Origin of the sequence: Bordetella sp. 15P40C-2 (assembly GCF_009763235.1) — a bacterium.
Taxonomy (GTDB): Bacteria; Pseudomonadota; Gammaproteobacteria; order Burkholderiales; family Burkholderiaceae_B; genus Bordetella_A.
The window spans coordinates 115343-171479 of sequence record NZ_WSJA01000021.1 but is presented as its reverse complement, the minus strand read 5'-3'; the positions used below and the strand labels follow the sequence as shown (position 1 = coordinate 171479).

54 protein-coding genes (2 of these 54 cut by a window edge) are annotated in these 56137 nt (G+C 61.3%); 33 read left to right on the top strand and 21 right to left on the bottom strand.

Features of this window, described 5'->3' with window-relative positions:
• From GOQ25_RS10395 to fdxA, 11 genes are all read right to left on the bottom strand, one after another.
• Positions 1-807, bottom strand: the 5' portion of a protein-coding gene (locus GOQ25_RS10395; protein WP_160350395.1) for an ABC transporter substrate-binding protein. 201 nt of this gene lie to the left of the window's left edge; only the first 807 of its 1008 coding nucleotides appear in the window; it begins with the start codon at positions 805-807; the stop codon falls past the left edge of the window.
• A 76-nt stretch (positions 808-883) separates the two neighbouring features.
• Entirely contained in the window at positions 884-1867 is a 984-nt protein-coding gene (locus GOQ25_RS10390; protein WP_160350394.1) for a branched-chain amino acid ABC transporter permease, read from the bottom strand.
• Positions 1864-2751: a branched-chain amino acid ABC transporter permease gene (locus GOQ25_RS10385; RefSeq protein WP_160350393.1), complete on the bottom strand. Its 888-nt coding sequence runs from the start codon at positions 2749-2751 to the stop codon at positions 1864-1866. The genes GOQ25_RS10390 and GOQ25_RS10385 overlap by 4 nt, the downstream gene beginning before the upstream one ends.
• Before the next feature lie 84 nt (positions 2752-2835).
• Entirely contained in the window at positions 2836-4053 is a 1218-nt protein-coding gene (locus tag GOQ25_RS10380; RefSeq protein WP_160350392.1) for an ABC transporter substrate-binding protein, read from the bottom strand.
• 59 nt (positions 4054-4112) lie between these two features.
• Complete coding sequence (locus GOQ25_RS10375; protein ID WP_160350391.1) at positions 4113-4823, bottom strand: ABC transporter ATP-binding protein; 711 nt, start codon at positions 4821-4823, stop codon at positions 4113-4115.
• Complete coding sequence (locus GOQ25_RS10370; RefSeq protein WP_160350390.1) at positions 4820-5593, bottom strand: ABC transporter ATP-binding protein; 774 nt, start codon at positions 5591-5593, stop codon at positions 4820-4822. Before GOQ25_RS10370 ends, GOQ25_RS10375 begins: the two co-directional genes overlap by 4 nt.
• A gap of 85 nt (positions 5594-5678) precedes the next feature.
• Positions 5679-6317 carry an endonuclease III gene (nth, locus tag GOQ25_RS10365; protein WP_160350389.1) on the bottom strand — a complete coding sequence of 213 codons (639 nt, stop codon included), beginning with the start codon at positions 6315-6317 and terminating at the stop codon, positions 5679-5681.
• Positions 6314-6967, bottom strand: coding sequence for an electron transport complex subunit RsxB (gene rsxB, locus GOQ25_RS10360; RefSeq protein WP_160350388.1), 654 nt, complete (start codon positions 6965-6967; stop codon positions 6314-6316). The genes nth and rsxB overlap by 4 nt, the downstream gene beginning before the upstream one ends.
• Before the next feature lie 113 nt (positions 6968-7080).
• Positions 7081-8295 carry a polyhydroxyalkanoate depolymerase gene (locus GOQ25_RS10355; protein WP_160350387.1) on the bottom strand — a complete coding sequence of 405 codons (1215 nt, stop codon included), beginning with the start codon at positions 8293-8295 and terminating at the stop codon, positions 7081-7083.
• A 184-nt stretch (positions 8296-8479) separates the two neighbouring features.
• Positions 8480-9277, bottom strand: coding sequence for a ferredoxin--NADP reductase (locus tag GOQ25_RS10350; RefSeq protein ID WP_160350386.1), 798 nt, complete (start codon positions 9275-9277; stop codon positions 8480-8482).
• Positions 9278-9318: 41 nt separating this feature from the next.
• Complete coding sequence (fdxA, locus tag GOQ25_RS10345; RefSeq protein WP_160350385.1) at positions 9319-9642, bottom strand: ferredoxin FdxA; 324 nt, start codon at positions 9640-9642, stop codon at positions 9319-9321.
• 195 nt (positions 9643-9837) lie between these two features.
• On the opposite strand from fdxA, the gene pncB reads away from it, so the two are divergent.
• Positions 9838-11013: a nicotinate phosphoribosyltransferase gene (gene pncB / locus GOQ25_RS10340; protein ID WP_160350384.1), complete on the top strand. Its 1176-nt coding sequence runs from the start codon at positions 9838-9840 to the stop codon at positions 11011-11013.
• Positions 11014-11059: 46 nt separating this feature from the next.
• Complete coding sequence (locus GOQ25_RS10335) at positions 11060-11413, top strand: RidA family protein (protein WP_160350383.1); 354 nt, start codon at positions 11060-11062, stop codon at positions 11411-11413.
• 400 nt (positions 11414-11813) lie between these two features.
• Here GOQ25_RS10335 and GOQ25_RS10330 read toward each other — a convergent pair whose 3' ends face one another.
• Together GOQ25_RS10330 and GOQ25_RS10325 are read right to left on the bottom strand one after the other, a co-directional pair.
• On the bottom strand, positions 11814-12326 hold the full coding sequence (locus tag GOQ25_RS10330) for a flavodoxin family protein (RefSeq protein ID WP_160350382.1): 513 nt from the start codon (positions 12324-12326) through the stop codon (positions 11814-11816).
• The gene (locus tag GOQ25_RS10325; RefSeq protein ID WP_160350381.1) at positions 12323-13186 is read right to left on the bottom strand and encodes a zinc-dependent peptidase; all 864 of its coding nucleotides are present in this window, start codon (positions 13184-13186) and stop codon (positions 12323-12325) included. Before GOQ25_RS10325 ends, GOQ25_RS10330 begins: the two co-directional genes overlap by 4 nt.
• A 113-nt stretch (positions 13187-13299) precedes the next feature.
• Here GOQ25_RS10325 and GOQ25_RS10320 point away from each other — a divergent pair, with 113 nt between their 5' ends.
• The 7 genes from GOQ25_RS10320 to GOQ25_RS10290 all read left to right on the top strand — a co-directional run bounded on the left by GOQ25_RS10320 (position 13300) and on the right by GOQ25_RS10290 (position 23306).
• Complete coding sequence (locus GOQ25_RS10320) at positions 13300-15639, top strand: bifunctional (p)ppGpp synthetase/guanosine-3',5'-bis(diphosphate) 3'-pyrophosphohydrolase (protein WP_160350380.1); 2340 nt, start codon at positions 13300-13302, stop codon at positions 15637-15639.
• Positions 15640-15732: 93 nt separating this feature from the next.
• Positions 15733-16887: an acetylornithine deacetylase gene (gene argE / locus GOQ25_RS10315; protein ID WP_160350379.1), complete on the top strand. Its 1155-nt coding sequence runs from the start codon at positions 15733-15735 to the stop codon at positions 16885-16887.
• Between the two features lie 213 nt (positions 16888-17100).
• Complete coding sequence (gene trpB / locus GOQ25_RS10310; protein ID WP_160350378.1) at positions 17101-18300, top strand: tryptophan synthase subunit beta; 1200 nt, start codon at positions 17101-17103, stop codon at positions 18298-18300.
• Between the two features lie 4 nt (positions 18301-18304).
• Positions 18305-19165: a tryptophan synthase subunit alpha gene (gene trpA, locus GOQ25_RS10305; RefSeq protein WP_160350377.1), complete on the top strand. Its 861-nt coding sequence runs from the start codon at positions 18305-18307 to the stop codon at positions 19163-19165.
• 33 nt (positions 19166-19198) lie between these two features.
• Positions 19199-20077, top strand: a complete 879-nt coding sequence (gene accD / locus GOQ25_RS10300; protein ID WP_160350376.1) for an acetyl-CoA carboxylase, carboxyltransferase subunit beta — start codon at positions 19199-19201, stop codon at positions 20075-20077.
• Between the two features lie 120 nt (positions 20078-20197).
• Positions 20198-20740 carry an acyloxyacyl hydrolase gene (locus GOQ25_RS10295; protein ID WP_160350375.1) on the top strand — a complete coding sequence of 181 codons (543 nt, stop codon included), beginning with the start codon at positions 20198-20200 and terminating at the stop codon, positions 20738-20740.
• Positions 20741-21035: 295 nt separating this feature from the next.
• A complete protein-coding gene (locus tag GOQ25_RS10290) occupies positions 21036-23306 on the top strand; it encodes an FdhF/YdeP family oxidoreductase (protein ID WP_160350374.1) in 2271 nt (756 codons plus the stop codon).
• Positions 23307-23380: 74 nt separating this feature from the next.
• Here GOQ25_RS10290 and GOQ25_RS10285 read toward each other — a convergent pair whose 3' ends face one another.
• Entirely contained in the window at positions 23381-26800 is a 3420-nt protein-coding gene (locus GOQ25_RS10285) for an Rne/Rng family ribonuclease (RefSeq protein WP_160350373.1), read from the bottom strand.
• Between the two features lie 536 nt (positions 26801-27336).
• Between GOQ25_RS10285 and GOQ25_RS10280 the strand changes: the two genes are divergently transcribed.
• The 4 genes from GOQ25_RS10280 (at position 27337) to msrQ (ending at position 30631) form a co-directional block, all read left to right on the top strand.
• Complete coding sequence (locus GOQ25_RS10280; RefSeq protein WP_160350372.1) at positions 27337-28302, top strand: RluA family pseudouridine synthase; 966 nt, start codon at positions 27337-27339, stop codon at positions 28300-28302.
• A gap of 2 nt (positions 28303-28304) precedes the next feature.
• Positions 28305-28964 carry an HAD family hydrolase gene (locus GOQ25_RS10275; protein WP_160350371.1) on the top strand — a complete coding sequence of 220 codons (660 nt, stop codon included), beginning with the start codon at positions 28305-28307 and terminating at the stop codon, positions 28962-28964.
• A 91-nt stretch (positions 28965-29055) separates the two neighbouring features.
• The gene (gene msrP / locus GOQ25_RS10270; RefSeq protein WP_160350370.1) at positions 29056-30021 is read left to right on the top strand and encodes a protein-methionine-sulfoxide reductase catalytic subunit MsrP; all 966 of its coding nucleotides are present in this window, start codon (positions 29056-29058) and stop codon (positions 30019-30021) included.
• A gap of 13 nt (positions 30022-30034) precedes the next feature.
• Positions 30035-30631 carry a protein-methionine-sulfoxide reductase heme-binding subunit MsrQ gene (gene msrQ, locus GOQ25_RS10265; protein WP_160350369.1) on the top strand — a complete coding sequence of 199 codons (597 nt, stop codon included), beginning with the start codon at positions 30035-30037 and terminating at the stop codon, positions 30629-30631.
• Here the strand turns inward: msrQ and GOQ25_RS10260 are convergent.
• From GOQ25_RS10260 to GOQ25_RS10250, 3 genes are read right to left on the bottom strand one after another with little or no spacing between them, the layout of a single operon-like run.
• Entirely contained in the window at positions 30611-31435 is an 825-nt protein-coding gene (locus GOQ25_RS10260) for an N-acetylmuramoyl-L-alanine amidase (protein ID WP_160350368.1), read from the bottom strand. The genes msrQ and GOQ25_RS10260 overlap by 21 nt on opposite strands.
• Before the next feature lie 7 nt (positions 31436-31442).
• Positions 31443-32159 (bottom strand): SAM-dependent methyltransferase, encoded by a 717-nt coding sequence (locus GOQ25_RS10255; RefSeq protein ID WP_160350367.1) that lies wholly within the window; start codon positions 32157-32159, stop codon positions 31443-31445.
• A complete protein-coding gene (locus GOQ25_RS10250) occupies positions 32156-32770 on the bottom strand; it encodes a Maf family nucleotide pyrophosphatase (protein ID WP_160350366.1) in 615 nt (204 codons plus the stop codon). The genes GOQ25_RS10255 and GOQ25_RS10250 overlap by 4 nt, the downstream gene beginning before the upstream one ends.
• 290 nt (positions 32771-33060) lie before the next feature.
• On the opposite strand from GOQ25_RS10250, the gene GOQ25_RS10245 reads away from it, so the two are divergent.
• The 17 genes from GOQ25_RS10245 (at position 33061) to recO (ending at position 48814) form a co-directional block, all read left to right on the top strand.
• A complete protein-coding gene (locus GOQ25_RS10245; RefSeq protein ID WP_160350365.1) occupies positions 33061-33678 on the top strand; it encodes a DUF177 domain-containing protein in 618 nt (205 codons plus the stop codon).
• A gap of 52 nt (positions 33679-33730) precedes the next feature.
• Positions 33731-33913, top strand: a complete 183-nt coding sequence (gene rpmF, locus GOQ25_RS10240; RefSeq protein ID WP_026640362.1) for a 50S ribosomal protein L32 — start codon at positions 33731-33733, stop codon at positions 33911-33913.
• Positions 33914-33959: 46 nt separating this feature from the next.
• Positions 33960-35024 (top strand): phosphate acyltransferase PlsX, encoded by a 1065-nt coding sequence (gene plsX, locus GOQ25_RS10235; protein ID WP_160350364.1) that lies wholly within the window; start codon positions 33960-33962, stop codon positions 35022-35024.
• Positions 35024-36010: a beta-ketoacyl-ACP synthase III gene (locus GOQ25_RS10230; protein WP_160350402.1), complete on the top strand. Its 987-nt coding sequence runs from the start codon at positions 35024-35026 to the stop codon at positions 36008-36010. Before plsX ends, GOQ25_RS10230 begins: the two co-directional genes overlap by 1 nt.
• Before the next feature lie 90 nt (positions 36011-36100).
• Positions 36101-37030 carry an ACP S-malonyltransferase gene (gene fabD / locus GOQ25_RS10225; RefSeq protein ID WP_160350363.1) on the top strand — a complete coding sequence of 310 codons (930 nt, stop codon included), beginning with the start codon at positions 36101-36103 and terminating at the stop codon, positions 37028-37030.
• 54 nt (positions 37031-37084) lie between these two features.
• The gene (fabG, locus tag GOQ25_RS10220; protein WP_160350362.1) at positions 37085-37840 is read left to right on the top strand and encodes a 3-oxoacyl-ACP reductase FabG; all 756 of its coding nucleotides are present in this window, start codon (positions 37085-37087) and stop codon (positions 37838-37840) included.
• A 126-nt stretch (positions 37841-37966) separates the two neighbouring features.
• Complete coding sequence (acpP, locus tag GOQ25_RS10215) at positions 37967-38206, top strand: acyl carrier protein (protein WP_003813816.1); 240 nt, start codon at positions 37967-37969, stop codon at positions 38204-38206.
• Positions 38207-38384: 178 nt separating this feature from the next.
• Positions 38385-39614 (top strand): beta-ketoacyl-ACP synthase II, encoded by a 1230-nt coding sequence (fabF, locus tag GOQ25_RS10210; RefSeq protein ID WP_160350361.1) that lies wholly within the window; start codon positions 38385-38387, stop codon positions 39612-39614.
• 384 nt (positions 39615-39998) lie between these two features.
• Positions 39999-40598 (top strand): RNA polymerase sigma factor RpoE, encoded by a 600-nt coding sequence (rpoE, locus tag GOQ25_RS10205; protein WP_160350360.1) that lies wholly within the window; start codon positions 39999-40001, stop codon positions 40596-40598.
• Positions 40599-40610: 12 nt separating this feature from the next.
• Entirely contained in the window at positions 40611-41111 is a 501-nt protein-coding gene (locus GOQ25_RS10200) for a sigma-E factor negative regulatory protein (protein WP_160350359.1), read from the top strand.
• Positions 41112-41161: 50 nt separating this feature from the next.
• Entirely contained in the window at positions 41162-42166 is a 1005-nt protein-coding gene (locus GOQ25_RS10195; protein ID WP_160350401.1) for a MucB/RseB C-terminal domain-containing protein, read from the top strand.
• A 42-nt stretch (positions 42167-42208) separates the two neighbouring features.
• On the top strand, positions 42209-43693 hold the full coding sequence (locus GOQ25_RS10190) for a DegQ family serine endoprotease (protein ID WP_160350358.1): 1485 nt from the start codon (positions 42209-42211) through the stop codon (positions 43691-43693).
• A gap of 190 nt (positions 43694-43883) precedes the next feature.
• Positions 43884-45677 carry a translation elongation factor 4 gene (lepA, locus tag GOQ25_RS10185; RefSeq protein ID WP_160350357.1) on the top strand — a complete coding sequence of 598 codons (1794 nt, stop codon included), beginning with the start codon at positions 43884-43886 and terminating at the stop codon, positions 45675-45677.
• 22 nt (positions 45678-45699) lie between these two features.
• Positions 45700-46584 carry a signal peptidase I gene (gene lepB, locus GOQ25_RS10180; protein ID WP_160350356.1) on the top strand — a complete coding sequence of 295 codons (885 nt, stop codon included), beginning with the start codon at positions 45700-45702 and terminating at the stop codon, positions 46582-46584.
• Between the two features lies 1 nt (position 46585).
• Positions 46586-47347, top strand: a complete 762-nt coding sequence (rnc, locus tag GOQ25_RS10175) for a ribonuclease III (protein WP_160350355.1) — start codon at positions 46586-46588, stop codon at positions 47345-47347.
• Positions 47344-48234, top strand: coding sequence for a GTPase Era (gene era, locus GOQ25_RS10170; protein ID WP_160350354.1), 891 nt, complete (start codon positions 47344-47346; stop codon positions 48232-48234). Before rnc ends, era begins: the two co-directional genes overlap by 4 nt.
• Positions 48227-48814 (top strand): DNA repair protein RecO, encoded by a 588-nt coding sequence (gene recO, locus GOQ25_RS10165; protein WP_160350353.1) that lies wholly within the window; start codon positions 48227-48229, stop codon positions 48812-48814. The genes era and recO overlap by 8 nt, the downstream gene beginning before the upstream one ends.
• A gap of 83 nt (positions 48815-48897) precedes the next feature.
• Here the strand turns inward: recO and GOQ25_RS10160 are convergent, their stop codons facing one another.
• The 4 genes from GOQ25_RS10160 to GOQ25_RS10145 all read right to left on the bottom strand — a co-directional run bounded on the left by GOQ25_RS10160 (position 48898) and on the right by GOQ25_RS10145 (position 52266).
• Complete coding sequence (locus tag GOQ25_RS10160) at positions 48898-49608, bottom strand: Bax inhibitor-1/YccA family protein (RefSeq protein WP_160350352.1); 711 nt, start codon at positions 49606-49608, stop codon at positions 48898-48900.
• Between the two features lie 278 nt (positions 49609-49886).
• Positions 49887-50255 carry a hypothetical protein gene (locus tag GOQ25_RS10155; protein WP_160350351.1) on the bottom strand — a complete coding sequence of 123 codons (369 nt, stop codon included), beginning with the start codon at positions 50253-50255 and terminating at the stop codon, positions 49887-49889.
• A gap of 18 nt (positions 50256-50273) precedes the next feature.
• Complete coding sequence (locus tag GOQ25_RS10150) at positions 50274-50717, bottom strand: DNA polymerase III subunit chi (RefSeq protein ID WP_160350350.1); 444 nt, start codon at positions 50715-50717, stop codon at positions 50274-50276.
• Between the two features lie 52 nt (positions 50718-50769).
• Positions 50770-52266, bottom strand: coding sequence for a leucyl aminopeptidase (locus GOQ25_RS10145; protein ID WP_160350349.1), 1497 nt, complete (start codon positions 52264-52266; stop codon positions 50770-50772).
• Positions 52267-52320: 54 nt separating this feature from the next.
• Between GOQ25_RS10145 and lptF the strand changes: the two genes are divergently transcribed.
• From lptF to GOQ25_RS10130, 3 genes are all read left to right on the top strand, one after another.
• A complete protein-coding gene (gene lptF, locus GOQ25_RS10140) occupies positions 52321-53418 on the top strand; it encodes an LPS export ABC transporter permease LptF (protein ID WP_160350348.1) in 1098 nt (365 codons plus the stop codon).
• Positions 53419-53520: 102 nt separating this feature from the next.
• On the top strand, positions 53521-54738 hold the full coding sequence (locus GOQ25_RS10135) for an ABC transporter substrate-binding protein (protein WP_160350347.1): 1218 nt from the start codon (positions 53521-53523) through the stop codon (positions 54736-54738).
• 123 nt (positions 54739-54861) lie between these two features.
• Positions 54862-56137, top strand: the 5' portion of a protein-coding gene (locus GOQ25_RS10130; protein ID WP_160350346.1) for a CoA-acylating methylmalonate-semialdehyde dehydrogenase. Its footprint extends 218 nt past the window's final position; only the first 1276 of its 1494 coding nucleotides appear in the window; its start codon is at positions 54862-54864; its stop codon lies off the right edge, out of view.

The window sequence follows — 56137 nt, the reverse complement described above, 5'->3', positions numbered from 1 at the left end:
GAAATCGGTGTTCATGCCCGTGACGGCACGGTTCGATTTGAACTCGGTCGCTACCGGGTCGGCACAGTTCGGATCCGTCAAGCAGGTATAGGCCGCGGCATCAAAGGGCGGTAATTCCAGCTTGACCAGATCCAACGAGCCTACGAGCGCGGTCGGCGTCCAGTAATAGAAAACAATGTCGCGCTTGCGCTTATACGCCGATACGATAGCTGCCTTTTGCGCCGCGCCCGAACCGGGAGCGAACATGGTGTACTTTTCTTCGAGCTTTAACGCTTTGAACAGATTGGTATTGAGGATGTCGCATGACCAACCGGCCGGACAGCCGTAGATGCGTCCTTTGGACGGTTCTTCCGGGTCGGTAAACAGCTCGGAGAACCTGGCCAAGTCAGCGGCGCTTTTTAATTCCGGATGACGCTCTTGCGTATAGCGTGGGATATACCATCCTTCGCCCGCATCAAAGACGTGGCCAACGCCCTGGACTCTGCCGCTCTTGATCGCCTTATCCCAGGCGACTTCGATCTGTCCAGGCCAGACCTCCGGCGTGATGTCCACATCGCCACGTTGCAGCGCGGCCAGCATGGCCAGCGTTTCGCCTATCTCTACCGCGGTTTTGCAGCCATAGCCGTGCTCGACGATGAATCGCTCGATGCCGGCCAGGACGAGATTTGATTCCCAATTGAGTCCACTAAAGCGCACCGGCCGATCGACCTCGCACGATGGCGCGGCGGATGCGGCGGTGCTAAATAGCAGGGCAGTGGCTGCGCCAACAGCGGCGATGAAGGATAGAACCGGGGCGGCCGGACGCATGGGAAGCTCCTCTACGGATAGATGGGCATTCCATTTTACGTAGCTCGCCGGCGCTGTCTTATACAGCTTGTAAGCGTCATGATGCTTTGGCGCGGCGGCGGCTCATCAATGCTTGAATCTCGCCGACGATGCCACGCCGGAATGCCAACACGCAGAGGATGAAGATCAAGCCGATTACGATGGTGACGGATTCGCCCAACCGCAGGAACCAATCGTTATCCGTGACGCGCGCCATGAACCTGCCGAAGTCACCGACCTTGTTTTCAAGCAGCACCACGATAAAGGCGCCGATAATCGGTCCAGTCAATGTCCCCAGGCCGCCGATCAATGTCATCAAGATAACCAGGCCGGACATCTGCCACGTAGCATCCGACAGCGTCGCCGATACGAAGACCAGCATCTTCGTCGCACCGGCCAGCCCCGCGATCGCGGCCGACAGCACGAACGCCAGCAGCTTGAATCGATCTACGTCATACCCTAACGATAAGGCACGCGGTTCGTTCTCACGTAACGCTTGCAGCACCTGACCGAACGGCGAATGCACGGTGCGCCAGATCACGAAGTAACCCAACGCGAAAATGCCCATCACCAGATAGTAGAGATTCAGATCGTCGCGCAGATCGATGATGCCGAACAAGGTGCCGCGCGGCACGCGCTGCAGTCCATCCTCGCCGCCTGTGAAGGGCGCCTGCAGAAAATAGAAGAACACCATCTGCGCGAGCGCCAGCGTGATCATCGCAAAGTAAATGCCACTGCGACGTATAGCCAGCAATCCCATGACCAGCCCCAGCATCGCGGCGACCGCAGTGCCATAGATCAAACCGAGCTCGGTGGGGAACCCCCATACCTTGATCGCGTGCCCAGCCGCATAGGCAGCGCCGCCGAGGAATGCCGCATGCCCGAACGACAACAACCCCGTGTACCCCAACAGCAGATTGAAGGCGCACGCGAACAACGCATAGCACATCACCTTCATCGCAAAGATGGGATAGACGCCCATATAGGGTAAGAGCGCCACGACGATGGCTGCCGCCAGATAACCGATGAGTTGGCGATTCATTTCTCTTTCCCAAAGAGTCCGGCAGGCCGCAGCAACAGCACGATGGCCATGATGATGAAGACGACCGTGCTCGAAGCCTCGGGCCAGAACACCTTGGTCAGACCTTCGATGACACCCAGGCCCAGGCCCGTGACGATCGCGCCCAGAATAGACCCCATGCCGCCAATCACGACGACGGCAAACACCACAATGATGAGGTTCGAACCCATCAAGGGAGAGATCTGCAATACGGGTGCAGCAAGCACGCCGGCAAAGCCCGCCAACGCCACGCCAAAGCCATACGTCAGCGTCACCATGCGCGGCACGTTTACACCGAACGCCTCGACGAGTTTGGGATTCTCGGTGCCTGCGCGCAACAGCGCACCCAGACGCGTGCGTTCGATGACGAACCAAGTCACAAGACAGACCGTGATGGACGCCACGACGACCCAGACTCGATAGTTGGGCAGAATCATGAATCCCAGATTCGTTGCCCCGCGCAATGCCTCCGGCGTCGGATAGGGCTGCCCCGAAACACCATAGAAACTGCGAAACAAACCCTCCAGCAGCAACGTCAATCCAAAGGTCAGCAGCAATCCATAGAGGTGATCCAGCTTATACAGATGCTTGAGCAACAGCTTTTCGATCACGATGCCAAACAGGCCGACCACAATGGGCGCGAGGACAAGCATGATCCAGTAGTTCAAGCCTAAATAGCTCAAGCCCATCCAAGCCAAAAATGCGCCCAACATATACAGCGAGCCGTGGGCAAAATTGATGACGTTGAGCAGGCCGAAAATGACGGCCAGCCCTAATGACAGAATCGCGTAGAACGAGCCATTGACCAGGCCCAGGAGTAGCTGCCCCAATAGTGCAGGCAGTGGTATGCCGAATAGTTCAGTCATGTAGCGTGAACCCTGCGCGTTCGATAGGATGCCTGCAAGATCTCGGCGTCCCGACCAGCAGGCGGGGACGCCGAGCTCAGCGGATTACTTCTGGCTGATGAGCTTGCAGGTCGACTCGGAGGGCTTGGTGTACACGTCGTCACCCGGCAGCGTGGCGACGATCTTGTAATAGTCCCACGGTCCCATGGACTCTTGCGGCGTCTTGACCTGCACGAGATACATGTCGTGCACCATGCGGCCGTCTTCGCGGACGTATCCGTCGGTGGTGTAGAAGTCATTGATCTTGTTCGACTTCATCCACTTCATCAACGTGTCGGGATCGTCCGTTCCGGTTTCTTTTACGCCCTTCAGATAAAACGCGGTAGCGGAGTAGTCAGCTGCCTGGATACTGGATGGCTTGGTCTTGCGTTTCTCTTCGAACTTCTTGGACCAGTCGCGCGCGGCATCCGATTGATCCCAGTACCAGCTGTCGGTCAGGTACATGTTCTTGGTCGCATCCAAACCTAGCGAATGAATGTCCGTGATGAAAATCAGCAGTCCCGCCATTTTCATGGTCTGCGTCACGCCGAACTCATTAGCGGCCTTGATCGAATTGATGGTGTCGCCGCCCGCATTGGCCAGGCCCAGGATTTGTGCGCCCGATGCTTGTGCCTGGAGTAGGAAGGAAGAGAAATCCGAAGTCGATAGCGGTGCGCGCACGACGCCTTTGACTTCGCCACCATTGGCCTTGACCACGGCCGCTGTATCGCGTTCGAGCGCATGGCCAAACGCATAATCCGCGGTTAAAAAGAACCAGCTCTTACCGCCGTCTTTCACCACGGCCGAGCCCGTGCCGCGCGCGAGCGCGACCGTATCGTAGGCATAGTGCACGGTGTAAGGCGAGCACTGCGAATTCGTCAAATCCGAGGCGCCCGCGCCGATCGAAATGAAGGGGCGCTTCTTCTCCGCGGCAACGGCAGCCATGGCGAGGTTGGTGGCCGAGTTGGTGCCGCCCAACAGCATATCGACGCCTTCTTGATCGAACCATTCGCGTGCACGCGCCGAGGCAATATCGGCCTTGTTCTGATGGTCTGCCGTCAACAGCTCGATTTTTTTCCCGTTGATTTCGCCGCCTGCGTCCGCAATCGCCATGCGCACGGCTTCGACGCCGCCCGGACCGTCAATATCGGAATAGACGCCGGACATGTCAGTGATGATACCGATGCGGATAACATCGCCGGAGAATCCTTCAGCCTGGGCGGGTAGCCCGCTGAATCCCAAGCCCGCGAGGGCCAGCATAGCAGTGATGTGATGCAGCTTCATGGGACGACTCCTTCACTTCTCTTTTATGGTGCCGCGGTGGCGGCGGATGAGAGGGGTGCTTATACGCCCAACAGTTCGTTTAACGTATCTTGTTTTTCCTGCAGTTGGTTAGCTTCAAAATGTTCGACGATCTGACCGTGTTCCATCACGTAGAAACGGTCAGCCAGCGGCGCGGCGAAACGGAAATTCTGCTCGACCATCACGATGGTGTAGCCGCGTTGCTTCAATGCGCGGATCATGCGTGCCAGCGATTGCACGATCACCGGTGCCAGGCCCTCGGAGATTTCATCCAATAGCAACAGATCGGCGCCCGTGCGCAGGATGCGCGCCACCGCAAGCATCTGTTGTTCGCCTCCGGATAAACGCGTGCCCGGTGAATGCCGCCGTTCATGCAAATTGGGGAACATGTCGTAGATTTCGGTCAACGACATGCCGCCACCCAACGCGCCGACCGGCGGTGGCAATAACAAGTTTTCCTCGCACGACAGGCTGGCAAAGATGCCGCGTTCTTCGGGACAATAACCAATGCCCAGATGCGCGACTTTATAAGTCGGCAGATGAATCGCTTCGGTGCCATGGATGCGCACCGAGCCTTGTCGCGAGCCTGTCAGTCCGAGAATCGCACGCAACGTGGTCGTGCGGCCGGCGCCATTGCGCCCCAGCAGCGTCACCACTTCGCCCTGCGTCACCTGCATGTTCACGCCGTGCAGAATATGCGATTCCCCGTACCAGGCTTGCAGATCGTGGATCTCCAGCGCGGGGTGATTCATGCGTGCGCTCCTTCTAGTTCGCCTTCGGTGGTGCCCATATAGGCTTGCATCACCGCCGGGTGACGCGAGACTTCGGCATAGGACCCTTCGGCCAACACCGCGCCCCGGGCAAGCACGGTGATCGTATCGGCGATGGACGACACCACGTTCATGTTGTGCTCGACCATTAAGATGGTGCGGCCGGCGCTGACGCGTTTGATGAGCTGTGTCACGCGGTCGACGTCTTCATGGCCCATGCCTTGGGTCGGTTCATCGAGCAACATCAGCTCTGGCTCCATGGCCAGCGTGGTGGCAATCTCTAGTGCGCGCTTGCGCCCATAGGGCAGGTTGACCGTGATTTCATCGGCGAAGGCGGCTAGATCCACTTGATCCAGCAACGCGATGGCGCTGTCGTTTAACGCGTTCAGGCGTTTGTCGCTGCGCCAGAAATGGTAGGAAAGCCCTGTCTTGCGTTGCAAGCCGATGCGCACGTTCTCGAGCACCGTCAGATGCGGAAAAACGGCGGAAATCTGAAAGGATCGAATAATGCCGCGCCGCGCGACCTGCGCCGGGCGATCGGCCGTGATGTCGATGCCGTTGAAAATGATCTGGCCCTTGGTGGGCGGCAGGAACTTGGTGAGGAGATTAAAGCACGTGGTCTTGCCCGCGCCGTTGGGCCCGATCAGCGCATGAATCTGCCCACGCTTGACGCGTAGGTTTACCCCGTTGACGGCAACGAAGCCGAGAAATTCCCTCGTGAGGCCTTTTGTCTCCAGGATTATGTCATCCATGTCTCCGCCCCAGGTTTTCTTTTTTAAGGCTTGCGTCGAGTATGCGCTACCTGGGGTTCAAAAGGCCATGAGGGTTTTTCATAGGTTATTGAGGCGGCGTCTTAGCCTTGTATTCGCACAAATCGGAGATGCCGCACTGCGGGCATTTCGGCTTGCGCGCCACGCAGATATAACGGCCCAGCAAGATCAGCCAATGATGTGCGTCCTTCATGTATTCGGCGGGCACGAACTTCACCAGCTTGTTTTCCACCTCGAGCACGTTCTTGCCGGGAGCGATGCCGGTGCGGTTAGAGACGCGAAAAATATGCGTGTCGACCGCCATGGTCGGCTGGCCAAAAGCGGTGTTGAGCACCACGTTCGCCGTCTTGCGGCCCACGCCCGGTAGCGCTTCCAAGGCTTCGCGCGTCTGCGGTACCTGGCCGCCGTGGCGCTCCAGCAGCAGCTTGCACGTCGCAATCGCGTTCTTGGCCTTGGTGCGATAGAGGCCAATGGTTTTGATGTATTCGGCCAGACCCTCTTCGCCCAATGCGAGCAGCTTTTCGGGTGTGCCGTATTGCGGGAAAAACTTGCGCGTGGCGATATTGACCGACTTGTCGGTCGCCTGCGCCGACAACAACACGGCGATCAAAAGCTGGAACGGTGTGTCGTATTCGAGTTCGGTCGTGGGGGCTGGGTTAGCGGCTTTCAGGCGTTCGAAAATGGCCCGGCGTTTGGCGGCATTCATGAGGTCTTTACAGCAGTGCGGCGTGCGCGGGCGCGCGCCAGAGCAGATTCGATAGCAGAGCGTTTACGCGCCTCATCGTCGGCAGCGGCGATGGCGGGCGCGGGAGCAGGCACGACTGTGTCTTCGTCGGGATCGGCTTCCATCAGGCGGGCATTCTGGGCACGCTCGCGGGCGATACGGGCCTGATGGGCGCGATGGCGTTCGCGGCTGGCATGCGCATCGGCGTCGGTCCATTCGCGCTGCGCCGGGACCATCTCGATACAGTCCACGGGGCAGGGCGCCACGCACAGATCGCATCCCGTACACCAATCGGTCAGCACGGTATGCATGCGCTTGTTGGCGCCCACGATGGCGTCCACCGGACAGGCGCGGATACACAGCGTACAGCCGATGCAATGTGCTTCGTCGATACGCGCGACCGTCAGCGGCCCCGGCTCGCCTCGGGTGCGATCCAGCGGCAGTGGCGTGGTGCCAAGCAGGCTTGCCAAGGTCGCCACGCCTTCTTCTCCGCCCGGTGGGCAGCGATTGATGGGCGCTGCGCCTTCGGCGATGGCTCGGGCGTATGGCATACAGCCGTCATAGCCGCATTTGGTGCATTGCGTCTGAGGCAGCAAGGCGTCAATGCGGTCGGCTAAAGTAAGACAGGACATGGCGAGAAAAACGAGTCAATCCGTGCCGGGTGTGAGCCGACACGGGCAAGCATACGGGGTGCGGGCGAATGCGCCGGCGCCAGCGAAACGATCGCGCGGGCTAGGGCAGCCGGTCAGGCTTGCCGGATGAAAGCCGCAATTTTAGGACAGATCGTCTCGCGCCAGCGGCGGCCCGCGAAAATGCCATAGTGGCCACAGCCAGTTGCCGTGTAGTGCTGCTTGCGTTTGGCAGGGATGCCACGGCACAGATTCTGCGCGGCACGTGTCTGCCCCTGGCCCGAAATATCATCCAGCTCGCCTTCGATGGTGAGCAGTGCGGGCCCGCGTATGGCGGCTGGATTCACAAGCTCGCCATCGATATTCCACGTTCCCTTGGGTAATTGGAACTCCTGAAACACAACGCGTATCGTGTCCAGGTAAAACTCCGCCGGCATATCCAGCACCGCGTTGTATTCGTCGTAAAAACGGCGATGCGCTTGCGCGTCGTCATCGTCGCCCCGCAGCAAGTCCAGGTAAAAATCGTAGTGCGACTTCAGATGCCGGTCCGGATTCATCGCCATAAAGCCAGCATGCTGCAAAAAGCCCGGATAGACGCGCCGCCCCGCGCCCGGATAGCGCACCGGCACCCGGTCGATCAGCTGGCTTTCGAACCAGGAATAGGGCTTGGTCGTGGCCAGACGGTTGACCTGCGTGGGCGACTCGCGCGGATCAATGGGCCCGCCCATCATCACCATGCTGCGCGGCTGATTCGGCTCATTCGCGCTCGCCATGAGCGAAATTGCGGCCAGCACCGGCACGGTGGGCTGACAGACCGAAATCACATGCAGATCCGGACCCAGATGGCGGATGAAATCGCGCACATAGTGCACGTAATCGTTCAGATGAAACGCCCCGGCTGACAGCGGCACCATGCGTGCATCGACCCAGTCGGTCACATAGACATCGTGATTCGGCAATAGCGCGCGCACGGTATCGCGCAGCAGCGTGGCATGATGGCCCGACAGCGGCGCCACCACGAGCACGCGCGGATCGTCACGGCGCGCGTCGCGTTCAAAATGCAGCAAGCGACAAAACGGTTTACTCAGCGCCACCGACTCGGTCACTTTCACGGTCTGACCGTCGATCACGGTAGAGGTCAGATTCCAGGCGGGCTTTTGATATTCCTTGCCCAGCCGATGGATCAGTTCACAGCTGGCGGCCAATTGCCGCGACAGCGGCGTATAGGCCAAGGGGCTATAGGGGCTGGAAAACCATTGTGCACCGGCTTCGGTAAAGGCGGCCAGCGGCGTCAGGAACGCTCGCTGCATTTCATGAAATTGGTACAGCATCGTGGCGAGTGTCCTTCTGCTCAATCAAGAGTGGTGGAGGTCGTGAGTCCACGGCCTGACGGCCTCAAACGCGGCTGCGGTTATATCGATTTCGCGTAAGGATATAGCGAATCTGTCTGGCCTGTTGTCCGAAACCTTCCGATATCTGTACCTGATTTACAACATCGGGCGGTCGGGCGCCGTGCTACCAATAATTTTCGACGGCCAGATTGCCGGGAATGCCGCGCCGGCCCGGGGCAAAACCACGTTCGCCCAGCAGCTTGCGCGCTTCACTGAGCATCTCGGGGTTGCCGCAGAGCATGATCTTGGATTGCTCGGGGTCGAGCTTCATGCCGGCCAGCTGCTCGAGTTCGCCATTCTGGATAAGCGTGGTCAAGCGTGCCTGCGGCATGCCAGGAATGGCCTCGCGCGTGGCGATGGGCAGGTAAATCAGTTTGCGCGGATCGGCTTCGAAATGCTCGGCGAAATCCGGATGCGTGCGCCAGGATTCGATCTCGTCGCGGTAGGCCAATTCGCTGACCGAGCGCACGCCATGCACCAGCACGATGCGCCGGAAAGCGCGCCAGGTGGCCGCATCGCGCAGGATCGACAGGTAGGCCGAAAGCCCGGTGCCGGTCGCCAGCAACCACAAGTCGCCGCCCTGCGGAAAACGTTCGATGGTGAGAAATCCGAACGCCGTTTTGTCGACGTAGATCGCATCGCCCGGCTGCAGACGCGCCAGGCGGGGGCTGAACTGACCCTCGGGCACCACGATGGAATAGAACTCCAGACGATCTTCGTCCGGGGCGGAAACCATCGAATAGGCGCGCCACACGGTGGGTTCGGCAGCCGGGTCATCGCCCTCGGGCAAGCCCACGCGCGCGAATTGCCCCGCCTGAAACTTAAAGGCCGGGTCACGTGTGACGTGGATGGAAAACAGCTTATCCGGGACCCATGTGTGTACATGGGTGACGGTCTGGCGTGTGTACTTGAGTTCGGTCATCTAGAGGGTGACAGCGGCCGGGGCCGAAAGGGCGCCAGGCCTTATTTTTCCAGGAGCTCGAGCTTGTTCGGTTTGCCGTTCCAATCGTCGGCGTCCGGCAGCGGTTTCTTGGCCCGGCTGATTGGCGCGAATTCCGGCGACAACTCAGCATTGAGCGCGATAAATTGGACCTGATCCTGAGGCACGTCTTCCTCCGCATAGATCGCGTTGGCGGGGCACTCCGGAATACAGACGGCGCAATCGATGCACTCGTCGGGGTCGATCACGAGAAAATTCGGGCCTTCACGAAAACAGTCTACCGGGCACACGTCGACGCAGTCGGTGTACTTGCATTTGATACAGTTTTCGGTGACGACGTGGGTCATTCGGGGACTCCGCAGACAGGCAACAGCTGTGATGAATTCCCTTGATTTTACCCTCTTGCCCTGATTGGGGTGGCGATAACCCTGGGTGCGGTAGTGCCGCACAGCGGCCAGCCCGGGGGATCCTGGCGGCAGCTATGCTATGGTGTGGAAAAAATATCAGGTAAATAAAACATCTCGCGCCGAGTCAGCGCCATCATGATCATTACTTCCTTGCTTGACACCGATCTGTACAAGTTCAGCATGATGCAGGTGGTTTTGCATCAGTTTCCCGCTGCGCAGGTCGAATATCGCTATAAATGCCGCACGCCGAATGTGAATCTGCGGCCGTATATGGACGAGATCCGCGACGAGATTCACGCGCTGTGCCAGCTGCGGTTTACCGAGGAGGAGCTGGATTACCTGCGGGGCTTGCGCTTTATCAAGAGCGATTTTGTTGACTTTCTGGGGCTGTTTCACCTGCCCGAGCGCTGTATTGCCATTACCGAGGGCGAGGGTCCGGGTGAAATCTCCATCACGGTGAAAGGCCCTTGGCTGCACACGATTCTGTTCGAGATCCCGGTGCTGGCGATCGTCAACGAGGTGTACTTCCGTAATACGCGCCGCAATCCGGACTGGGAAGAGGGCCGCAAACGCCTGCAGTCCAAGATGCAATTGGTGCTGGATGACCCGGCGCTGGCCGATTTCCGCGTGGCTGAATATGGCACGCGCCGACGTTTCTCCAAGTTGTGGCACGAGGAAGTCGTGACCACGATGAAAGCGCAGATGGGCAAGCACTTCGCGGGCACGAGCAATGTGCTGCTGGCGATGAAGCATGATGTGCTGCCGCTGGGCACGATGGGGCATGAGTATCTGCAGGCATGCCAGGCCCTGGGGCCTCGGCTGCGCGATTCGCAGGTGTTCGCGTTGGAGGTCTGGGCCAAGGAATATCGCGGCGATCTGGGGATTGCGCTATCGGATGTCTACGGTCTGGATGCGTTCCTGCGCGATTTCGATATGTATTTCTGCAAGCTCTTTGACGGCGCGCGCCATGATTCGGGCGATCCGTTTGAATGGGGCGAGCGTATGCTCGAGCACTATCGCAAAAATCGCACGGATCCGCGGGCCAAGACTTTGGTGTTTTCGGATTCGCTGACGTTTCCTAAGGCGATCGAGCTGGCGCGGCAATTTGCCGGGCGTTGCAAGGTGTCGTTTGGCATTGGCACGAACTTGACGAACGACCTCGGGCACGAGCCGCTGCAGATTGTGATGAAGATGGTTCGCTGTAATGGCCAACCGGTGGCTAAGGTTTCTGACGCGCCGGAAAAAACCATGTGCGATGATCCGGCTTATTTGGCGTATCTGCGCCAGGTGTTTCAGTTGCCGCCGGCTTGATGGGCCGGGGGTGGTTATTTTCTCTTGATATTTTTGGGGATTTTTGATGAGCAGCATTAAGCGCGTCAATGTGGAAAAGCGTCTGTCGGATATGGCGGTGTATAACGGTGTGGCCTACCTGGCGGGTCAGGTGCCGGATGATGCTTCGCTGGATATGGAAGGGCAGACGGCTCAGGTTCTGGCTACGATCGATCGTCTGCTGGCCGAGGCTGGCACGGATAAGAGCAAGATCCTGATGGCGCAGATTTTTGTGGCGAACATGAAGGAATTTGATGCGATGAACCGTGCGTGGGACGCATGGGTGGCTGACGGCAATGCGCCGCCTCGGGCTACGATCGAAGCGCGGTTGGCTAATCCTGACTACAAGGTTGAGATTGTCGTGACGGCGGCGGTGGCCTAAGGCTGCGTCGGGTTGAAAGCTGTCCGGAGTCGGTTGCGATTCTGGACGGTGGCAGGGAGCTCCGCGTATGAGTCATGCGCGGGGCTCTTTTTGTTTGGGGGCGTGTGTGTGGCAGTTCGGTCGGGGCCGGGGTTCTTTAGGCGCCGGCTTGCCGGGGCGAGGGCTATCGGGGCTTCACGGATCCGGCCGGGCGCCTGCGCGCCCGGCACCACTTCGTCAACCTCGTCGCTGCGCTCCTTCGGTTTCCCTCGTTCGAATCCGAGGCGCCCCGATAGCCCTCGCCCCGACAAGCCGGCTCGCGGTGGAGGACGGGCGAGGCTCTGTGAATGTGGCTTTTGGCCGCTTGGCGTCTGGGGGCGTGATGCGATTCACCGCTTCGTCGGTGCTTGCTTGGCGGGGGCTATGTCTCGCTCGTCAATAACGTCGCGGCAAGCAGGCCGCCGAGTTCCTCGCAGCGTGCCAGGGCCTGCGGGGGAACGGTTTTTGGCGCGAGGATGGCGTCGGGGGTTTGGGCGCCGTTGCGTTCGATCAAGGGGGCCGCGACAGCGCGCAGGCGCCAGCCGGTGGCGATGCGGGTGAGTTGGCGCGCCGCGCCTTCACCATCCGTGCCGGCACTAATGGCGGCGGCGTAGGGGCGGCCGGCGATTTGGTCCAGGACGGGGTAGTAGCAGCGGTCCAGGCAGGCTTTCATCTCGCCGGTCAGGCTGGCGAGGTTTTCAGGGGCGCAGAATAGGTAGCCGTCTGCGGCCAGTATGTCGGCGGGATCGGTGTCGGGCGCGGCTTGCAGGCGCACGCGCAACTTCGCTTGTAGTTCGAGTTCATGTGCCACCTGGTCGGCACCGCGCGCCAATGCCTGCGCCATCTGTCTCGCATAGCCGGTGCGGGAGTGCCAGATGATAAGCAGCGTTTTCATGGAGTGGCTGCGTCCAAGTGGCTGCTGGGGTAGGTTCGGTTTAACGGGTCTTGGCGGTAATACACACGCAGTAGCTGGTACCAATCGGGCAGGGCATGGGCGAGCGGCTCGGGATCGACAAAGAAGTGTTCCGAGCTGACGGCGAAGAACTCCGCCTCGTCGGTGGCCGCATACGGGTCTAGAGGCAGCTGGTCGTACCAGGGCGCGGCTTCGTCGCTCTCCGGGTCCACGTCGGCCGGTATGGCGGCTTCCACGGCCTCCAAGGCCTCGGTGAATTGATCCAGGCTGGCAGAAAGCGTGCGACGCCATGCGCGCGGTGATAGCTCGACATGCGCGCTCAAGTCCGGCATGCCATCGGCGTAGCCGGAAGAAAGGTCTAGTTTGTGCGCGAATTCATGAATGATCACGTTGAAGGCGCCGTGCTGGGGCAGCATATCGTCCCACGACAAAATGACCGGGCCGCCATCCCAGGCTTCGCCGGCAGCATCCTCGTCGTATTCATGAACCACGCCGGCCTCGTCCTGCTGCACGCGCGGAATGCGAAATCCTTCGGGATAGATAATGATTTCTTCCCAGCCTTCGTAGAGCCTGGGCGACAGGTGCAAAATCGGCAGTGCGGCCTGCGCCGCGATGGACAGGCGCATAAAGTCGGTCAGCGTCAGACCCCGCGCGCCGTTCATGGTCTTGCTGGCCAGCAGCCACGCTGCGCGGTCCAGCAGCGCGTCACGCTCGGCGGTTTCCAATGCCCATAGAAAAGGGTAAGTCTGCAGAACTTCGGACCACAACCCGGGCGCGATGCGGGCTCGCATCTGTGCGACCGCGGACGTGGCGGCACCCCGGCCCTTGAGCCATCGCAACATGATTCGCAAATCCTTAATGATTGCGTGCGTACACCTCGACACGCTTGCCGCTTAGTGTAGAGTGTAGGAAAAATTTTGGGCACGTTGCGCCCATCTCAATTGCGATATCCGTGATGCCTGATACGAATGCGTTCTCGCCGTTTGACGACGCATGGCAGCAGCTAGCCGCTGCCGGTCTTGATCCTGCTGATGCTGCCCGCATCTCGGATGCGGTCGCCTGGGCGTTACCGCAATATGGCGATCAGCTCGCGGTGTCGGGTGAGCCCTTGGCTAATCATGCGGCTGGCGTAGTGCGGATACTGGCCGGGCTTCAGTCCGACGCGGCTACCCGGATCGCCGCACTGCTGGTGACCCTGCCGGCGGACTTGTCGGTGCCAGCGCCGCCCTTGCGTAATGATCCCCTGGCTGCCGAGTTCGGCGCGGAAATCGCGCGCCTGGTGCAAGGCGCGCGCGCTCTGTTGCGGTTGGGGCTGATGGCGCGTCACGCCAGCGACAGCGAGGCGGGCTCGGGCGATCAGAAAGAGATGCAGCGCAAGATGCTGCTGGCGATGGCCGCGGATTTGCGCATTGTGCTGATGCGCCTGGCGTCGAGATTGCAGACGCTGCGCTGGCATGCGGCGTCCAAGGTGCCATGCTCACCGGCCTTCGCGCGCGAGACCATGGATCTGTACGCCCCGCTGGCAAACCGGCTGGGCATCTGGCAGGTCAAGTGGGAAATGGAGGATCTGTCGTTTCGCTTCCTGGACCCGGACCGCTATAAGCAGATCGCCAAGCTGCTCGAGGAAAAGCGGGTCGAGCGCGAAGCCTTTATCGCGCATGCCGTCGAACGGTTGCAAACGACCTTGGCGCAGGCGGGCATTCCCGCCGAGGTCAGCGGCCGGCCCAAGCATATCTACAGCATCTGGAACAAGATGCGCATCAAGAACCTGGAATTCTCGCAGTTGTACGACCTGCGTGCGCTGCGCGTGATCGTCGACGATGTCCGGGCCTGCTATACCGTGCTGGGCATGGTGCACGATATGTGGACGCCTTACTCGGAGGAATTCGACGACTACATCTCCCGGCCGAAACCCAACGGCTACCGTTCGCTGCATACCGTCGTGACCGATGAGGACGGGCGCCAGTTCGAGATTCAAATCCGTACGCGGGAAATGCACCAGTTCGCCGAATACGGGATGGCGGCCCACTGGCGTTATAAAGAGGCGGGCGCCAAGGGCGGCCAGGTAGAGGCCTCCAGCGACTACGATCGGCAGTTGTCCTGGATGCGTCAGTTGCTGGCTTGGAATTCGGAGATCGAGGCTGGCGATGCCCCCACAGGCACCGGCAACGCCGCGGACGGACAAGGCGACGAGTCCGGCGGTAACGCGACGACGGGCAGTGCAGGCGCGAGCGAGGGTGGCTCGCCAAACTCGCCGGCCACGCGCGGTCGCCGTCGCACCGCACAACCGATAGCGCAGTCCAGCAACCGGATTTATGTGTTGACCCCCCAGGCCCGGGTTATTGAGCTGCCCGAGGGCGCAACGCCGGTCGATTTTGCCTATCACCTGCACACCGATCTGGGGCATCGCTGCCGCGGGGCGCGCGTGGATGGGCAGATGGTGCCCTTGCAGACCAAGCTTTCGACCGGGCAGACCGTCGAAATCATCGCCGCCAAGGCGGGCAGCCCCTCGCGCGACTGGTTAAACCCGCAACTGGGCTTTCTGGCCAGCCCTCGCGCGCGCGCCAAGGTGCGTATGTGGTTCAACGCCATCGAACTGCAGCAGCGCATCAACACCGGCCAGTCCATGGTCGAAAAAGAACTGCAGCGTTTGGGCAAAACGGCGGTCAACCTCGAACAACTGGCGCAGTCGCTGGGTTTTGCGCGCGCCGATGACTTGTACGTGGCGGTGGCCAAGGACGAATTCAGCCTGCGGCAGATCGATTCTGTTTTTCAGCAGCCCGTGCCGGAGCCCGAGCCCGAAGCCGCCGACTTGGCCAACGCGCACAGCGCCGAGAGCGCGGCGCGCAGTGGCAAGAGCGGCGTGCTGGTCGTGGGCGTGGGGTCGCTGTTGACGCAACTCGCGCGCTGCTGCCGTCCCGCGCCGCCGGATGAGATTGCCGGCTTTGTCACGCGTGGGCGCGGGGTCTCGATACACCGCACGAACTGCCATAGTTACAAGGCGCTGGCGGCGCGCGAGCCCGAACGGATCATCGACGTGGCTTGGGGGGATACCTCCGACACGTTCTATCCCGTGGACATCAGCGTGCATGCGCAGGATCGCTCCGGCCTGTTGCGCGATTTGTCCGAAGTCTTCGCGCGTCAACGGCTTAATGTGGTGGGGGTGAATACGCAGAGCCGTCAGTCGCTGGCCCATATGATCTTCACGGTCGAGGTGCGCGGTGGCGATTCGCTGACCAAGGCGCTGTCGGCGCTGGCCGAAGTGCCCGGCGTGACCTCTGCTGTGCGGGGATGATGACGGCTGCCTCTATTGGCCACCTGGATACTCCCCATTCGGTGAGCCGCGAATCTCGCCTAAACTCATGTTTTATATGTAGAGGACCATCGCATGGACACGCGCACTTGGCTTGAAACCTTGGTGGGGTTTGACACGACCAGCCGGAATTCGAATCTCGGTTTGATCGAAACCGTCAGGGATCACCTCAAATCGCAAGGGATACAAGCCTGGCTGGCCCATAACGATGATGGCAGCAAGGCCAATCTTTTTGCGACTCTGCCGGCCAGCGATGGTGGCGAGCAAGGTGGCATCGTGCTGTCCGGGCATACCGATGTGGTGCCGGTGGATGGGCAGAAATGGTCCACCGATCCGTTCGTGCTGACGGAATCCGACGGGCGTCTGTACGGCCGCGGCACCTGCGATATGAAGGGCTTTATCGCCGCTTCGCTCGCGCTCGTGCCCGAGTTTCTGGCCATGCCACGCAAAAAGCCCATTCATCTGGCGTTTTCCTATGACGAGGAAGTCGGCTGCGTCGGCGCGCCCGTCATGCTGGCCGAGCTGCGCGATCGCGGCATCCGTCCCGATGGCTGCGTGGTGGGCGAACCCACGGGCATGCAGGTCGTGGTGGCGCACAAAGGCATCAACCTCTATCGCTGCTGCGTGCAGGGCAAAGCCTCGCATTCTTCGCTGACTCCGCGCGGCTGCAACGCAATCGAATACGCCGCGCGCCTGATTTGCCGCATCCGGGATGTAGCCGATGCCTTCAAGGCGAATGGCCCTTACGACGAGTTCTACGACGTTCCCTATTCGACGCTGACGACGAACCTGATCCAGGGCGGTATCGCGGTCAATACCATTCCGGATCGCTGCGAGTTCTCGTATGAGTTCCGCAATCTGCCGGGCACGCCCGCCGATGCGATCCAGGCCGAGATCGAAAACTATATTCAGGGAACGCTGCTGCCCGCCATGCGCGCGGAGTACGAAGACGCTCAAATCGACATTCGAGTGGGCGCGCAGGCTCCTGGCCTGGATGCGTCCGAAGCGGCGGCGATTACCCAATTGGTGCGCGCGCTTACCGAGGACCGCGCCACCCGCAAGGTGGCATATGGCACCGAAGCTGGCCTGTTCCAAGCGCTCGGCGTCCCCACCGTGGTCTGCGGGCCGGGCCACATTGATAATGCGCATCGGCCGGACGAGTTCGTGGCCCTGGATCAGTTGGCATCGTGCGAGCGGTTCTTGCGCCGCTTGGGTCAATCCCTGGCCTGATTCGTCGTCGCCGGCAACTCAACGGGGCGGGCAGGGCGCCTCAACCCCGCGTTCGACGACGCGGGTTTCAGGCGGCGAGATATGGCGCGGCATGTCCGTCGCCTGTTAAAACCCCAGGTTTGCCGGCCAGATCCCGCCCTCGGGTAAAATGATCGGTTGCGAAGCGGGTACACGGGCGAATGTGTCGTCTGTCTACCGCCCAGGAGATACCAGGTGAATTCTTACGACCTTCCGGATGCCAAGGGCCATTTTGGTCCCTACGGTGGCGTGTTCGTCGCGGAAACGCTGATCCATGCCTTGGATGAGCTGCGCGCGGCCTATGAGCAATGCCGCGTGGATCCCGCGTTCATCGAGAAGTTCAACTACGAGCTGCGGCACTTCGTTGGCCGTCCCAGCCCTGTCTATCATGCCGAGCGCTGGTCGCGCGAACTGGGCGGCGCGCAGATCTGGTTCAAGCGCGAGGACCTCAATCACACGGGCGCGCACAAGGTCAATAACTGTATTGGTCAGGCCTTGCTCGCTCGTCACATGGGCAAGCCGCGCGTGATTGCGGAAACGGGCGCGGGCCAGCACGGCGTGGCCACGGCGACCGTGGCGGCGCGCTATGGCATGGAATGCGTGGTCTACATGGGCAGTGAAGATGTCCGCCGTCAGGCTTCCAATGTCTATCGCATGAAACTGCTGGGCGCGACCGTGGTGCCCGTCGAGTCGGGCTCGCGCACATTGAAAGACGCGCTGAACGAAGCGATGCGTGACTGGGTCACCAACATCGAAAACACCTTCTACATCATCGGCACGGTGGCGGGTCCCGATCCTTATCCCCGCATGGTGCGTGACTTCCAGACCGTCATTGGTAACGAGTGCATTGAACAGATGCCGCGCGACGCCGGGCGCCAGCCCGATTACGTAGTGGCGGCGGTGGGCGGCGGCTCGAACGCGATGGGTATTTTCCATCCCTACATTCCCTACGAAGACGTCAAACTGATCGGTGTCGAGGCGGCGGGCGAGGGAATGGAGACAGGTCGTCATGCCGCGTCTTTGGCGGCGGGTCAGGTCGGCGTGCTGCATGGCAATCGTACCTACATTATCCAGAACGCTGACGGCCAGGTGATGGATACGCATTCGGTTTCCGCCGGCCTGGACTATCCGGGCGTCGGTCCCGAGCACGCCTGGCTGAAAGACAGCGGCCGCGCCGAATACGTGGGCATCAGCGACGACGAGGCCTTGGCGGCGTTTCATGATTGCTGCCGCATCGAGGGCATCATGCCTGCGCTGGAGTCCTCGCACGCCATCGCCCAAGCCGTCAAAATGGCGCCCACGCTGCCCAAGGACAAGATCATTCTGGTCAACTTGTCGGGCCGTGGCGACAAAGACATGCACACCGTCGCCGAGCGCGCGGGCATTCAACTGTGACACCATGACTACCCGAATCGACCGTATCGCAGCCGCGTTTTCCCGAGTCGCCGAATCCGGCCGGTCGGCAGCGCTGATTCCCTACATCGCCGCCGGTGATCCGTCGCCCGCGGCCACCGTGCCGCTCATGCACGCGCTGACGCAAGCCGGCGCCGACATCATCGAGCTGGGTGTGCCGTTTTCCGATCCCATGGCCGATGGCCCGGTGATCCAGCGCGCCGCCGAGCGCGCGATTGCGCAGGGCGTGGGCTTGCCTCGCGTATTGGAGATCGTTGCAGAATTCCGCAAGACCGACACGCAAACACCCGTGGTCCTTATGGGCTACGCGAACCCGATCGAACGCATGGGCCAGCAGGCTTTCGCCAATGCCGCTCAGGCAGCCGGGGTGGACGGCGTGCTCGTGGTCGACTATCCCCCCGAGGAAGTCGATACCTTCGCGGGTCAACTGGAAGCCTGCGGCATTGCGCCCATCTTCCTCTTGGCGCCTACCTCTACCGAGGACCGTATCCAGGCCGTCTCGCGCGTTGCGCGCGGCTATGTTTACTATGTGTCGCTCAAGGGTGTGACCGGTGCTGGCAGTTTGAACACCGACGATGTGGCTCAGCGCGTGGCCTTGATTAAACGCCACGTCAGCGTGCCCGTGGGCGTGGGCTTTGGCATTCGCGATGCCAAGAGCGCTCAGCGTATCGCGGGTTGCGCCGATGCGGTCGTGATCGGCACCAAACTCATCGAAACCCTGGAGCTGGCGGCCGCGACCGCGCCTGCCGGCCAACAGTCCGAGACCGCCATCGCCGCGGCTGGCCAATGGCTGGCCGGCATCCGTCAGGCACTCGATCAAGTCAAACGAAACCCCGTCACGGCCTGAGGCCTGAGCGCGGTTTCTTCATGGAAAAAGACAATGAGCTGGATTGATAAACTCCTGCCGCCACGCATCAACAAGTCCAACGAGAACAACGCCCGCCGCGTGCCCGAGGGCCTGTGGGTGAAATGCCCGTCGTGCGAATCGGTGCTGTATAGCGAGGACCTCGCCGCGAACCTGCATGTGTGTCCCAAATGCGACCATCACATGCGTATCGGTTCGCGCGCGCGCCTGGACTCGCTGCTCGATGTCGAAGGACGCGTCGAGATCGGCCAGAACACCCGTTCAGTCGATTCGCTGAAGTTCAAGGACACGCGCAAATATCCGGAGCGTGTCGCCGAGGCGATCAAGCACACCGGCGAAACCGATGCGCTGGTGGTCATGAGCGGCAGCATCCGTGGCGTCCCGGCCGTGGTGGCGTGCTTCGAATTCGAATTCATGGGCGGTTCGATGGGCTCGGTCGTGGGCGAGCGATTCGCCCGTGGCGCTCAAGCGGCTTTGGATAACAAGACACCGTTTGTCTGCGTGGCCGCCTCGGGTGGCGCGCGTATGCAGGAAAGCTTGCTTTCGCTGATGCAAATGGCCAAGACCAACGCCATGCTCACGCGTCTGTCGGCGGCCGGCTTGCCCTTCATCAGCGTTCTGACGGACCCCACCATGGGTGGTGTATCGGCCAGCTTCGCCTTCATGGGCGATGTGGTGATCGCGGAGCCGAAGGCCTTGATCGGCTTTGCCGGTCCGCGCGTGATCGAGCAGACCGTGCGCGAAAAACTCCCCGAGGGCTTCCAGCGCGCTGAGTTCCTGCTGCAGAAGGGGGCGATCGATATGGTGGTCGACCGTCGCCAGCTGCGCGAGGAAATCGCGCGTCTGCTGGCGCTCTTGACCGACCAGCCGGCGGATGTGGTGGCTGCGGCCTGACGTGTTCGCTGATTAGGACAGGTGCTGAATTTTACGTAAGTGTTGTCCCGCCCACACAAGCTGCGGGCGGAGCTTCGAATTTCTGATAAGTTACTCCCAGCACCCAATTCAGGAGTTTTTATGCTGAACTTCAAGAACAATAACTTCCGCACGGTCCTGGCCGCTGTATCGTTGGCTGGTCTGGCATTCTCCGCACAGGCGCATGAACCGCAGGGCGGCATTGGCCTGCACTATGGCGTGGGCGATCATTATTCGCGCACCGAGCTGGTTTATGAGACGCCGTCGATCGAGCTGTACCGATTCGACAGCAATTGGGGTCACATTGATCTGAACGGGGAATTCGGTGCGGCCTATTGGAAGGCGAACGGCTCGCGCAGCCCCAGCAACGTCTGGCAATTCAACGCCATCCCGATGTTCCGCTGGTGGATGGGCGAGCGCTTCTATGTCGAAGCCGGTATCGGTGCGACGGCATTTACCCGCACGCGGTTCGCCGACGAGAATATCAGCACGGCATTCCAGTTTGGCGACCATATCGGCCTGGGTTTTCTCGCCACGCCGAACAATCGCTTCGGGCTGCGTTACTCGCATTATTCGAATGCCGGTATCAAGCGCCCCAATCCTGGATTGGACGTTGTGCAGCTGACCTATACCTATCAATTTTAAGCACGGTCGCGTGGGCTTTGCGGCCTACGCAACGGCGCCCGGCAAATACCGCCTGTGAATCAACCCGGCTTCGTGCCGGGTTTTTTGTTATGCGGATGGCTGGGTCATCGAAATTGCAGCCGTAACCTTTGGTAAGCAGTTATGATGCATTGAGAAAGGAGCGATTCCTCGCAAGATGTCTTGCGTGGGGCAGAAACCGGAGTCGCCTGCTTATTTACCGAAGGGCCGAGGTGCGTCTCATGGCGAGGCGCCTGGCGTCCGTTAATCAACCGCATTAACCTTCACCAGACCTGCTATGACTGAACGCGACCTAAGCGGTATCCGCTCCTACCACATGCCCGCTGGCGGCTGGGGAGCTTTGAAGGCGACGGCCGTCGCCATCGCCGAACAAATGAGCGCCGGACAGGCGCCCAAGCTGCTATTGCAAACCAACCAGCCCGAGGGTTTCGATTGCCCCGGCTGTGCGTGGCCGGACAAGCATAGCCAGTCCACGTTCCAGTTCTGTGAGAACGGCGCCAAGGCGGTGACCTGGGAAGCGACCAAGCGCCGCGTCGGTCCGGAGTTCTTTGCTCAGCACACGGTGACCGAGCTGCTGACCTGGAACGATCACGATCTCGAAAACGCCGGTCGTCTGACGCATCCGATGCGCTACGATGCCGCGACGGATAAATACGTGCCGGTGTCTTGGGACGAGGCATTTGCACGGATCGGCCACGTCTTACAGGCTCAGACCGATAAATCGGGGGTCGAACTCTATACCTCCGGCCGCGCGTCGAATGAGGCGTCGTTCCTGTTCAGCATCTTTGGACGCGAGTACGGCAGCAACAACTTCGCCGATTGCTCCAATATGTGCCATGAGCCGACCAGCGTCGGTCTGCCGAAAGTCATCGGCCAAGGCAAGGGCAGTGTTTCGCTGGACGATTTCGATCAGTGCGATCTGATCATCAGTGTCGGTCATAACCCCGGCACCAATCACCCCCGCATGATGGGTCCGTTGCACGACTGTGCGCGCCGCGGTGTGCCGATTGTGGTGCTCAATCCGCTGCGCGAGCGTTCGCTGGAGCGCTTTGCCGATCCGCAAGACCCCATCGAAATGGGCAGCCTCAGCTCGACGCGTATCGCTTCGAATTACTATCAAGTGAAGGTCGGAGGCGATGCCGCGGCGTTCAAAGGCATCATGAAGGCGCTGGTCGAACGCGATGCCGCGCAGCCGGGTATCTTGGACCACGTATTCATCGCCCAGCATACGCATGGCTTTGATGCATTCCGCGCCGATCTGGAAGCCACCTCCTGGGACGAGATCGAACGTCATAGCGGTTTGACCCGCGATCAGCTGCAGGAAATCGCCGGCATTTACGCCAAGGCGAATCGCGTAATCCTGACCTATGGGATGGGCCTGACTCAGCACAGCACCGGCGCGCACAACGTTCAGCAGGCGACCGCGCTCTTGTTGATGCGAGGCAATATCGGCAAGCCGGGCGCGGGCATCTGCCCCTTGCGCGGCCACTCGAACGTGCAAGGTAACCGTACCGTCGGGATAACCGAGTTGATTGATCCGGTCATGTTCGACCGCATCGAGCAGACGTTTGGGTTCCGCCCGCCGGCCAAGCCCGGCCACAATGCCGTCAATACGCTACGCGCGATGAGCAGCGGCGAGAGCAAGGTGCTGATCTGTCTGGGGGGCAATTTCGCCATCGCCATGCCCGACCCCGAACGCGCCGAGCAAGCCATGCGCGGGCTGGAGCTGACCGTACACCTGAACACCAAACTCAATCGTTCGCATCTGCTCGTCGGCAAAGAGGTGTATATCCTGCCGGTACTGGGGCGCACGGAAATCGACATTCAGGGCGGCGTCGCGCAAGCCGTGACGGTCGAAGATTCAATGTCCATGGTGCACGCTTCGCGCGGCAAACTCACACCCGCCTCGGAGTGGCTGCGCTCCGAACCGGCCATCATCGCTGGGATTGCGCAAGCCACGCTGCCCAACAGCCGCGTGCAGTGGGCGCATCTCGTCGAGGACTACGACCGCATCCGCGATTTGATCGAGAAAATCTACCCTGATTTCCACGACTACAACGCTCGCATCCGTAAACCGGGTGGCTTCCGGCTGTCTCTGCCCGCGACCGAACGCGTGTGGAAGACGCCATCGGGCAAGGCGGAATTCCTGATATTCCAAGGCTTGGATGAAGATCCCGTCTACCCCGATGCGCTCAAGCTCACCACCTTGCGTAGTCATGATCAGTACAACACCACCATCTACGGCATGGACGATCGGTACCGTGGGGTGTTCGGACGGCGCGATGTGCTCTTTATGAATGCGCAGGACATGCAACGCCTGGGCATCGAACATGGCCAACGTGTCCAGATCAACACGGCGCTCAATGGTGAAACGCATCGTTGCCTGTCGCTGACGGCGATCGCCCATGACATTGCCGCCGGCTCGGTGGGGGCGTATTTCCCTGAGGCCAACAATTTGTGCCCGTTGGATTACCAGGATCCGATCAGTGGCATCCCCTGCTATAAGTCGATTCCGGTGCAGATCCGGAAAGTGTCAGCCGAAGCTTGATGCAGTCTCACTAGTGACCCCCCCATGACAAACGCCGGCAATTGCCGGCGTTTGTTATGGTGCTTACGCTGCGTTTATTGGCGCTGCGTTTCTACCTGTACCAACGTGACGTTCGCCACGGGAGCCACGGGCTTGCGTTCGCGACCCAGGCGTACCGGAGTCGACGCGGCGGCGATGCGCTGCTGCGTTTGCGCCAGACGCTCGGGGTCCGTTTCCACCCACTTCAGGCCGGCGGATTGCACGACGGCGTGCAGGTCCTGCTTGGTAGCAGTGCCGGGCAAGATGATGTCCTGCGAGGCCCCTGGCGTCAGGACTGCGGGCGCGGCGGCTTTATCGGCCGATGCCTCGGTCGTTGCAGGGACCGGGGTCGCGGCAGGAGACGCTACCTCAGCACCTTGCTCCGTAGCGGCGCTGTCGATGGCAGGGAAGGCCTTGACCGGCTCGGATACCGGGAACGTATTCGAGGTGTCCGATTGCTGCGCCGGCGTGATGACCGTAGCTGAGAGTGGCTCATTCGAAGCCTGCCCCGCTTGGGTCGCTTCCTGTGCAGGAGAGGCTTCCGTTACACCGGATCCCGCTTGCACGTTCGCCGGTTGCTCCGTTTTGGGCGTGGACTGAACGGGCGTTGCGGCTTCGGTAGTGGCCGTCTGGACGCGTTCTTCGGTCGCGGCAGGTGTTTTGTCGCCAGTTTCCACGGACACGGCGGGCGTAGCAGCAGCCTCAGTTGCAACGGCAGGTGCGGCCGAGGTGTCGGCTTCGCTGGCAGCAGCGGGAGTCGAGGCGGCGGCGTGAGTGCTATCCGCACGGACCGCAGCGGCTGTTTCAACGGCGGTCGGGGTGGCCGGTACGTCGGTTGCAGGCGTCGATGCCGGTGCAGCGGGTGCTGCTGAGGTCACCGCAGGGGTGGTTGTAGCGGTCTGAGAAGACGATTCCGAGGCTGCGGGCACGGCCGTCGCTTGGGCAGCGTCACCTTGAGCGGGCGCTGCCACAGGCGCTTGGCCTTCAGCCGCGACGACGGCTTGGACAGGCGATGCCTCCGCCGTCAATTCCTCACCCGTTTGCTCGTCGCTACCTTGTGCCACTTGGTCTTCCTGACCACGGCGGCCACGACGGCTGCGACGACGACGGCGCTTGCGTTCTGGATCGCCGGTGCCTTCAGCACCTTGGTTTTCCGTCGCTTGATCGTCGGCATCGATGCTGTCGACGGCTTGCGTCGTGTCTTCGGCATCGGCCTGAGCGGCACGGGCTACTTCAGCGGCGGCGCGCGACGGTTCGACCGCAGCCACCGTTTCCACGGATTGCGGCGTCGCAGCGCCTACCGGGGCAGCCACGGCAGCGGCAGCCACCACAGTGGCGTCCTGCTCGTTCAGCACCAGATCCTGTTGTTGAGCGTCTTCGCGGCGATTACGGCCACGGCCACGACGGCTGCGCGGACCACGGTTGGATTCGTCAACCGAACCGTCTGCCGATTGAGCGCGATCGTTGCGCTGGGTGTCGCGTTCATTACGCGCCACGACATCGCTGTCCGTACGGACGCTGTCGCGCTCGGCACGGGCGGGGCGCTCGGAACGTTCATCCTGACGGCGGTTTCCGCGCTGCTGTTGACGGTTTTGGCCTTCGGTCACCTCGGTGGTTTCCGTGGCCTGGCGAGCGTCGCCATTGCGGCGCTGGCGGTTGCGGTCCGAACCTTGACGGTCACCACGGCGCTCCTGTCCATCGGAGCGTCGGTTGCCCCGGGCGGCGCCGTTGCGCTTGGTTTCTTCCTTGACCGGTGCGGGGGCGGTGGCCGGAGTGCCGCTGATCCAGCTGATAAAGCGCTTGATCAGACCGCCCAGGCTGAATCCTGCTTCGGCCGGCTGCGCGACGGGGGTGGGGGGCGACACGGGAGCAGGTTGCGAGGGCGTGATGCCCTTAACCAATGCTTCCGGACGCGCTTTGACTTCTTGGTCGCGGGGCGCCCAGGTCAATTCCTCGGCGGGCGCGTCGGCCAGCTCGAAACTGGTTTTGACTTCTTCCAGACGCGGATCGTCGTGACGCAGACGTTCCAGGTGGTGATGCGGCGTTTCCAGGTGCTTGTTGGGGATCAGCACCAGATTGACCTTCAGGCGGGCTTCCATCTTGGTGATGTCGGACCGCTTTTCGTTCAGCAGATAGGTCGCCACGTCCACCGGCACCTGTGCGTGCACGGCGGCGGTGTTCTCCTTCATGGCTTCTTCCTGCAGCAGGCGCAGGACGTGCAGGGCGCTCGATTCGGCGTCGCGGATCACGCCGGTGCCGTTACAACGCGGGCAGGTGATGTGCGAGCCTTCGTTCAAGGCCGGGCGCAGACGCTGACGCGACAGCTCCATCAGGCCAAAACGGGAAATCTTGCCCATCTGGACACGCGCGCGATCGAAATGCAGGGCATCACGCAGGCGCTGTTCGACAGCGCGCTGGTTCTTGCTGTCCTCCATATCGATAAAGTCGATAACGATCAGACCGCCCAAGTCGCGCAGGCGCAGCTGGCGGGCGACTTCGTCGGCGGCCTCCAGGTTGGTGCGCAGAGCCGTTTCCTCGATGTCGGCGCCACGGGTCGAGCGCGCCGAGTTCACGTCCACGGCGACCAGCGCCTCGGTGTGATCGATCACCACGGCGCCGCCCGAGGGCAGCTGTACCGTACGGGAATAAGCGGTTTCGATCTGGTGCTCGATCTGGAAACGCGAGAACAGCGGGATATCGTCGCGATAGCGTTTGACGCGCTGGACATTGTCCGGCATCACCACGCTCATAAAAGCGGTGGCTTGATCGGCGATCTCGTCGGTATCAATCAGGATCTCGCCGATTTCTGGCGAGAAATAGTCGCGAATGGCGCGGATAACCAGGCTGGATTCGAGGTAGATCAGGATCGGCGCGGCATTGTCGCGCGCGGCCGAATCGATCGCCGTCCACAACTGCATCAGGTAGGATAAGTCCCACTGCAGCTCTTCGACGCTGCGGCCGATGCCGGCGGTGCGGGCGATGATGCTCATGCCTTGCGGCACTTGCAGCTGCTCCATCGTGTCACGCAGCTCTTGGCGGTCTTCGCCTTCCACGCGGCGCGAAACGCCACCGCCACGCGGGTTATTGGGCATCAAGACCAGGTAACGGCCAGCCAGGGAGATAAACGTGGTTAGCGCCGCGCCCTTGTTGCCGCGCTCTTCTTTTTCGACCTGAACAATCAGTTCCTGGCCTTCGCGCAGGGCGTCCTGGATGCGGGCGCTGCGGACATCGACGCCTTCTTTAAAGTAACTGCGGGCGACTTCTTTGAAGGGGAGAAAACCGTGACGATCTTCGCCGTAGTTGACAAAGCAGGCCTCGAGGCCGGGTTCGATGCGGGTGATGACGCCTTTGTAAATGTTGCCTTTGCGCTGTTCGCGGCCGGCGGTTTCGATGTCGAGATCGATGAGCTTTTGCCCATCGACAATTGCAACGCGCAGTTCTTCCTGGTGCGTTGCATTGAACAGCATGCGCTTCATGAGTGGTGTTCTCCGTTGTCATGACGCGCCGATATCGGCGCGTGACCCCGGGTCACTCGAGCTGCGGCCTGAAGCTGGCAAGAAATTCAAACGTTAAACGGCCGCCGGGCAGAGCCCAGGCTGCGCCGCCGCCGGTCAGGCGGGCACAGCGTGCCTACGGGCACGAGGTTCTGTCAGCAGGAGAGTCAGTTTCACGAAGAGGTTGACGGAAAGGATTGCTGTGAACGACAGATGCGGCGAACGATCAGCCTGCGCGCACCTGGTGCTTTTTAATACGCGAAAATTCTTACAGTTCTTCAGAGCCGCTTGCGGCAGGCAACGACTGAGCCTGAACAGCGGGCAAAAAGTGCCACGCCACTGTCCGGCAAAGCGCGGTTGCGCCGGCGACCGAGAGACCCCGGAGCTGAATTAGCAGGCGACGGTACAATGACGGCGCGCGTGCTCGACGGAGACGCGTTGTTGCATCTCTACGCCGGGCGGCGTGTTCCCCGTTGTTCAGCCCCCGATGTTCAGCCCCTCAAGGCTGTCCCGATTATATGTCGCTTTCCGTAATGCGCAAAGAAACCCCTGCCTCCGCTGCAAGTCCCGCCGTGCGCCTCGTCGAGGTCGGCCCCGAACACGAGGGTCAGCGCATTGATAATTTCCTGTTACGCCTATGCAAAGGCGTGCCCAAGACGCATATCTATAAAGCCATCCGGGGCGGCGAAGTTCGGGTGAATAAAGGGCGTATTCAAGCGGATTACCGGGTGGCCGTGGGCGATGTGGTGCGCGTGCCGCCCTTTCGCATGCCCGCACCGGATCAGCCGCGGCCCGTGCCGGCCTCCGAGTTCCCGGTGGTGTTCGAAGATGACGCCATGCTGGTCATCGACAAACCCGCCGGTGTCGCCGTGCATGGCGGCAGTGGCGTGTCGTTCGGCGTGATCGAACAGTTGCGCGCGGCGCGCCCCGGGGCAAAATTCCTTGAGCTCGTTCACCGGCTGGATCGCGAGACATCGGGGCTATTGATGGTCGCGAAAAAGCGCAGCGCCTTGCTGGCCCTGCACGCCATGCTGCGCGAAGGCAAGGGCGGCAAACACTATCTCGCCCTGGTCGAAGGCGACTGGGTCAACGAACGGCAGCACATCCGCATGGCGCTGACCAAATGGACGACGCAGTCCGGCGAGCGCCGCGTGCGTCCCGACCCCGATGGTCAGCCCGCCCACACGATCGTGACGCTGCAGCAGCGTTTTGGCGGCTACAGTTTGCTCGACGCCGAACTGCGTAGCGGTCGCACGCACCAGATCCGCGTGCATCTGGCTGCCAGTGGCTATCCCATTGTCGGGGACGACAAGTATGGAAGGGACGAAACGCGCGCTCAGTTCGCCCGTCAGGGTTTTACCCGTATGTTTTTGCACGCGCACCAATTAACCTTGCCGCATCCCTTGACCGGGGAAACGCTCACATTGACGGCGCCCCTGCCGGCAGCATGCCGCAAGCTCTTGCAGCAGTTGGAGAATAAATAATTATGTCGTCGTACTCGCTGGTGGTGTTCGATTGGGACGGAACGCTGATGGATTCCACCCACGGCATCGTCTCGGCCATTCAAGGCGCCTGTCGCGATCTGGAATTGCCCGTGCCTTCCACCTCCGAGGCCAGCTGGGTCATCGGTTTGTCGCTGGAAAGCGCTTTGCGCCGCGCCGTGCCCCAGCTCACCCAGGCCATGCTGCCACGTTTTCTCGAGCGTTATCGCACGCATTATTTGCTGCGTGACCCTGATTTGCAGCTTTTTGACGGCATCGAGCCGCTGTTGGGCGAATTGGCAGCCAAGAACGTGCGGCTGGCGGTCGCGACAGGCAAGAGCCGGGTAGGGCTGAATCGTGTCCTGGCCGCCACCGGTCTGCGCAATGTGTTCGACGCGACACGAACCGCCGACGAAACATTTTCTAAACCTCATCCCGCCATGTTGCAAGAACTCATGGCCGAATTAGATGTCGAACCCGAGCACGTGATCATGGTGGGCGACACCTCGCACGACTTGAATATGGCGACCAATGCCGGTGTGCACGGCCTGGGCGTCACCTATGGCGCTCACAGTCCCAAGGAACTGCTGGAGTGCGTGCCACAGGCCGTCGTGGACGATGTGCCGGCTTTGCGGGAGTGGTTGTTGCCTCGCGTGGGCGGCTGAACTCCTGATTTCCTGGCCCGCCCGGCCGCGATCACTGGCAGTTGTTTATCCATAACAGGTAGCGCTTGGGCGCGCCTCAGGAGAGCAGGTCATGTTGATACGCAAACCGGGTCACGACCCTTTGTCGTCCGAAATCACGCCGGAAGCCGTCTGGCAGTCGCGTCGGGAATGGATGGCGCGCGCCGCCACGATCGCCGCGGCGGCCGGCCTGTCATCCTGGGCGAATCGCCAGGCGTTCGCGCAAGCCCCCGATGCCTTACCCGCCAAGCCAAATGGGGCGTATTCGGTCATGGACAAGCCGACCGAATTGAAGGACATCACCTCCTATAACAACTACTACGAGTTCGGGGTCGACAAAGATCAGCCCGCTCGTTACGCCGAAAAGTTGCAGACTCGCCCGTGGACCGTGTCGGTCGAAGGCGAAGTCGTGCAGCCCAAAACATTCGACATCGATACGCTGCTCAAGCTCGCTCCGCTAGAAGAGCGCGTCTATCGCCTGCGCTGTGTCGAGGGATGGTCGATGGTGATTCCGTGGGTCGGCTATTCACTGGCGAACCTGCTCAAACAGGTCGAGCCCACGGGCAACGCGAAATATGTGGAATTCACCACCGTGGTGCAAAAGGACAATATGCCGGGCCTGCGTTATCCGGTGCTGGATTGGCCTTACGTCGAAGCGCTACGTCTGGACGAGGCCATGCACCCATTGACCATGCTGGTGTTCGGCCTATATGGCAAAGTCTTGCCCAATCAGAATGGCGCGCCGCTGCGCCTGGCTGTGCCTTGGAAGTATGGCTTCAAATCCGCCAAGTCCTTGGTGCGCATCCGTCTGGTCGAGCAGCAGCCCACCAGCTCCTGGATGCAGGCCGCGCCCAGTGAATACGGGTTTTACGCCAACGTGAACCCCGATGTTCCCCATCCTCGTTGGAGTCAGGCGACCGAGCGACGCATCGGGGAGGGCGGTTTTTTCACGCCCAAGCGCAAGACACTGTTATTCAATGGCTACGCCGATCAGGTGGCATCCCTCTATCAGGGGATGGACTTGCGTGCCAATTATTGAGGCAGGCACGCACATGAAGCAATGGTCAGCGCAGACGGTCGCGCGCTATAAACCCGTCTTGTTCGCAGCCGGGCTGTTTCCGCTGGCGCGATGGATTTGGCTGGGCTGGCATGACGCCCTGACGGCGAATCCGATTGAGTTTCTGACCCGATCTTCGGGCACCTGGGCGCTAGTCTGCCTGTTGGTCACCCTGGCCATTACGCCGCTGCGCCGGATCCTGCACCAGCCCGCGTTGGTGCGGCTGCGGCGCGCATGTGGGTTATTTGCGTTCTTTTACGCGCTTTTGCACGTGATTGCGTGGGTCTGGTGGGATAGGGGGTTGGATATTTCGGCCATGATCCAGGATGTGTGGGAAAGACCGTTCATCACGGCCGGCTTCGTGGCGTTTATCTGCATGACGGCGCTGGCGCTTACCTCGACGCAAGGGGCCATGCGCCGGCTGGGCAAGCGCTGGCAGACCCTGCACCGGCTGATCTACCTGTTAGGCGTACTGGCGATCGTGCATCTGTGGTGGCACAAGGCGGGCAAGAACGACTTTGAGCAGCCGCTCATTTACGGTGCCGTGCTTGCCCTGTTGCTGGGCTGGCGCTTAGTTGCGCGGTTCAAGTAGCGCCATCATGATCGCGGCGGTTTCCGCGTCGGGCTTGCCTTGGTAGTCGTGGGGGCGGTAGTGCATCTGGAATGCCGCCAGCACGTTTTTTGTTTCGCGGTCCAGCTTTCCGGTCTGCGGGCAGGCATAGCCCAGCAGCTCCAGCTGCCGCTGGAACCAGGCGATGTCCGGCACGCCTTGCTGTTGCAGACTGACCCAGTACGTCGCCGCCCGCGCCTCGTCATACCAGCGGCCGATCCCTGCCTGCGCGAGTCGTTTCCAGGGAAATAACGGTCCCGGATCCGTCTTGCGTTGGGGCGCAATATCACTATGGCCGACGATATTTTCCGGCTTTACGCCATGGCGGGCGATCAGATCCTTGAGCAGCAAGATCAACGCTTGAATCTGATTTTCGCTGTAAGGCTCCCACGTGGCTTGGCCCTGCGGCAGATCGGTGCGGCCCTGGTTGACCAACTCGATGCCGATCGAGACCGGATTCACCGACACCTGCTTGAACCAGCGGCTTTCGCCCGCATGCCACGCCGTGCGTGATTCATCCACCAATCGATACACCTGAGGACGCGGCGTATCGGTGATCAGGTAGTGCGAACTGACGTTGCCCTGAGACAGCAGCCTGAGCGATACCTCGTTGTTGGCCGAGGTGTAATGCAGCACGATGTAGCGCACCCGACTGTCCTGGCTGACGGCGCGGATCGAGTCATCGATTCGCAGCGAGGTCGGCGCGCGCGGCGCGGCGCAGCCGGCCAGAGCGAGCGTCAGTGACGCGCACAGCAGGGCGGGCCACCTTAATAAGGTTTGAGTCATATTGCCGTCACGCGCGCTGGGCGAGATAAAGAAATAGTGTCGGCTGCTTGTCCAGATCCGGCGCGGGCTGCTTTTTCCATTCCGCGATGCTGTACGTGCGTACCCATTCCTCGTCCGTGGTCAGGGAACGGGCAACGCACAGCCGCGTGTCGGGCCGCAGGCTCGACAATAGTGTGGCGAACATCGCCGCATTGCGATAAGGCGTTTCGATCAACAGCTGCGTCTGATGATGGCGCGCGGAATACTGCTCCCACGCGCGCAGCTGCTTGGCCCGCTCGGCCGGATCCACCGGGGCGTAGCCGTGAAAGGCAAAGCGCTGGCCATCCAGGCCGCTGGCCATCAATCCCAGCAGAATCGACGATGGCCCGACCCACGGGCGCACGATAATGCCCATCCGGTGAGCGGCGGCCACCACCGTGGCGCCAGGGTCCGCGACGGCCGGGCAACCGGCCTCGGAAACCAGGCCAATTTCCTTGCCGTCTCGCACCGGCGCGAGCCACTGCTGAATCTCGCCCGCGTTGGTCTTGGGCGTCAGGGTATGGGTGGTGATTTCCTGCAGCGGGCGGACAGTGCCGATCTGCTTCAAAAAAGCGCGAGCCGTCTTGGCGTTCTCGGCGATATACGTGTCCAGGCCGCCCGCCAGCGCGCGCGCATCCGAGGGCAGCCAGCGCTCGGGCGAGGCGGTGCCCAGGCCTACCGGGATAAGGTGTAGCACGCCGCTCATGCCGCGTTTTCCAACGGTGAAGCATGAGTCAAAGGATCCAGTCCAAAGGTGGCCAGCATGCCGGTCAACGCGATCAATGGCAGGCCGATAATGGCGGTCGGATCGTCGCTACGGATGGACTCCATCAACGCGATGCCCAAGCTTTCCGCCTTGGCGCTGCCGGCCGTGTCAAACGGCGCCTCGGCGCGCAGATAAGCGTCTATGGCGGCGTCCGACAGCGGGCGGAAACGGCACAGCGTCACTACGTCCGTTTTCTCGACGCGTTGTCCATCGGTGACGGCCAGCGCGCTGTGGAATTCCACGGTTTGCCCCGCCAGCATGCGCAGCTGCGCCTGGGCGCGGGCAAAATCGCCGGGCTTGCCAATCGGTTGGCCATCGATGGTGGCCACCTGATCGGAGCCGATCACGACGCAGCCGGGGTGTTTCGTCGCGATTGCCATGGCTTTGGCGACCGACAGTCGCAGCGCCAGCGCGGCCGGGGTTTCGCCATCCTGTGGTGTTTCGTCCACATCCGGCGAAATGGCCTCAAAGGGCAGGCGCAGGCGCGCCAGCAATTCGCGACGGTAGGGAGAGCTCGAAGCCAGGATCAGGCGGGGTGGTAAATTAGGCATGCGTTGTTTGACGGTTAGGCGTAAGTCACGGTATTATCTAACGTTTTGCGGGATTTTTGCACGGCGCCAGAGGATTTTGGTGTCACGCAGGATGGTCGCGCAGCGGCTATGATGCCAGGTGCGTTCAGGTGTCGTTGTCGTGCCGGTAAATGTTTAAAGCCGGCCGTCATTAAAGCAGGCTGTGGTTAAAGCCGCTGATTTTCTGTCTACGAGTCGTATCGCCGAAAAGTTTGGCAGATCCTCGACGGAAAGGTCAGCGGTTCGGGACTAACAAAGTTTACGGAGTTCGCATGAGTGACAATCAACGGGCAGGCGCGGCAAAGCCGCACGGGTCCGTGTCGGCGGCTACCGTAGTCGATGCATTCGCGCTGGCCAGACAGGGTGGTTCTCTGCAGGGCGAGGTGCCGCTGTCGCGCATGACGCGCGCTATCGAGGGTTTGCCCGAGCAGCCCCAGGGCGATGCGGGCCTGGTGCGATGGTCCGTGCGTGGCGAGATGGGCAAGGGCGTGGTCGGGTCGAGCATTGCTGCCGATCAACCGCTGTTGCATCTGCACGTCGAGGCGCATCCGGTCCTAATTTGCCAGCGTTGCAACGATCCCTTTGTATTCGACGTAGATTCTTCGACAGTATTGCAGTTGGTCAAGTCCGAGGACGAGCTCGACGACGATCTGTCTATGGATACGCAAGATCCGGATGTTGTGGATTCGCTACCTGAAAAGGTCGTGGGTTCGCATCGATTTGACCTGTTGGCCCAGGTTGAAGATGAGCTCATTTTGAGCATTCCATTCGTGCCCAAGCATCTTGTATGCCCGGGCGCGCAGGCCGAAGACGGCGACGCGCAGCAAGCGTCTGCCACCCAGCGTCCGTCGCCGTTCGCGGTGCTCGAACAACTAAAGCGTAAAGATTAGATCAACATCGGGCGCGCATCGCGTACAATGCGCCCCGTTTCTAGGAGTCATCATGGCTGTTCAACAAAACAAAAAATCCCCGTCCAAGCGTGGCATGCACCGCTCGCACGATTTTCTGGTCAACCCTCCGACCGCGATCGAACCCACCACGGGCGAAACGCATCTGCGTCACCACATCAGCCCCAACGGCTTCTACCGTGGCCGCAAGGTCCTGAAGACCAAAGCTGACGAATAAGCTGCTGCAAAGCGCTTTTTCTCACGGCAGCAGCTGATCTGCAACTGTGATACGCATCGCTATTGACTGCATGGGCGGCGACTTCGGTCTGCCCGTCACGATACCGGCTGCGATCGAATTCGCCCGGCAGTTTCCCGATACCCACTTGTTGCTGGTCGGGCTGCCTGACGCTATCGAAACGGCTCTGAAAGAACATCAGTCCGTTCCGCGCGATCGCCTGGAAATCGTCCCTGCCTCCGAGGTCGTCACCATGGACGACCCGGTCGAGGTGGCTTTGCGTCGTAAAAAAGATTCGTCCATGCGCCTGGCGGCTCAAGCCGTCAAGGATGGGCGGGCCGACGCCTGCGTGTCCGCTGGCAATACCGGCGCGTGGATGGCGATTTCGCGTTACGTGCTCAAGACGCTGGACGGCATCGATCGTCCGGCCATTGCCACGTCGATTCCCAATCAGACCGGGCGGGCCACCACCGTGCTGGATTTGGGGGCGAACGTCGATTGCACGGCCGAGCACCTCTTGCAGTTCGCCATCATGGGCGCCGCGCTGACGCAGGCGGTGGACCATCGCGACAATCCCTCAGTGGGCTTGTTGAATATTGGCGAAGAGGTCATCAAAGGCAACGAGGTCGTCAAAGAGGCGGCCGAGCTGCTGCGCCGCAGTCCGCTGAATTTTTACGGCAACGTCGAGGGCAACGACATCTTCAAGGGCACCGTCGATGTCGTGGTGTGTGACGGCTTTGTTGGCAATGTCGTGCTCAAATCCGTGGAAGGCCTGGCGAAAATGCTCTCGAGCATGATTCGCGAGGAATTCAAGCGCAACATCATCACGCTCCTGGCTGGCGCCATCGCCAAGCCGGTGCTGAACCGTCTGCGCGGCCGCGTCGATAACCGCCGGTATAACGGTGCCGCGTTGCTCGGCTTGCGCGGTGTGGTGATCAAAAGCCATGGCTCGGCCGATGCGTATGCGTATGGCTTTGCCCTGCAACGCGCGCGCGAAGCCGTGGTGAGTAAACTGCTGGAACGCACTGCCCAGACCGTGGTGCTGATCACTCAGCGCTCACAACTGGGCGATGCCGCAGCCGGTGAGACTGCCACGGCTGGAAATACCGTTTGATGGATAAGGTAATGACATACGCCAAGATCGCTGGCTCCGGTAGCTTCCTGCCAGAGCGGGTCGTCTCCAACGACGAATTGGCCGCCGAACTGGCGACGCGCGATATCGCCACGTCCGACGAATGGATCGTCGAGCGCACGGGGATACGCCAACGGCATTTGGCCGAACGTGGCGTGACCACCAGCCAACTGGCGACCGAAGCCGCGCGCCGCGCGTTGGCCGATGCGGGCGTCGACGCTGCCGAGGTTGACCTGATCGTCGTCGCGACCTCCACGCCGGATTTTGTGTTTCCCAGCACGGCTTGCCTGGTTCAAGCCAATCTTGGGGCCAAGGGCGGCGCGGCGTTCGATGTGCAGGCGGTTTGCAGCGGCTTTGTCTATGCCCTGAGCACCGCGGACGCCTTCGTGCGTGCCGGCCGGGCGCGTTGCGCGCTGGTGATCGGCGCCGAAGTCTTCTCCAGCATCCTCGACTGGAACGATCGCAGCACCTGCGTATTGTTTGGCGACGGTGCGGGCGCTGTTGTGCTCAAGGCTTCCGACGAGCCGGGCATCCTGGCCGCGCACCTGCACGCCGACGGTTCGCAGACCAAGATTCTCTGCGCCGCTGGCAATGTGGCTTACGGCGCGGTGGTGGGCGATCCGTTCCTGCGCATGGATGGTCAGGCCGTCTTCAAGCAAGCCGTCACCGTGCTGGATCGTTCGGCGCGCGATGTGTGCGCCGAGGCGGGCGTCGAAGTCTCTGACGTGGACTGGCTCATTCCACATCAGGCGAATGTCCGTATTTTGAATTTCCTGGCGCGCAAGCTGCACGTGCCGACCGAAAAGGTCGTGATCACCGTGGATTCGCACGCCAACACGTCTGCCGCCAGCGTTCCGCTCGCGCTGGACGCCGCGCGCCGCGACGGGCGCGTACAGCCGGGCCAGCTCGTCCTGATGCAGGGCGTGGGCGGCGGCTTTACTTGGGGTTCGGTGTTGGCACGTATGTGACCGTCGCGCGGGCCGCTGGCTCGCGCCGGTGACGGGCCTCCACACGATCTCGGGTATTCTCCCAATCTGAAATCAGTTGATGCTTCTATCATGAAAATCGCGTTTGTCTTTCCCGGCCAGGGATCTCAGTCGGTCGGCATGCTCGATGTCTGGGCCGGCAATGCCGCCGTGGCCGATGTGGTCGCGCGCGCGGGTGAAGCGTTGGGGCAGGATTTGGGCGCTCTGATCGCCCAGGGCCCCGCGGATCAGCTCAACCTCACCACCAATACTCAGCCCGCCATGCTGACGGCCGGCGTTGCGGTGTTCGCCGCCTGGCGTGCCGCAGGCGGCCCGATGCCCGCCTTGGTAGCCGGTCACAGCCTCGGCGAGTATTCCGCCCTGACGGCTGCCGGTAGTCTGGCACTCGAAGACGCCGTGCGCCTGGTGCGCGTGCGCGCCGATGCCATGCAGGCCGCGGTGCCTGTGGGTACGGGTGGCATGGCGGCGATCCTGGGTCTGAGCGACGATGCGGTACGCGCTGCGTGCGCCGAGGCGGCGCAAGGCGAGGTCGTCGAAGCCGTGAACTTCAACGCGCCCGCGCAGGTCGTGATCGCCGGCCACAAAACCGCTGTCGAGCGCGCCTGTGAGGCCGCCAAGGCAGCCGGCGCCAAGCGCGCGCTGCCGTTGCCGGTGTCCGCGCCGTTCCATTCCAGCCTGCTGCGCCCGGCCGCCGATGTGCTGGCCGATGCGCTCTCCAAGATCTCCCTCGCGTCTCCGCAAGTGCCCGTGATCAATAACGTTGACGTGGCCACGCCCGCCGATCCCGAAGCCATCCGCGACGCCTTGGTGCGCCAGGCATGGCATCCGGTTCGTTGGGTCGAAACCCTGCAGGCCATGAAAGCCCAAGGCGTTACCCACGTGGTCGAATGCGGGCCGGGCAAGGTCCTCGCCGGATTGACCAAGCGTATCGACAGCGAACTCGTTGGTCTGTCGATTACCGATCCGGCCTCTCTCGAAGCCGCGCTGGCGACGCTGTCGTAGCGCCGGGGCACGCCTCGGCATTGCACGCACATCGCCACATACACGGAAACTGACATGGACAAACAATTGGCAGAACTGCAAGGTAAAGTGGCCCTCGTCACTGGCGCCACGCGCGGGATCGGCAAGGCTATCGCCTTGGAACTCGCGCAACGCGGTGCTATCGTCGTGGGTACGGCGACCAGCGAGTCGGGCGCGCAAGCCATCAGCGAAGCGCTCGCGCCGTTCGGTGGCCGCGGCGTGGTCCTTGATGTGACGGACGCCCAAGCCAGCGAAGCGTTGATCGAGACGCTCAGCAAGGCCCCGGAAGGCGGTCCTCACATTTTGGTCAATAATGCCGGCATCACGCGCGATAACCTCGCCATGCGGATGAAAGACGACGACTGGAGCGCGGTGATCGACACCAACCTCGCGGCCGTATTCCGCTTGTCACGCGCCGTCATGCGCGGCATGATGAAGGCTCGTTGGGGTCGTATCATCAACGTGACCTCGGTGGTGGGCGCCAGCGGCAACGCAGGCCAGGCCAATTACGCTGCCGCCAAGGCAGGCGTGGCCGGTATGTCGCGCGCGCTGGCTCGTGAATTGGGCAGCCGTAATATCACGGTCAACTGCGTCGCCCCGGGTTTCATCGACACGGACATGACCCGTGCGTTGGGCGAGGCTCAGACCTCGGCGCTGATGCAGCAAATTCCGTTGGGGCGTTTGGGCGCGGCCGAAGATATCGCGCACGCGGTGGCCTTTTTAGCGAGCCCGCAAGCGGGTTACATTACCGGGACCACGCTGCACGTCAACGGCGGAATGTATATGCAATAAATCGGTCTTTCAGGGCCGGTTTTAGGGTACGCCCACGGGCGTAAAGTTACTTTTCTCACGGCTAGGCGTTTGCATTCCTCTGCGCTTAGCTATAATTCGCGGGATTTTTCCCAATTGGAGATCTGCATGGAAAGCATCGAACAGCGCGTCAAGAAGATCGTCGCTGAACAACTTGGCGTGAACGAAGCCGAGATCAAGAACGAATCCTCCTTCCTTGACGACCTCGGTGCCGATTCGCTCGACATGGTGGAACTGGTCATGGCGCTCGAAGACGAGTTCGAGACCGAGATCCCCGACGAAGAGGCCGAGAAGATCACGACCGTGCAGCAAGCGATTGATTACATCAATTCGCACGGTAAGCAGTAAGCGCAGCCTGTAAATTTTCCCGCCGTCATGCCGTTTTCGGCTGGCGATCGGGATCGGGGCGGTTTCAGGGGTGTCGTGCGGTTCGCTGGCAGGGTATTGTTAAGATACGTCTGCTGGTGTGCCGTTCGCATGGCGCATCCGAGAACCGCCTTTCTTTTGTCTGTTTTAGGAGTCCTCCGTGAAGCGACGAGTCGTCATTACTGGCCTGGGTATCGTATCGCCCGTGGGCAACGATATCTCCACAGCCTGGGACAATATCGTCAACGGACGTTCCGGCATTAGCCGCATCACCCGTTTCGATCCTTCAGCCATCACCACGCACATCGCCGGTGAGGTCAAAGACTTCGACGTCACGCAGTACATGCCCGCCAAAGAAGCCCGCCAGATGGATACTTTTATCCATTACGGCATGGCCGCGGGCATCCAGGCTTGGCAAGATAGCGGTCTGACCGTGACCGAGGAAAACGCGGAGCGTATCGGCGTCATCGTAGGCTCCGGCATTGGCGGCCTGCCGCGCATCGAGGAAACGCAGACCGAGTTTCTGGCCAAGGGACCGCGTCGTATCTCGCCGTTTTTCGTGCCGGCCTCGTTGATCAACCTGATTTCCGGTCAATTGTCGATTCGCTTTGGCATGAAAGGCCCGAGCTACGCCGTCGTTTCGGCCTGCACGACGGGCTTGCATTGCATTGGAGATGCCGCGCGTCTGATCGAATACGGCGACGCCGACGTCATGGTCGCCGGCGGTGCGGAATCCACGGTTTCGCCCTTGGGTATCGGTGGCTTTGCCGCGATGCGCGCCTTGTCCACGCGTAACGATGATCCGACCACCGCTTCGCGTCCCTGGGATCGTGATCGCGATGGCTTCGTGCTCGGCGAAGGCGCGGGTGTCCTGGTGCTCGAAGAATACGAGCATGCCAAAAAGCGTGGCGCTCGCATCTATGGCGAGTTCGCGGGCTACGGCATGAGCTCCGACGCGCATCACATCACTGCACCGGACAAGGATGGTCCGCGTCGTGGCGTGATCAACGCGCTGCGCAATGGCGGCATTAACCTCGACGAGGTGAACTACGTCAACGCGCACGGTACCTCGACGCCGTTGGGTGACAAGAACGAAACCGACGCACTGAAGCTCGCCTTTGGTGATCACGCCAAGAAACTGGTGGTCAATTCGACGAAGTCGATGACGGGTCACTTGTTGGGCGCGGCCGGCGGTATCGAAGCTGTGTTCACGACGCTGGCGGTGTACAACCAGAAGTCGCCCCCGACGATCAACATCTTTAACCAGGATCCCGAGTGTGATCTGGACTACTGCGCCAACGAGGCGCGGGACCTGAAGATCGATGTCGCAATTTCCAATTCCTTTGGTTTTGGCGGCACCAACGGCTCCATGGCCGTTCGCCGGATCTAATTTGGGCGTCCTTCGGGAGTCCAGTTCCTGGACGCAGTGCGTGCCACTGCGTCCGATCCGGCGGGCCCGGCCAGCGTCCGAGCCGGCTTTGGCTCAGACGCATGGGCGCCGCCCTGTCCGCGCCCGCGCACTGCGTGCGGTGGCGGGCAGCAGAACCTGGCAAATTCGCCTGGGCCGCAGCTGGTTTCCCGCCGTGCTGCGCGACAGCCGGCGCGGGCCGTTCTGGCTTTATTTGCAATTGCAGACCGGGTCCGCGGGGCAGGGCGCAGACTGCCTGCATCTTTCTATCTGGCAGCCTTTAGTGCCCGCCCGAGCATGGCGCCGTCTATGCATACTGGTCAGTGCGGCCCGGCGCCTGCGGTCTCACGACTCTAGGAACGCTTCATGAGCGAGCGCGACGTAGACGCCGAATTGGTCGCCCGCGTCCAGCGCGGGGATAAAAAAGCTTTCGATCTGCTGGTGCTCAAGTACCAGCGCAAGATCCTGCGGCTGCTTGGGCGCATGATCCGCGATCCCTCGGAAATCGAGGACGTGGCCCAGGAAGCCTTCATCAAAGCGTATCGCGCACTGCCTCAATTCCGGGGCGAAAGCGCCTTTTACACCTGGCTTTACCGCATTGCCGTCAACACCGCGCGCAACTGGCTGGCCTCGGCCGGCCGTCGTCCCAGTGCGCCAAATGCAATAGAAAGCGAAGACGGTGAAACTTTTAACGAAACAGACAACCTAACAGACATCAGCACGCCGGAATCCATGGTCGCAAGCCGGGAAATCGCCGAGACGGTCAATGCCGTTATCGATGGTTTGCCCGAAGAGTTGCGCACGGCTATCGTGCTGCGTGAGATCGAAGGTATGAGTTACGAAGACATCGCCCAGAGCATGGACTGTCCAATTGGAACGGTACGCTCGCGCATTTTCCGTGCGCGGGAAGCCATTGCCGCCCAATTGCGTCCGTTGCTGGATACCGATGCCGAGCGTCGTTGGTAAGGAGCGGCAGTCATGCAGTCAACAGCAAAATCCGCGGTCGAGACCGAATTATCCCTAGAGGAATCGTTGTCCGCGTGGATGGACGGAGAGTCGTCCGACATTCATTTTTCCGAATTGGCCAGCGAGCAAGGCCGCCGTACCTGGGACACTTATCACCTGATAGGCGATGCCCTGCGTAACTCGGATCTTGCCGTGCGTCCGAGCGCGGACTTTCAGGCGCGGCTGTCGCGCGCGCTCGATGCCGAGCTGCCTATCGTCGCGCCGCAGCGACGTCGTTCGCCCATCCGGATGGGCTTGTCTGGCCTGGCCGTGGCCGCCGCCGTGGCGACCGTTGCCTGGGTGGCGCAGCCGTATGTGATGGGCGGCGCTACCGGCCCCGGCGAGATTCGTACGGTGGCGGACGCCTCCCTCAACGAAACTCCTGTATTACGTGATTACCTGGAAGCGCATCGCCAGATGGCGGGCCCCAGCGCCGTGCGTCAGGTGTCTTTCGATGGCGGAGTAGGACGTTGATCGCGCAGCTGCAACAGTTCTGTCGTCCCGTGTTCAATCGTGCCCGGTCGATGCGCCGGCCCGTCGATGGCGCCGCGTGGGCCTTCGCGGCCTTGATGCTTGTTGGGTTCGCGGCGAGTCAGAATAGCGCCCAAGCGCAAAGCGCTGGCCCGGATGCCGCCGTGCAGTTGCTCTATGACATCCAGCAGGCGGCGCGCAAGCAAGACTACTCGGGCGTCTTCATGTACCAGCAAGGCGAGGCTATACAGTCTTCGCGTCTGGTGCATCTGGTCGATGGCACGGGCGAACGCGAACGATTGGAAATCCTCGATGGTCAGCCGCGAGAATATCTGCGGCACAACGATGAGATTCAGTGCCTCATCCCCGAGCGTAAAACCGTCTTGATGGAGCCGCGCCGGGGCGACCGCTTTCCGGGTTTGCTGCTCGGTAACCCGAAAGAATTGGCGCAGTACTACGACATCCGTTTGCAAGACGGCATGCATCGCGTCGCGGACCGCCAATGCCGGCTGATCACGATTCAGCCGCGTGACGGACAGCGTTATGGTTATCGCCTCTGCGCGGATGCGAAGACCAACTTACTGCTGCGCGCCCAAACGGTCGATCATGACCAGCGCGTCATCGAACAGGTGTCGTTCTCGTCGATACGCGTGGGTGATGGGGTAGATCCAAAAGAATTGCAATCTCCGTGGAACATTCGTGACTGGAAGGTTGTCCAACCCCCCGTTGAGCCCGTAGACCTAGCTGCGCAAGGCTGGCGTATTCCTGCCCCAGGCGGTTTTGTAGCGGTTATGCAAGTCGCGCGCTCAATGGGACGCAACAAGGTCAATCAACTGGTGTTGTCGGATGGCCTCGCGGCGATTTCGGTGTTCATTGAGCCCTACGATAAGCAGCATGAACAACCGATGGCCGAGGGTGCTGTGCGGCGCGGTGCGATCAATATTTACAGCACGCGCATCGCGGACTTCTGGTTGACCGCGTTGGGTGAAGTCCCGGCTGCGACATTGGAACAGCTGGCGACCTCGACTGAATACGTCCCGGTTTCGAAGTCACAATAACGAGCCTGTAAAAGGTCTGGGGAGTTTTCGGAGTTCTCTCTCATGGAATCACATTCAGTGTCGACCCCTTTTTTGCGGCGCTTTGCCCCCACCGTTCTCTCGGCTGTTCTGCTGGCCGGCGCTTTCGGACCGACGGCGCCAGCTCTAGCTCAAACGCCTCCGGCGGCGGCTGGCCCCGCGGTGGCGCTGCCTGATTTCAGTGCGATCATCGCCAAGGCGGACCCCGCGGTCGTCAACATTCGCACGACGGCTACCGTCCCCGTGCGCGCGCCCGGCGCCACCAACGATCCTTATGAATTGTTCCGTTGGTTCTTCGGCCCCGATTTCCAGGGTCCCGGCGTGCCACAACCTCAGCCAGCCCCGCGCCAGGCGCCGGAAGAGCGCAAGGTGCCACGTGGCGTGGGCTCGGGTTTCTTTATCTCGGCCGACGGCTACATCCTGACCAATAACCACGTGGTCAGCGACGCAGCGGACATTTATGTCACGTTGACCGACGGCCGCGAATTCAAGGCCAAGGTCATTGGCACCGACGAGCGCACGGACGTGGCACTCATCAAGATCGACGCCAAGGACATGACGCCGCTGAAGATCGGTGATCCCAAGCGCTTGCAGAAAGGCCAATGGGTCCTGGCTATCGGATCGCCCTTCGGTTTGGATTCGACGGCAACGGCAGGCATCGTCAGCGCCATCAGCCGTGATACCGGCGAGTATCTGCCTTTCATCCAGACCGACGTTGCGGTCAACCCCGGTAACTCGGGCGGACCGCTCATCAACCTGAATGGCGAAGTGGTCGGGATCAACTCGCAGATCGTGTCGCGCAGCGGCGGGTTCATGGGTATCTCGCTGGCTATTCCTATCGACGAGGCCATGCGCGTAGCCGACCAACTGCGCGAGAACGGCAAGGTGACGCGTGGCCGTATCGGCGTGCAAATCGGCGAAGTCGGTAAAGACGTGGCTGAAGCCATCGGTTTGCCCAAGGCCGAGGGCGCATTGGTGAGCAACGTCGAGGCCGAAGGCCCGGCAGGCGACGCCGGTGTACGCGCTGGCGACGTGATTGTGTCCTTTAACGGCGAAGCCGTGAAGCGCTGGTCCGATTTGCCGCGTATCGTCGGCCAGACCAAGCCCGGTACACGCGCCGATATGGAAGTCTGGCGTCGCGGCAAGATGGTCACACTGTCGGTCAAGGTTGGCGAGTTGCAGGCGAAGTCGGCCGAGGCCGCCAGCAAGGCCAAGCCCGAGGCGGAAACCAGCACCAACGCCCTGGGACTGATCGTGGCGGACGTGCCCGAAGAACTGCAGCGCAAGCTGGGCATCAAGGGTGGCGCGCTGGTCCGTGCTGCCTCCGGGCCGGCCGGTGCGGTGGGCCTGCAATCGGGCGATATTGTGCTGGCGCTGAACCAGACCGATATTACCGATGCGGCGCAGTTCAACAGCCTGGTTGGCAAGCTCCCCAAGGGCAAGGCGGCCGGTTTGTTGGTCCGTCGTGGCGAGCAGGCGCAGTGGGTTGCGATCGAGCCGTCCAAATAAGCAGCAAGACCGGCTAAAATAGCTGGTTGCCACAAGAAAGGGGGCGCAATGCGCCCCCTCGTTTTTGCGAGTCCCTGGGCTAATACGCGGTCGGGCGGCTAGGCACGGCAGCCCGTTTTCGGTGGCTGCTTGAATTGACTTCCACGCCGTGCGCCTGGTGCGCGCGTTTTGTCCCTTATAAATCCACTCTATGCAGCATATTCGCAACTTTTCCATCATTGCCCACATCGATCATGGCAAATCGACCTTGGCCGATCGGCTGATCCAGCGTTGTGGCGGGCTGGAGGCGCGTGAAATGTCCGCGCAGGTGCTGGATTCCATGGATATCGAGCGCGAGCGTGGCATCACTATCAAGGCCCAGACGGCGGCGCTGGAATATCGCGCCAAAGATGGCAAGGTCTATAACCTGAACCTGATCGACACCCCGGGACACGTGGACTTCTCGTACGAAGTCAGCCGGTCGCTCTCGGCGTGCGAAGGCGCGCTGCTGGTGGTCGATGCCTCGCAAGGCGTCGAAGCGCAGACGGTGGCGAACTGCTACACCGCGATTGAGTTGGGCGTGGAAGTCTTGCCTGTGCTCAACAAAATGGACTTGCCCCAGGCCGATCCCGATTCGGCTCGCCAGGAAGTCGAAGACGTCATCGGCATCGACGCCAGCGAAGCCGTGCTTGCCAGCGCCAAGACTGGTATGGGCATCGACGAGATCCTCGAAACCGTGGTCGCCCGCGTGCCGCCGCCGGTGGGCGACCCGGATGCGCCCTTGCAGGCACTCATCATCGACTCGTGGTTCGATAACTACGTGGGCGTTGTGATGCTGGTGCGTATCGTCAACGGCGTGCTGCATCCGAAGGACAAAATTCATTTGATGGCCTCGGGCTCGACGCATTTGTGCGAACAGCTCGGTGTCTTCACGCCCAAGTCTCAGCCGCGCACGAAGCTCTCGGCCGGTGAGGTGGGCTTTATCATCGCCGGTATCAAGGAACTGGCCGCAGCCAAGGTGGGCGACACCATTACGCTGGCCGGCAAGCCCGCGCCGGCACCGCTGCCGGGCTTCAAAGAGGTCAAGCCGCAGGTGTTCGCCGGTCTCTATCCGGTAGAAAGCTCGGAATACGACCAACTGCGTGATTCCTTGGAAAAGCTCAAGCTCAACGATGCCGCGCTGATGTTCGAGCCCGAGGTCTCCCAGGCGCTGGGCTTCGGTTTCCGTTGCGGCTTTTTGGGTCTGCTGCACATGGAAATCGTGCAGGAGCGCCTGGAGCGCGAATTCGACATGGACATCATCACCACCGCGCCGTCGGTGGTGTACGAGGTCGTGCAGCGCGACGGCACGTTGGCCGTGATCGACAGCCCGGCACGCATGCCGGAGGTCGGCACCATCACCGATATCCGCGAGCCCATCGTCAAAGTGACGCTGTTCATGCCGCAGGAATATGTGGGCCCGGTCATGACTCTGTGCAACCAAAAGCGCGGCATTCAGATCAACATGAGCTACCACGGTCGTCAGGTGCATTTGACCTACGAAATCCCGCTGGCCGAAATCGTGCTCGACTTCTTCGATAAGCTCAAATCCGTCTCGCGTGGCTATGCGTCGATGGACTACGAGTTCCTCGAATACCGTTCGGCCGATGTGGTGAAGGTCGACCTGCTGATCAACGGCGACCGCGTCGATGCGCTTGCCATGATCGTGCACCGCGCCAACGCACGCTATCGTGCGCGCGACGTGGTCACGCGCATGCGTGGCCTCATCCCGCGCCAGATGTTCGATGTGGCGATCCAGGCTGCCATCGGCGCCGAGGTGATTGCCCGCGAAAACGTCAAGGCGCTGCGCAAGAACGTGTTGGCCAAGTGCTATGGCGGCGACATCACCCGCAAGAAGAAGCTCCTGGAAAAGCAGAAGGCGGGTAAAAAGCGCATGAAGCAAGTCGGTAGCGTGGAAATCCCGCAAGAGGCCTTCCTGGCTATCCTGCAAGTCGAAGACAAGTAGTCAATAAAGAAGGCGGCCCTCTATGAGTTGGAATTTCGCGCTGATCCTGTTCGTGCTGTTGGTGGTGACCGGCGTAATTTGGGCGTTGGACATCACGGTGCTACGCCAGCGGCGCGCAGCGCGCGGGCGCGAGGCCGCCGCGGCGGTAGACACGGGCTACGTGACCGATCCGCAGGAAGCCACGCGCATGCGCCAGGCCGCCCAGGAATCGGCTGCGCGCGCGCCCTGGTGGGTGGAATATGCGGTCAGCTTTTTCCCGGTCATCTTGTTTGTGTTCGTGCTGCGATCTTTTGTGGTCGAGCCCTTTCGCATTCCGTCGGGTTCCATGCTGCCGACCTTGCAGTCGGGCGATCTGATCCTGGTCAACAAGTACGACTATGGCGTGCGTCTGCCTGTCATCGACAAGAAAATCATCGACGTGGGCTCGCCCCAGCGCGGCGATGTGGTGGTGTTTCGCTATCCCGTCGATACCAGCGTCGATTACATCAAGCGCGTCGTGGGTCTGCCGGGCGACGAGGTCGCCTACGTGGATAAAAAGCTCTACATCAACGGCGAGCTTGTGCCGCACGTCAAGGACGGGGAATATTTCGAGCCAGACCGCGTCTCGTACATCGCGCAATACAAGGAAAAGCTGGGCGAAGTAGACCACCAGATCTTGCTGGACGAGAATAAACCCCAGGTATACGGCCCGATCTGGCAGTTTCCTTACATCCAGAACTGCCAGTACGCCCGCAATGGAGTACGCTGTAAAGTACCTGAAGGCAATTATTTCGTCATGGGCGACAATCGGGACAACAGTGCCGACAGCCGTTATTGGGGTTTTGTCCCGGACGAAAACATCGTCGGGAAAGCCTTCTTTATTTGGATGAACTTCAGCGACCTCGGCCGCATTGGCAGCTTTAACTAACATGTCACTAGCCACGCTGGAAACCCGCCTGGACTATCGCTTTCGCGATGTGGGCCTGCTCGAGCAGGCCCTGACGCATCGCAGCCATAGTGCCCGGCACAACGAGCGCCTGGAATTTCTGGGCGATTCCGTACTCAATTTCGTTGTGGCGGCCCTGCTGTTCGATCGCTATCCCAAACTGGACGAAGGCGATTTGTCCCGGGTGCGCGCCAATTTGGTCAAACAAGCGTCGCTGGCGGACATCGCCCAGCGCCTGGAGCTCTCGCAGTATCTGCACCTGGGCGAGGGCGAACTCAAAAGCGGTGGATTCCGCCGCCCGTCTATTTTGGCTGATGCGGTCGAGGCGATTTTTGGCGCGGCGTTCCTGGATGGCGGGTTCGAGGTGGCGCGCAGAGTCATATCGCATCAATACGAACCCGTGCTGGCCAGCGTTGACCCGGCCACGCTCGGCAAGGACGCCAAAACCTTGTTGCAAGAGTTCCTGCAGGGCCGAAAGATGGCTTTGCCGCAATATACCGTCGTGGCGACGCACGGCGCTGCGCACAATCAGCAGTTCGAGGTGGAATGTTCGATCCCAGCCTTGGACATCAAAATCGTTGCCCCGGGCGCGAGCCGTCGCGCCGCCGAACAAGGTGCCGCCAAGATGGCGCTAGAGGCGGCGTTGGCCGCCAGTCCTACCGGACGTCCCGCCCGCAAATCGGGCAAAGCCCGTAAAACCGCGCAGCTGTCACTCCCGGTGGCCGTTGCTCAAGAGATCAAATGAGCGATATTCCCTTCCGTACTGGTTTCGTGGCCGTGGTGGGCCGTCCCAATGTGGGCAAGTCCACCCTGACCAACGCCCTAATCGGTACGAAAATTTCCATCGTGTCGCGCAAGGCGCAAACCACGCGCCACCGTATTCATGGCGTGCTCACCCGCGAGCACGAGCAGTTTATTTTCGTGGACACCCCGGGCTTTCAGACGCGTCATGGCGGCGCGATGAACCGCATGATGAACCGGGTGGTGACGCAGACCCTGGCCGATGTCGATGTGGTTGTGCATGTGGTCGAAGCCGGCAAATGGTCCGAAGGCGACGCCAAGCTGCTGCCGCTGCTGCCCGATCCCAAGCGCACGATTCTGGTGGTGAACAAGATCGACGCGCTCAAACGGCGCGATGAGTTGTTTGCGTTTGTCTCTAAGCTCGTGGCGCTGCACCCGTATGACGCCGTGGTGCCCGTCAGCGCGCTAAAGTCGCAACAATTGGATCAGCTGCTGCAGGAAATCTCCGCGCGGCTGCCCGAGGGGGAGCCCCTATTCGAAGAGGACACGCTCACTGACCGGCCGATGCGCTTTATCGCGGCCGAGTTGCTGCGCGAGAAAATCTTCCGCCTGGTTGGCGACGAATTGCCTTATGGTTCGACCGTGGTCATCGAGCAGTGGGAAGAAAACGAGGCCGGTGTGCGCGTCGCGGCCTGCGTGGTGGTCGAACGTGAAAGTCATCGTCCTATCCTGCTCGGCTCGGGTGGCGCCCACATGAAGCGTATCGCCACCGAGGCGCGTCAGGACATCGCCAAACTGGTGGATAAGCCTGTCCATCTTGAGGTCTACATCAAGGTGCGCAAGGGTTGGTCCGATCGCGAAAGCGCCTTGCGCGACCTGGGCTATGAGTAGAAGGGCGCATCGCGTCCAGGATTGCCCGGCATTTATGCTCCACGCCACGCCGTGGCGCGAAACCTCCCTGATTGTTCAAAGTTTTTCCCGCGACCATGGCTGTGTGGCCCTGGTCGCCAAGGGCGCCAAGCGCCCATATTCTGTCCTGCGACCGGTCTTGTCGGCCTTTCAGCCGCTGCTGCTGTCGTGGAGCGGCTCGGGCGAAGTCAAAACCCTGACCCGCGCCGAGGTCGCAGGCATTCGCCCGCTGAAAGGCACCGCGCTCATGTCTGCCTGGTACATGAACGAACTGCTGCTACGCATCTTGCCGCGCGATGACGCGCATCCCGCACTGTTCGACGCGTATGACTTTGCCTTGCAGCAACTCGCCGAAGGCGGGCGCGCGGCCGGCGCCTTGCGTCGCTTCGAATGGACGTTGCTGGCCGAGACGGGCTACGGCATCGAAGGCGCCTTGCCCGACTTTGACGACCCGACTATCGAGGCCGGTTTGCGGCAAGACCTGCGTGAGCGTTTGGCTGCCAATCTGGTCGGGCGGCCTTTGTCCACGCGACGTGTGCTGCTCGATCTGCAGCGCCTGTAAATCCACAGCACCCGCAAACAATAAAGGCTACGCATTGCGTAGCCTTTATTGCGTCTGCCGATGCCTCACGGCATCGTAGAAGCTTAGTCCCGATTGCCGCCGAAGATGCCCAGCAGCATCAGCAGGTTCGAGAAGACGTTGTAGACGTCCAGATAGATCGCCAGCGTGGCGGACACGTAGTTGGTCTCGCCGCCATTCACGACGCGTTGCAGATCCACCAGCATGAAAGCCGAGAAGATCACAATCGCAAGCACCGAAATGGTCAGCATCAGCGCGGGCAACTGCAGGAAGATGTTGGCCAACGCTGCGACCAGAATCACCACCGCGCCGGTAAACAACCATTTCTGCATGCCAGACAGGTCACGCTTGAGCGTCGTGGCCAGCGTGGCCATCGTGCCAAACACCACGGCGGTGCCGCCGAACGCTGTCATGACCAACTGTGCGCCATTGCCCATACCGAGCACGAAGCCCAGCAAGCGCGAGAGCATCACGCCCATAAAGAAGGTAAAGGCCAGCAGCAGGACCACGCCCAGCGAACTGTTCTTGTTCTTCTCGATGGCGAACATCAGGCCAAAGGCGCCAATCAGGAAGATGCCCGCCGACAAGCCGGGGCTGGCCATCATGACCTGGTTTATGCCCGTGTACAGACCCACCGCCGCACCCAGCACGGTCGGGATCAATGACAGCGCCAGCAGCCAGTAGGTGTTGCGCAGGACTTGATTGCGGACGACTTCGCCCGGGGCGCCGGCCAGGGTGCCGGAGCGGTTAAATGGTGAAGGACGGTACTGATTCATGATGGACGGCTCCTGTGTACGGCAAACGCAAGGGTTGCCCCAAGTACTTAGAGAGATAGGATACCTTACAGTTCCCTGAAAAATCTACTTATCTGGGAAATTCGGGGCTGATCAGTCGAGTCTTACCCTATATGAGGGCATCCATCCCTTAGACAAGGCATGCCGATGCAAGTTTTGCGACTTCTCGGGGCAGCACGCATCTTACAGGCGTAGCGCCGCGGCAAGTCCGCTCTCAGGGAAAGTCTGGATACGTTGACGGCCTACGGCCCGCGTTCTGATCAGCCCGGCCGCACCTGGCGCACCGCGCGGTCAATAAGGGCGGGCAGTTCCGCCTCCAGCCGGCTGCGCAGGTCGGCGGCTGCGTCCTCTACCGCCTGATTCAGCGCCTGCTCCAGTTCCGCTTGCAGCGCGGCTCTGAGGACGGTCAGCGTTGGATCAGCGCTGCCCGTCGACGCGGGTACTGCGTGCTGCGGGCCGGCGGCATCTGCGATGCTCGGCTCGGCCGGCATGTCGGGATGGGCGGCTACGTCCGTCAGGACAGGAAAGTCGTCATCCGAGGGGCCCACCGGCGCTTCGTACGCCGTTCCCAGAGACGGTTCGGCGCGTTGCGTGAGGGTAGGAATCCCGGGATCCGTGTACTGCGGCATAGAGTGCTCCTGCTTGGCTTAAGCCAGACGTCCGGCCAGATCGTGGGCATGCAACGTATGTCCGGCGGCCTGGTAGGCACGCCAGCGTTGACGCGCGTTCTGGACATCCGAAGGTTCGGTGGTCACGATCTCGAGTAAGCGGGGAAACGCCTCGTAGCCCGGCGGGCACTCGTCGTCGAGGTTCATGAGCCAACGCGCGTCGGCGGCATCCGCTGCGTCCGCCACGGGCGTTGCTGCGGTCAGCACAATGGGCGTGACCGCCGCGAGCGGGTCCGTGGCCAGCACATGAGGCACGAACGCGACGTCGTCAAAAGCCCAGAGCAATCGGTCGAACGCCGTGAGGCGGGCGCCTTCACTGCAATATACCACCAGCCGCTGGCCTGCCTGATAACGCTTGCGCGCCACCTGGCAGGCCGCGCGCAGCCGGTCGTTGGCCCCAAAGGCGAAATCAATTCGCGTCATGGGCCCACACGCGCGGGCAAATGCCGGTCAGGGCATTGCAACTCCCACATGATCAGGCCTGATCCAGCAGGAATTGCATCAGTAGCGGCACCGGACGGCCGGTCGCGCCCTTGTCCTTGCCACCGCGCCACGCCGTGCCGGCGATGTCCAGGTGCGCCCAACGATAGGCTTTGGTGAAGCGCGACAGGAAGCAAGCCGCCGTCACCGATCCGGCCGGGGGGCCACCGATGTTGGCGATGTCGGCGAAATTCGACTTCAGCTGTTCCTGGTAGGCATCGTCCATGGGCATGCGCCAGGCGGTGTCGAGCGACTGTTTGCCAGCGGCCAGCAACGCGTCGGCCAGGCTGTCATCGGTCGAGAAGAGGCCCGTGTTCACGTGGCCCAGCGCCACTACGCACGCGCCCGTGAGCGTGGCGATGTCGATGACGGCCGAGGGCTTGAAGCGCTCGGCGTAGGTCAGCGCGTCGCACAGGACCAGGCGGCCTTCGGCGTCGGTGTTCAGGATCTCGATGGTCTGCCCGGACATGCTGGTCACGACGTCGCCGGGTTTGTTGGCCTTGCCGCTGGGCAAGTTCTCGCAAGCCGGGATGAGACCCACGACCTCCACGGGCAGCTCCAATTCCGCCAGCGCGCGGAACGTGCCAAGTACGCTGGCCGCGCCGCACATGTCGTATTTCATCTCGTCCATGGTCGCCGCCGGCTTGAGCGAAATACCGCCCGCATCGAATGTGATGCCTTTGCCGACTAGCACAACCGGACCGGTCTTGGCCTTTTTGGCAGCCTTGATCTGATGGCGCAGCACGATAAAGCGCAGTGGTTCCTCGGACCCACGGGCCACGGACAGGAACGAACCCATGCCCAACGCCTCGACTTGCTTACGGTCGAGCACTTCGGCCTTCAGCGAGGGGAACTCGCGGGCCAGTTTCTTGGCCGTATCGCCGAGATAGGTGGGGGTGCAGACATTGCCGGGTAAGTTGCCCAGCGTGCGGGTCAGGTCCATGCCGCGAGCGATAGCGGCGCCTTCGCGCAGGCCTTGCTGCGCGGCCGCGACATCGGCGCGCTCGACGACTTGTACGATCTTCTTGAGTTTCGGACGATCGTCGCGGTCGGGCGAGCCAAACGTGGCGTCATAGTGGTAGGTCGCAGCGCCGGCGGCAATGGCAGCGGCGCGAGCGCGTGCGCGTAGATCGACGCCTTCGATCGCAATCGCGGCCAGCGTCGACACGCCTTCGGTGATCCGAGCGCTGACGCAGACGGAGGCGAAGGCCTGTTCGGCCTTGGCATGCGCGCGCGCGTTGTATTCGTTTTGCTTACCCAGGCCGACCAACACGACACGTTGCGCGGTCACGCCGGGCAGGGCGCGCAGCACCAGCGTGTTGCCGGGCCGGCCACGAAACTCGGTTTTGACGATATTGCGCAACGCCTGGTTGCTGGCGCGATCGATGACATCTGCGGCGGGGCTGAGTTCGCCATCGGCAAAGACGCCAACCGCCAATGCGGCCGTCTTGATTTGGTGCGGGGAAGCGGTGGTCTGTGTGCTAAATTCCATGAAGGATTCCCGTGTGCGTGGTGCAGTGCGGTTGATTATCCCGCATATTCTCACATGTCTTTATTTAAACGGTCTGTCGTCACTGAAATCACCAGCCACGCTGGGGTCGTGTTTTCCACCTTGATTGTCGTCTGGCTGAGCGTGCTGCTGGTCCGGCTTTTGGGTGAGGCCGCCGGTGGCTCTATTGGCGCGGACGTCGTATTCGGACTTGCTGCTTTCTCTACCATTACCGCGCTGCCGACGGTATTGGCGGTGTCGCTGTTCATCGCCGTATTGACGACTGTCACGCGCAATTATCGCGAGTCTGAAATGGTGGTGTGGTTTGCCAGCGGACTGTCGTTGGCGGACTGGTTGCGTCCTGTGCTGCGGGTCGCGGTGCCGGTGGCAATTGTGGTGGCGTTTCTGACCTTGGGTGCATCGCCTTGGGCATATCGCCAGATCGCGGAATATCGCGAACGGTTCGAACAACGCTCGGACCTGTCAAAAGTCGCCGCCGGTCAATTTGCCGAGTCCAACGATGGCCAGCGCGTGTTTTTTGCGGAGGCGCCGACCTCCAAGGATCACGAGTTGGGCAATGTATTTGCCCGCGAAACGGGTCCAGAGTGGCATAGCGTCATGACTGCTGACAATGCACGCATCCAGACCGAACCCAATGGTGACCGGTTCCTGGTGCTCGGCAGCGGCCATCGCTACGACTTAAAACCTGGCACTCCCGAAATTCGGTTGGTCGATTTCGATCAGTATGGGGTGCGCTTGGAGAGCAAATCGGGCGACCCGATGGCCGAGGCTCGCGCAGCGGCAGAGCGATCCAGCAAGGCGCGGCCGACATTGCAGCTGGTGGCTGACGATACGGACAGCGCCTGGGCACAGATCATGTGGCGAATTTCCCTGCCGATCGCGGCGTTGAATCTGGCTTTGTTGGCCGTGCCATTAGGCGCCGTCAATCCGCGTCTCGGGCGCTCGGGCGATTTGTTGATCGCCGGGCTGGTGGGCCTGCTTTATATGAATCTGATGAATCTCTCCAGAGCCTGGATCAGTAGCGGCAAGCTGCCGTTCAGCGTGGGGGTGTGGGCGATTCATGCCGTGGTGTTCGCGTTTGCCATGTATTTGTTATGGCGGCGTTTGCGGGTAAAGGCACCCAAAGACGCGTAATTCCCAGGGTTGCCGGATGAAGATCGCCCCTCTACACTAGGTCGTCGGACCGACGGTGCATAGGGTCCGCGACGATCATAATAATCACCGGAGACAACCATCATGACACGCTACGCTCGCGGCTTGGCCGCTGGTTGGTGTTTGGGCGCGATTTGTTGCGGTTCAGCTTGGGCGGCCGATAAGCCGCCGGTCAAGATCGGGGTGCTGACGGATATGTCAGGCACGTACGCCGCGATGGGCGGACCAGGGTCTGTCGCCGCTGCTCAGATGGCGATTGACGATTGTCTGGCCGCCGAATGCAAAGGCATGAAAATCGAGCTTGTCTCGGCCGACAATCAGAATAAAGCGGATGTGGGCGCGGCTCGCGCGCGCGAATGGTTTGATCGGGACGGTGTCACGGCGATTGCCGACCTGACGAACTCGGCCGTGGCGCTGGCGGTGCAGGGCATTGCGCGCGAAAAAGACAAAGTCGTGATGTTCTCGGGTCCGGCAACCACGGCGCTGACCAATAAAGAATGCTCGCCGGTCGGTTTTCATTGGATGTTCGACACCTATTCCCAATCCGCCGGCGGCGCCAAAGCGACGGTACGCGCGGGCGGCAAGTCCTGGTATTTCATCACCGTGGATTATGCATTTGGCCATTCACTGGAAGCCGATACGGCCAAAGCCGTTAAAGCGCTGGGCGGAACCGTGGCGGGCTCGGTGCGCCATCCCTTGAACGCGCCGGATTTCGCCTCGTACCTGCTGCAAGCGCAAAGCTCCAAGGCCCAGGTCGTGGCCTTGGCCAACGGCGGACAAGACACGGTCAATGCGGTCAAACAGGCGCGCGAATTCGGCATCGTCGAAGGCGGCCAGCGATTGGTGTCGCTGCTGATTTTCCTCTCGGATCTGCGGGCATTGGGGTTGGACAATGCGCAGGGTCTTTCGTATGTCGACGGTTTCTATTGGGACTATGACGACGCCACGCGCGACTGGTCGGCGCGGTTCGAGAAAGCCTTTCGCGGCTTGAAGCCGACCATGACGCAGGCGGGCGTGTATTCGAGCGTGCTGCACTATCTGCGCGCCGTGGCCGCCACGGGTAGCACGCAAGGCAAAGTCGTCGCCGACAAGATGCGCGAGTTGCCGATCCAGGACCCGATTATGCGCAACGCCAGCATCCGTCCCGACGGGCGTGTGATCCACGACATGTACTTGTACGAGGTGAAGAAACCCGACGAGTCCAAAGGCGGGTGGGACTATTCGAAGCTCATCGCCACCATTCCAGCGGCCGAGGCATTCCAGCCGCTGTCGGAATCGACTTGTCCATTACTTAAGCAGTAAATCGCTGTTGATACGGCGGCGCGTTCGCCAGCCCATGCACGTGACGAGCGCTGTCGCCGTAGACCGGTATCACTGACCGGCATCCCGCCGGCATGGTGTTTCCTTCTCCCATAAGGAGCCAGTATGAGTGAAGTCCCCCGCGTACCGCTATTGATCGATGGCCAACTCGTGCAGTCGCAGACCAGCGAATGGCGCGATGTCATCAATCCGGCGACCCAAGAAGTCGTAGCGCGTGTGCCATTCGCCACGCGTGATGAGCTGGACCGGGCCGTAGCCAGTGCCAAAGCAGCATTTCAGACCTGGCGCAACAGCGGGCAAGGTACCCGCATGCGCGTCATGCTGAAGTTGCAGGAGCTGCTGCGCGCGAATACGACCAAATTAGCGGAAATGATCACCCGCGAGCATGGCAAAACCTTGCCGGATGCCGAAGGCGAAGTCGGGCGCGGCCTGGAAGTGGTCGAACATGCCTGCTCGATCGCTTCATTGCAGCTGGGCGAATACGCCGAGAATGCCGCGGGCGGCATCGATGTGTACACGCTGATCCAGCCGCTGGGGGTGTGCGCGGGCATCACCGCGTTTAATTTCCCGGTGATGTTGCCGTGCTTTATGTTCCCGATTGCCGTGGCCTGCGGAAACACGTTCGTGCTCAAGCCGTCCGAGCAGGACCCCACCTCGTCGCTGTTTCTCGCGCAACTCGCGCTGGAAGCCGGATTGCCGCCGGGTGTGTTGAACGTCGTGCATGGCGGCCCGGAGATCGCTAACGCGATTTGCGAACATCCCGATATCAAGGCGATTTCGTTCATCGGGTCCACGCGCGTGGGCACCGAGATCTATCGGCGCGCTTCGGATGCGGGCAAGCGTTGTCAGGCCATGATGGGCGCGAAAAACCACTGCGTGATCTTGCCGGATGCGGATCCGGAGGTCGCGTTGAACCAACTGCTGGGCGCGGCGTTCGGCGCGGCCGGGCAGCGCTGCATGGCCGCCTCGGTCGCCGTGCTGGTGGGCGAGGCGCGCAACTGGCTGCCTGATTTTGTCGAGCGCGCGAAGAAGCTGAAAGTCAATGCCGGCACGGACCGCGACGCCGATCTGGGGCCGCTGGTATCGCCGCAAGCCAGAAAGCGCGTGGAAAGCCTGATTCAGCAAGGTATAGAGGAGGGCGCCAAGCTGCTGCTAGATGGGCGCAATCCAACGATCGCGGGATTCGAACAAGGCAATTTCGTCGGACCCACGGTATTCGACGGTGTGACCGAAAACATGACCGTCTATAAAGAGGAGATTTTTGGACCGGTTCTGTGCGTGGTCGGGGTCGAAACCTTGGAAGAGGCGGTGGCGTTTATCAACCGCAATCCGAACGGAAACGGCGTGGCGCTGTTTACTCAGGATGGCGGCGCGGCGCGTT

Excerpts from the sequence above, each read along its gene's own strand:
- GOQ25_RS10390 (WP_160350394.1), bottom strand. The coding sequence starts at position 1,867 with ATGAATCGCCAACTCATCGGTTATCTGGCGGCAGCCATCGTCGTGGCG.
- GOQ25_RS10385 (WP_160350393.1), bottom strand. The coding sequence starts at position 2,751 with ATGACTGAACTATTCGGCATACCACTGCCTGCACTATTGGGGCAGCTA.
- GOQ25_RS10380 (WP_160350392.1), bottom strand. The coding sequence starts at position 4,053 with ATGAAGCTGCATCACATCACTGCTATGCTGGCCCTCGCGGGCTTGGGA.
- GOQ25_RS10375 (WP_160350391.1), bottom strand. The coding sequence starts at position 4,823 with ATGAATCACCCCGCGCTGGAGATCCACGATCTGCAAGCCTGGTACGGG.
- GOQ25_RS10370 (WP_160350390.1), bottom strand. The coding sequence starts at position 5,593 with ATGGATGACATAATCCTGGAGACAAAAGGCCTCACGAGGGAATTTCTC.
- nth (WP_160350389.1), bottom strand. The coding sequence starts at position 6,317 with ATGAATGCCGCCAAACGCCGGGCCATTTTCGAACGCCTGAAAGCCGCT.
- rsxB (WP_160350388.1), bottom strand. The coding sequence starts at position 6,967 with ATGTCCTGTCTTACTTTAGCCGACCGCATTGACGCCTTGCTGCCTCAG.
- GOQ25_RS10355 (WP_160350387.1), bottom strand. The coding sequence starts at position 8,295 with ATGCTGTACCAATTTCATGAAATGCAGCGAGCGTTCCTGACGCCGCTG.
- GOQ25_RS10350 (WP_160350386.1), bottom strand. The coding sequence starts at position 9,277 with ATGACCGAACTCAAGTACACACGCCAGACCGTCACCCATGTACACACA.
- fdxA (WP_160350385.1), bottom strand. The coding sequence starts at position 9,642 with ATGACCCACGTCGTCACCGAAAACTGTATCAAATGCAAGTACACCGAC.
- pncB (WP_160350384.1), top strand. The coding sequence starts at position 9,838 with ATGATCATTACTTCCTTGCTTGACACCGATCTGTACAAGTTCAGCATG.
- GOQ25_RS10335 (WP_160350383.1), top strand. The coding sequence starts at position 11,060 with ATGAGCAGCATTAAGCGCGTCAATGTGGAAAAGCGTCTGTCGGATATG.
- GOQ25_RS10330 (WP_160350382.1), bottom strand. The coding sequence starts at position 12,326 with ATGAAAACGCTGCTTATCATCTGGCACTCCCGCACCGGCTATGCGAGA.
- GOQ25_RS10325 (WP_160350381.1), bottom strand. The coding sequence starts at position 13,186 with ATGTTGCGATGGCTCAAGGGCCGGGGTGCCGCCACGTCCGCGGTCGCA.
- GOQ25_RS10320 (WP_160350380.1), top strand. The coding sequence starts at position 13,300 with ATGCCTGATACGAATGCGTTCTCGCCGTTTGACGACGCATGGCAGCAG.
- argE (WP_160350379.1), top strand. The coding sequence starts at position 15,733 with ATGGACACGCGCACTTGGCTTGAAACCTTGGTGGGGTTTGACACGACC.
- trpA (WP_160350377.1), top strand. The coding sequence starts at position 18,305 with ATGACTACCCGAATCGACCGTATCGCAGCCGCGTTTTCCCGAGTCGCC.
- accD (WP_160350376.1), top strand. The coding sequence starts at position 19,199 with ATGAGCTGGATTGATAAACTCCTGCCGCCACGCATCAACAAGTCCAAC.
- GOQ25_RS10295 (WP_160350375.1), top strand. The coding sequence starts at position 20,198 with ATGCTGAACTTCAAGAACAATAACTTCCGCACGGTCCTGGCCGCTGTA.
- GOQ25_RS10290 (WP_160350374.1), top strand. The coding sequence starts at position 21,036 with ATGACTGAACGCGACCTAAGCGGTATCCGCTCCTACCACATGCCCGCT.
- GOQ25_RS10285 (WP_160350373.1), bottom strand. The coding sequence starts at position 26,800 with ATGAAGCGCATGCTGTTCAATGCAACGCACCAGGAAGAACTGCGCGTT.
- GOQ25_RS10280 (WP_160350372.1), top strand. The coding sequence starts at position 27,337 with ATGTCGCTTTCCGTAATGCGCAAAGAAACCCCTGCCTCCGCTGCAAGT.
- GOQ25_RS10275 (WP_160350371.1), top strand. The coding sequence starts at position 28,305 with ATGTCGTCGTACTCGCTGGTGGTGTTCGATTGGGACGGAACGCTGATG.
- msrP (WP_160350370.1), top strand. The coding sequence starts at position 29,056 with ATGTTGATACGCAAACCGGGTCACGACCCTTTGTCGTCCGAAATCACG.
- msrQ (WP_160350369.1), top strand. The coding sequence starts at position 30,035 with ATGAAGCAATGGTCAGCGCAGACGGTCGCGCGCTATAAACCCGTCTTG.
- GOQ25_RS10260 (WP_160350368.1), bottom strand. The coding sequence starts at position 31,435 with ATGACTCAAACCTTATTAAGGTGGCCCGCCCTGCTGTGCGCGTCACTG.
- GOQ25_RS10255 (WP_160350367.1), bottom strand. The coding sequence starts at position 32,159 with ATGAGCGGCGTGCTACACCTTATCCCGGTAGGCCTGGGCACCGCCTCG.
- GOQ25_RS10250 (WP_160350366.1), bottom strand. The coding sequence starts at position 32,770 with ATGCCTAATTTACCACCCCGCCTGATCCTGGCTTCGAGCTCTCCCTAC.
- GOQ25_RS10245 (WP_160350365.1), top strand. The coding sequence starts at position 33,061 with ATGAGTGACAATCAACGGGCAGGCGCGGCAAAGCCGCACGGGTCCGTG.
- rpmF (WP_026640362.1), top strand. The coding sequence starts at position 33,731 with ATGGCTGTTCAACAAAACAAAAAATCCCCGTCCAAGCGTGGCATGCAC.
- GOQ25_RS10230 (WP_160350402.1), top strand. The coding sequence starts at position 35,024 with ATGGATAAGGTAATGACATACGCCAAGATCGCTGGCTCCGGTAGCTTC.
- fabD (WP_160350363.1), top strand. The coding sequence starts at position 36,101 with ATGAAAATCGCGTTTGTCTTTCCCGGCCAGGGATCTCAGTCGGTCGGC.
- fabG (WP_160350362.1), top strand. The coding sequence starts at position 37,085 with ATGGACAAACAATTGGCAGAACTGCAAGGTAAAGTGGCCCTCGTCACT.
- acpP (WP_003813816.1), top strand. The coding sequence starts at position 37,967 with ATGGAAAGCATCGAACAGCGCGTCAAGAAGATCGTCGCTGAACAACTT.
- rpoE (WP_160350360.1), top strand. The coding sequence starts at position 39,999 with ATGAGCGAGCGCGACGTAGACGCCGAATTGGTCGCCCGCGTCCAGCGC.
- GOQ25_RS10200 (WP_160350359.1), top strand. The coding sequence starts at position 40,611 with ATGCAGTCAACAGCAAAATCCGCGGTCGAGACCGAATTATCCCTAGAG.
- GOQ25_RS10195 (WP_160350401.1), top strand. The coding sequence starts at position 41,162 with ATGCGCCGGCCCGTCGATGGCGCCGCGTGGGCCTTCGCGGCCTTGATG.
- GOQ25_RS10190 (WP_160350358.1), top strand. The coding sequence starts at position 42,209 with ATGGAATCACATTCAGTGTCGACCCCTTTTTTGCGGCGCTTTGCCCCC.
- lepA (WP_160350357.1), top strand. The coding sequence starts at position 43,884 with ATGCAGCATATTCGCAACTTTTCCATCATTGCCCACATCGATCATGGC.
- lepB (WP_160350356.1), top strand. The coding sequence starts at position 45,700 with ATGAGTTGGAATTTCGCGCTGATCCTGTTCGTGCTGTTGGTGGTGACC.
- rnc (WP_160350355.1), top strand. The coding sequence starts at position 46,586 with ATGTCACTAGCCACGCTGGAAACCCGCCTGGACTATCGCTTTCGCGAT.
- era (WP_160350354.1), top strand. The coding sequence starts at position 47,344 with ATGAGCGATATTCCCTTCCGTACTGGTTTCGTGGCCGTGGTGGGCCGT.
- recO (WP_160350353.1), top strand. The coding sequence starts at position 48,227 with ATGAGTAGAAGGGCGCATCGCGTCCAGGATTGCCCGGCATTTATGCTC.
- GOQ25_RS10160 (WP_160350352.1), bottom strand. The coding sequence starts at position 49,608 with ATGAATCAGTACCGTCCTTCACCATTTAACCGCTCCGGCACCCTGGCC.
- GOQ25_RS10155 (WP_160350351.1), bottom strand. The coding sequence starts at position 50,255 with ATGCCGCAGTACACGGATCCCGGGATTCCTACCCTCACGCAACGCGCC.
- GOQ25_RS10150 (WP_160350350.1), bottom strand. The coding sequence starts at position 50,717 with ATGACGCGAATTGATTTCGCCTTTGGGGCCAACGACCGGCTGCGCGCG.
- GOQ25_RS10145 (WP_160350349.1), bottom strand. The coding sequence starts at position 52,266 with ATGGAATTTAGCACACAGACCACCGCTTCCCCGCACCAAATCAAGACG.
- lptF (WP_160350348.1), top strand. The coding sequence starts at position 52,321 with ATGTCTTTATTTAAACGGTCTGTCGTCACTGAAATCACCAGCCACGCT.
- GOQ25_RS10135 (WP_160350347.1), top strand. The coding sequence starts at position 53,521 with ATGACACGCTACGCTCGCGGCTTGGCCGCTGGTTGGTGTTTGGGCGCG.